This is a genomic window from Bifidobacterium bohemicum DSM 22767, from assembly GCF_000741525.1.
Classification (GTDB): domain Bacteria; phylum Actinomycetota; class Actinomycetes; order Actinomycetales; family Bifidobacteriaceae; genus Bifidobacterium; species Bifidobacterium bohemicum.
In genome coordinates this window covers 1-57,671 of sequence record NZ_JGYP01000001.1, presented here as the reverse complement: position 1 = coordinate 57,671, position 57,671 = coordinate 1, and the positions used below count along the sequence as shown (strand labels likewise).

Annotated in this window: 44 protein-coding genes, 6 tRNA genes and 1 pseudogene (1 of these 51 running past the window's edge); 13 read left to right on the top strand and 38 right to left on the bottom strand. The window is 55.9% G+C overall.

The features are described 5' to 3' along the window. Window positions 1-65: the beginning of a beta-glucosidase gene (locus BBOH_RS00260; protein WP_033520570.1), read on the bottom strand. The gene continues 2,866 nt to the left of window position 1, outside the view; only the first 65 of its 2,931 coding nucleotides appear in the window; it begins with the start codon at window positions 63-65; its stop codon lies off the left edge, out of view. 1,389 nt (window positions 66-1,454) lie between these two features. On the opposite strand from BBOH_RS00260, the gene BBOH_RS00255 reads away from it, so the two are divergent. The 5 genes and pseudogenes from BBOH_RS00255 (at window position 1,455) to BBOH_RS00235 (ending at window position 5,721) form a co-directional block, all read left to right on the top strand. After that, complete coding sequence (locus BBOH_RS00255) at window positions 1,455-2,414, top strand: LysR family transcriptional regulator (protein ID WP_052118084.1); 960 nt, start codon at window positions 1,455-1,457, stop codon at window positions 2,412-2,414. Window positions 2,415-3,094: 680 nt separating this feature from the next. Next, window positions 3,095-3,247, top strand: a pseudogene (locus tag BBOH_RS09465) (DapH/DapD/GlmU-related protein); the annotation flags it as partial. Window positions 3,248-3,288: 41 nt separating this feature from the next. Continuing rightward, a complete protein-coding gene (locus BBOH_RS08995; protein WP_033520151.1) occupies window positions 3,289-3,528 on the top strand; it encodes an NADPH-dependent FMN reductase family protein in 240 nt (79 codons plus the stop codon). A gap of 62 nt (window positions 3,529-3,590) precedes the next feature. Then, entirely contained in the window at window positions 3,591-4,256 is a 666-nt protein-coding gene (locus BBOH_RS00240) for a flavodoxin (RefSeq protein WP_052362736.1), read from the top strand. 166 nt (window positions 4,257-4,422) lie between these two features. Next, window positions 4,423-5,721, top strand: coding sequence for a ferric reductase-like transmembrane domain-containing protein (locus tag BBOH_RS00235; protein ID WP_044097985.1), 1,299 nt, complete (start codon window positions 4,423-4,425; stop codon window positions 5,719-5,721). 137 nt (window positions 5,722-5,858) lie between these two features. Here BBOH_RS00235 and BBOH_RS00230 read toward each other — a convergent pair whose 3' ends face one another. Further along, window positions 5,859-6,914, bottom strand: a complete 1,056-nt coding sequence (locus BBOH_RS00230; RefSeq protein WP_237743089.1) for a zinc-dependent alcohol dehydrogenase family protein — start codon at window positions 6,912-6,914, stop codon at window positions 5,859-5,861. A gap of 299 nt (window positions 6,915-7,213) precedes the next feature. On the opposite strand from BBOH_RS00230, the gene BBOH_RS00225 reads away from it, so the two are divergent. Then, window positions 7,214-8,110, top strand: a complete 897-nt coding sequence (locus BBOH_RS00225; RefSeq protein WP_033520149.1) for a DUF3737 family protein — start codon at window positions 7,214-7,216, stop codon at window positions 8,108-8,110. Beyond that, window positions 8,107-9,342 (top strand): MalY/PatB family protein, encoded by a 1,236-nt coding sequence (locus BBOH_RS00220; RefSeq protein ID WP_044097984.1) that lies wholly within the window; start codon window positions 8,107-8,109, stop codon window positions 9,340-9,342. Before BBOH_RS00225 ends, BBOH_RS00220 begins: the two co-directional genes overlap by 4 nt. Window positions 9,343-9,457: 115 nt before the next feature. On the opposite strand, the gene BBOH_RS00215 is transcribed toward BBOH_RS00220, so the two are convergent. The 5 genes from BBOH_RS00215 to BBOH_RS00195 form a co-directional block, all read right to left on the bottom strand. Then, window positions 9,458-10,381 (bottom strand): alpha/beta hydrolase, encoded by a 924-nt coding sequence (locus BBOH_RS00215; protein ID WP_052118083.1) that lies wholly within the window; start codon window positions 10,379-10,381, stop codon window positions 9,458-9,460. A 94-nt stretch (window positions 10,382-10,475) separates the two neighbouring features. After that, window positions 10,476-10,883, bottom strand: a complete 408-nt coding sequence (locus BBOH_RS00210) for a nuclear transport factor 2 family protein (RefSeq protein ID WP_033520148.1) — start codon at window positions 10,881-10,883, stop codon at window positions 10,476-10,478. A 662-nt stretch (window positions 10,884-11,545) separates the two neighbouring features. After that, window positions 11,546-11,619, bottom strand: a tRNA-Pro gene (locus BBOH_RS00205). A gap of 382 nt (window positions 11,620-12,001) precedes the next feature. Next, entirely contained in the window at window positions 12,002-14,137 is a 2,136-nt protein-coding gene (gene der, locus BBOH_RS00200; RefSeq protein ID WP_033520147.1) for a bifunctional cytidylate kinase/GTPase Der, read from the bottom strand. Next, window positions 14,134-14,907, bottom strand: a complete 774-nt coding sequence (locus BBOH_RS00195; protein ID WP_033520146.1) for a pseudouridine synthase — start codon at window positions 14,905-14,907, stop codon at window positions 14,134-14,136. Before BBOH_RS00195 ends, der begins: the two co-directional genes overlap by 4 nt. A 252-nt stretch (window positions 14,908-15,159) precedes the next feature. Here BBOH_RS00195 and BBOH_RS00190 point away from each other — a divergent pair, with 252 nt between their 5' ends. Continuing rightward, window positions 15,160-16,161, top strand: a complete 1,002-nt coding sequence (locus BBOH_RS00190; protein ID WP_052118082.1) for an MIP/aquaporin family protein — start codon at window positions 15,160-15,162, stop codon at window positions 16,159-16,161. Between the two features lie 163 nt (window positions 16,162-16,324). Here the strand turns inward: BBOH_RS00190 and BBOH_RS00185 are convergent, their stop codons facing one another. The 18 genes from BBOH_RS00185 to BBOH_RS00100 form a co-directional block, all read right to left on the bottom strand. Further along, window positions 16,325-16,615, bottom strand: a complete 291-nt coding sequence (locus BBOH_RS00185) for a hypothetical protein (RefSeq protein WP_033520145.1) — start codon at window positions 16,613-16,615, stop codon at window positions 16,325-16,327. 69 nt (window positions 16,616-16,684) lie between these two features. Then, window positions 16,685-18,334 carry a bifunctional phosphoribosylaminoimidazolecarboxamide formyltransferase/IMP cyclohydrolase gene (gene purH / locus BBOH_RS00180; RefSeq protein WP_033520144.1) on the bottom strand — a complete coding sequence of 550 codons (1,650 nt, stop codon included), beginning with the start codon at window positions 18,332-18,334 and terminating at the stop codon, window positions 16,685-16,687. A 9-nt stretch (window positions 18,335-18,343) separates the two neighbouring features. Then, window positions 18,344-19,813 carry a cell division protein PerM gene (locus tag BBOH_RS00175; protein ID WP_052118081.1) on the bottom strand — a complete coding sequence of 490 codons (1,470 nt, stop codon included), beginning with the start codon at window positions 19,811-19,813 and terminating at the stop codon, window positions 18,344-18,346. Continuing rightward, window positions 19,810-20,736 carry a succinate--CoA ligase subunit alpha gene (gene sucD / locus BBOH_RS00170; RefSeq protein WP_033520143.1) on the bottom strand — a complete coding sequence of 309 codons (927 nt, stop codon included), beginning with the start codon at window positions 20,734-20,736 and terminating at the stop codon, window positions 19,810-19,812. The genes BBOH_RS00175 and sucD overlap by 4 nt, the downstream gene beginning before the upstream one ends. After that, window positions 20,736-21,929, bottom strand: a complete 1,194-nt coding sequence (sucC, locus tag BBOH_RS00165) for an ADP-forming succinate--CoA ligase subunit beta (protein ID WP_033520142.1) — start codon at window positions 21,927-21,929, stop codon at window positions 20,736-20,738. The genes sucD and sucC overlap by 1 nt, the downstream gene beginning before the upstream one ends. A gap of 62 nt (window positions 21,930-21,991) precedes the next feature. Continuing rightward, window positions 21,992-22,573 (bottom strand): adenine phosphoribosyltransferase, encoded by a 582-nt coding sequence (locus BBOH_RS00160; RefSeq protein ID WP_033520141.1) that lies wholly within the window; start codon window positions 22,571-22,573, stop codon window positions 21,992-21,994. Between the two features lie 70 nt (window positions 22,574-22,643). After that, complete coding sequence (locus BBOH_RS08390) at window positions 22,644-23,105, bottom strand: preprotein translocase subunit YajC (RefSeq protein ID WP_044097982.1); 462 nt, start codon at window positions 23,103-23,105, stop codon at window positions 22,644-22,646. Window positions 23,106-23,166: 61 nt separating this feature from the next. Further along, entirely contained in the window at window positions 23,167-24,225 is a 1,059-nt protein-coding gene (gene ruvB / locus BBOH_RS00150) for a Holliday junction branch migration DNA helicase RuvB (RefSeq protein ID WP_033520553.1), read from the bottom strand. Window positions 24,226-24,230: 5 nt separating this feature from the next. After that, window positions 24,231-24,845, bottom strand: coding sequence for a Holliday junction branch migration protein RuvA (ruvA, locus tag BBOH_RS00145; protein ID WP_033520140.1), 615 nt, complete (start codon window positions 24,843-24,845; stop codon window positions 24,231-24,233). A 123-nt stretch (window positions 24,846-24,968) separates the two neighbouring features. Next, on the bottom strand, window positions 24,969-25,550 hold the full coding sequence (gene ruvC, locus BBOH_RS00140) for a crossover junction endodeoxyribonuclease RuvC (protein WP_033520139.1): 582 nt from the start codon (window positions 25,548-25,550) through the stop codon (window positions 24,969-24,971). A 7-nt stretch (window positions 25,551-25,557) separates the two neighbouring features. Beyond that, window positions 25,558-26,316, bottom strand: a complete 759-nt coding sequence (locus tag BBOH_RS00135) for a YebC/PmpR family DNA-binding transcriptional regulator (RefSeq protein ID WP_033520138.1) — start codon at window positions 26,314-26,316, stop codon at window positions 25,558-25,560. An 83-nt stretch (window positions 26,317-26,399) separates the two neighbouring features. After that, window positions 26,400-27,056: a CDP-alcohol phosphatidyltransferase family protein gene (locus tag BBOH_RS00130; protein ID WP_033520137.1), complete on the bottom strand. Its 657-nt coding sequence runs from the start codon at window positions 27,054-27,056 to the stop codon at window positions 26,400-26,402. 185 nt (window positions 27,057-27,241) lie between these two features. Then, a complete protein-coding gene (thrS, locus tag BBOH_RS00125; RefSeq protein WP_033520136.1) occupies window positions 27,242-29,302 on the bottom strand; it encodes a threonine--tRNA ligase in 2,061 nt (686 codons plus the stop codon). A gap of 183 nt (window positions 29,303-29,485) precedes the next feature. Beyond that, window positions 29,486-29,558 (bottom strand) — tRNA-Gly (locus BBOH_RS00120). 18 nt (window positions 29,559-29,576) lie between these two features. Beyond that, window positions 29,577-29,649, bottom strand: a tRNA-Val gene (locus tag BBOH_RS00115). A 50-nt stretch (window positions 29,650-29,699) separates the two neighbouring features. Beyond that, window positions 29,700-29,771 (bottom strand) — tRNA-Val (locus BBOH_RS00110). A gap of 38 nt (window positions 29,772-29,809) precedes the next feature. After that, a tRNA-Cys gene (locus tag BBOH_RS00105) sits at window positions 29,810-29,880 on the bottom strand. 29 nt (window positions 29,881-29,909) lie between these two features. After that, a tRNA-Gly gene (locus BBOH_RS00100) sits at window positions 29,910-29,982 on the bottom strand. A 263-nt stretch (window positions 29,983-30,245) separates the two neighbouring features. Here BBOH_RS00100 and BBOH_RS00095 point away from each other — a divergent pair. Further along, a complete protein-coding gene (locus BBOH_RS00095; RefSeq protein WP_143242337.1) occupies window positions 30,246-31,082 on the top strand; it encodes a PAC2 family protein in 837 nt (278 codons plus the stop codon). 150 nt (window positions 31,083-31,232) lie between these two features. Here BBOH_RS00095 and uppP read toward each other — a convergent pair whose 3' ends face one another. Further along, window positions 31,233-32,147, bottom strand: coding sequence for an undecaprenyl-diphosphatase UppP (gene uppP / locus BBOH_RS00090; protein WP_044097981.1), 915 nt, complete (start codon window positions 32,145-32,147; stop codon window positions 31,233-31,235). 211 nt (window positions 32,148-32,358) lie between these two features. Between uppP and BBOH_RS00085 the strand changes: the two genes are divergently transcribed. Further along, a complete protein-coding gene (locus BBOH_RS00085; RefSeq protein ID WP_033520135.1) occupies window positions 32,359-33,153 on the top strand; it encodes a fructosamine kinase family protein in 795 nt (264 codons plus the stop codon). A 194-nt stretch (window positions 33,154-33,347) separates the two neighbouring features. On the opposite strand, the gene dnaJ is transcribed toward BBOH_RS00085, so the two are convergent. Together dnaJ and hrcA are read right to left on the bottom strand one after the other, a co-directional pair. Next, entirely contained in the window at window positions 33,348-34,484 is a 1,137-nt protein-coding gene (gene dnaJ / locus BBOH_RS00080; RefSeq protein ID WP_033520134.1) for a molecular chaperone DnaJ, read from the bottom strand. A gap of 54 nt (window positions 34,485-34,538) precedes the next feature. Further along, a complete protein-coding gene (hrcA, locus tag BBOH_RS00075; RefSeq protein ID WP_033520133.1) occupies window positions 34,539-35,642 on the bottom strand; it encodes a heat-inducible transcriptional repressor HrcA in 1,104 nt (367 codons plus the stop codon). Window positions 35,643-35,933: 291 nt separating this feature from the next. On the opposite strand from hrcA, the gene tkt reads away from it, so the two are divergent. Together tkt and tal are read left to right on the top strand one after the other, a co-directional pair. After that, window positions 35,934-38,033, top strand: coding sequence for a transketolase (tkt, locus tag BBOH_RS00070; protein ID WP_033520132.1), 2,100 nt, complete (start codon window positions 35,934-35,936; stop codon window positions 38,031-38,033). 120 nt (window positions 38,034-38,153) lie between these two features. Next, window positions 38,154-39,257, top strand: a complete 1,104-nt coding sequence (gene tal / locus BBOH_RS00065; protein ID WP_033520131.1) for a transaldolase — start codon at window positions 38,154-38,156, stop codon at window positions 39,255-39,257. 1,044 nt (window positions 39,258-40,301) lie between these two features. On the opposite strand, the gene BBOH_RS00060 is transcribed toward tal, so the two are convergent. The 10 genes from BBOH_RS00060 to hisS all read right to left on the bottom strand — a co-directional run bounded on the left by BBOH_RS00060 (window position 40,302) and on the right by hisS (window position 56,000). After that, window positions 40,302-41,660: a GTPase gene (locus BBOH_RS00060; RefSeq protein WP_052118078.1), complete on the bottom strand. Its 1,359-nt coding sequence runs from the start codon at window positions 41,658-41,660 to the stop codon at window positions 40,302-40,304. 583 nt (window positions 41,661-42,243) lie between these two features. After that, window positions 42,244-43,233 carry a D-2-hydroxyacid dehydrogenase gene (locus BBOH_RS00055; RefSeq protein ID WP_033520543.1) on the bottom strand — a complete coding sequence of 330 codons (990 nt, stop codon included), beginning with the start codon at window positions 43,231-43,233 and terminating at the stop codon, window positions 42,244-42,246. Between the two features lie 161 nt (window positions 43,234-43,394). Further along, window positions 43,395-44,771, bottom strand: a complete 1,377-nt coding sequence (locus BBOH_RS00050) for a replication-associated recombination protein A (protein WP_033520130.1) — start codon at window positions 44,769-44,771, stop codon at window positions 43,395-43,397. Window positions 44,772-46,243: 1,472 nt separating this feature from the next. Continuing rightward, on the bottom strand, window positions 46,244-48,781 hold the full coding sequence (locus BBOH_RS00040) for a DEAD/DEAH box helicase (protein WP_033520128.1): 2,538 nt from the start codon (window positions 48,779-48,781) through the stop codon (window positions 46,244-46,246). A gap of 24 nt (window positions 48,782-48,805) precedes the next feature. Further along, window positions 48,806-49,951, bottom strand: a complete 1,146-nt coding sequence (locus BBOH_RS00035) for an amino acid ABC transporter permease (RefSeq protein WP_033520127.1) — start codon at window positions 49,949-49,951, stop codon at window positions 48,806-48,808. 3 nt (window positions 49,952-49,954) lie between these two features. After that, a complete protein-coding gene (locus BBOH_RS00030; RefSeq protein ID WP_033520126.1) occupies window positions 49,955-50,632 on the bottom strand; it encodes an amino acid ABC transporter permease in 678 nt (225 codons plus the stop codon). Continuing rightward, window positions 50,629-51,480: a glutamate ABC transporter substrate-binding protein gene (locus BBOH_RS00025; RefSeq protein WP_033520125.1), complete on the bottom strand. Its 852-nt coding sequence runs from the start codon at window positions 51,478-51,480 to the stop codon at window positions 50,629-50,631. Before BBOH_RS00025 ends, BBOH_RS00030 begins: the two co-directional genes overlap by 4 nt. A gap of 30 nt (window positions 51,481-51,510) precedes the next feature. Further along, window positions 51,511-52,302, bottom strand: coding sequence for an amino acid ABC transporter ATP-binding protein (locus BBOH_RS00020; protein WP_033520124.1), 792 nt, complete (start codon window positions 52,300-52,302; stop codon window positions 51,511-51,513). Between the two features lie 433 nt (window positions 52,303-52,735). Then, the gene (gene aspS, locus BBOH_RS00015) at window positions 52,736-54,529 is read right to left on the bottom strand and encodes an aspartate--tRNA ligase (RefSeq protein ID WP_033520123.1); all 1,794 of its coding nucleotides are present in this window, start codon (window positions 54,527-54,529) and stop codon (window positions 52,736-52,738) included. Window positions 54,530-54,596: 67 nt separating this feature from the next. After that, window positions 54,597-56,000: a histidine--tRNA ligase gene (gene hisS, locus BBOH_RS00010; protein WP_033520122.1), complete on the bottom strand. Its 1,404-nt coding sequence runs from the start codon at window positions 55,998-56,000 to the stop codon at window positions 54,597-54,599. Window positions 56,001-56,092: 92 nt separating this feature from the next. On the opposite strand from hisS, the gene BBOH_RS00005 reads away from it, so the two are divergent. Further along, entirely contained in the window at window positions 56,093-57,619 is a 1,527-nt protein-coding gene (locus BBOH_RS00005) for a DUF349 domain-containing protein (RefSeq protein WP_033520121.1), read from the top strand. Window positions 57,620-57,671 lie beyond the last annotated feature (52 nt).

The window sequence follows — 57,671 nt, the reverse complement described above, 5'->3', positions numbered from 1 at the left end:
CCCACCAAATAGGGCACCAGCGATTGCATGACTGCAATGACATCATCGATGTTGACATCTAACATAATCTGCATTTTCTCCTAATATCTCGTTGAACCGATTGTTCAACAGTGGCGCTGAACGCCGGATGCCCGGAACGGTGAACACACTTCGCGGTGATTCCGTCATTCAGATTATTGCATGGAAACTTGCCGTGACGCTCACGCTAGCTGTCAGAGTCTTTACCGCCGGCAAAGATACCCATTATTCATGTCTTGTTAACTTTTGGCCATATTTTTCCTTTCTGGTTTAAGGTTCTTGTCTCGCCATGAAAGGTCGCATCTATTGACTGAAGAGAATGCTGATGGATGCTTCGATTTCTGGTCTGAGCAGTGCATGCGGCGGTTTATCTCAAATCGGCAATCGATATCTCGCACAGAAAAAGAAGTACCCCATTGTAGATATTTGTGTTTCAGTCCCTATCAGCATCAAAAAGCGGGTTCATGATTGGACTTGTCGCGGCAATCAAATGGAAGGTCTCCAACGTGACAGCCTCATGCATGCATCAATGATGAACCAATCGACAGTGCCGAGAACCTCAGCCCCAATTCGTACACGCCCATTCTTTGTCCCATGAACCGCAGTTTTGTCCCTTTTCGTTTTCCGGATGGAGTATCGTCATTCGGGAATCCCGAACACCAACTCAACCATGAGCAAAGGCAGAGGCATGAGTCCTCGGATTAACCAAACATAACGAGCGACTTGCCTCCGGAACGCCATCTTGTTGCATTTTGGCTCTCCCCTCGTTGCGACAATAGAACAAACTGATTACACAACAGAAGCATTATATGTTCAAATACCTTTGTGGCATGGTATTCCATAGACAAAATGCATAGAATTGATTTCCTGTCCAACCGAATCTCAGGCGACATAATCGTTTCGGCCGGAAGTTCGATCGTCAAGGAACGAGCTCCGGTCGGCGTTCGGCGCACCGATCACATCCATCCTTTCACCGATCCGCCAAGTGCTGGACCCGATCTCCAAAAATCCAAATACCTTCTTTAAACATGAAAAGCCGACCAGTAATCGTCACCTCCATCTTTTCACCGGTTTACGGAACGCCAGCCCACGATCCGCCAGCTACAGTCTCGACAAAAGCACAAACCGACGGAAGATGTTCGGCCAGGTTTCAAGAGCCTCAAGTTCTCAGGGTTTTGGAATCGATACTCCAAAGACCTCAGGCACCTTGAAGTAAAATCCGAATAATCCCGATCACGGCACCCTTTGATTGAGGAGTATCATGGACTGACGTCGGCAATGCACGTGATCGCCCCTTCGTCGCTATCTGGTTTACGTGCTGATGGCGAAGCGCCCTATCCATTGACCGAGACAGACGAAGAGGATGAGGGAAAACATCGAAGCGGCTGATACGGATCCGGGCACACCATGCAAAATATTGATACAGGGAGGTAGAAATGCCGGAGAACAAACAATATGAGGACCTGAACGACTATCTGGCAGATGATGACCGGATGTCCGACCTGAGCATCCGAGCGCTCCGTTGTTTTCTGGCCGTCGCAGAGGAGGGAAGCATCACCGCAGCGGCAGAGCTGCTCCGTGTATCCCAACCTTCGATGTCACGCCGAATCAAGAATCTCGAGAAGGACCTCGGAGCCACGCTGATCAACAGAAGCAACCGCAAGGACGAGACCTCCCTGACCGATGCAGGCAGATTGTTTTATGACCGGGCACGAACCATGGTTTCACTGATGGAAAAGGCTGAGGACGAACTCAAGAACGCCGATGCCGAGCTTAGCGGTGAGATTACCATCGGATGCGGGGAGATGCGTGGCATGCGTTACCTCACTCAGGCCATAAGAGAATTCAGAGACGATTATCCAAAAGTCCGCTTTACGATTTTCAGCGCGGCGGCGGACCTTATACAAGAGCGTATGGAGCAAGGCCTTCTGGACATCGGTCTGCTCCTCGAACCCGTGGACACCCAGCGTTATGACCATATACGAACCAACGTGGTGGAACGCTGGGTGGCCTTGCTTCCCAAAAGCTGGCCGTGGCCGCCGAACAATGTGGCCACCGTGGACGACCTGTGCGGCCTGCCCATCATGCTTCCCTCCCGGAATTCCGCCCAAAACGTCCTCAAGGGCTGGTTCGCCCCAAAGGCGGATGACGTCAATGTCGTCGGTTATTGCAATCTCACCGGCAATGCCGCGACTATGGTCGCCGCCGAGCTTGGCGCGTTCCTGTGCATCGATACCGGCATCATCCATCCTCAGGTCAGATCCTTGCCACTCAGTCCAAGCCTGACCGGAGAGTCGGTGATCGCCTGGAAACGAAGCGGTGAACATTCCATGGCCGCCGCACGGTTCATCGATTTTCTGCAAAGGCGCAACAACCAGAACCCGAAAGAGGAGTGACTTTTCGTAAAATCGCCTTTTGTCAACAAAGCATCGGCCCTGATGCCGCTCAGTGCAGCTGCAATGTCTGCGTATAGGCATGTGGTCCGTCGTCCTCGCAGAAATAAACGCAACCTCATCGACATGTGCCCTTTCAGTCATAGAGGCTTGCCATGCATGGAACACATGACAAGCCATAGAGAAAACCTATTTGAACATAACTCCTTGCCGAGGTGAAATGATTCCATACGACTCGACAACAAGAAAGGGGCGCCATGCCAGAACGTGAAGGGGAGGCCGAAGAACTGCCTGATATCATGCGGCGTGAACTCGCCGGGGAATCGATATCGCCCGATGAAGAGGGCTATGAGGCCATTGCGGAGGTCATCGAACACGCCAAACGGGTGTGCGCCAAGCTGAACACAGGTTACCACACCCGCGAAGAGATACATGACCTGTTCGAAGAGCTCGTCGGCCACCCCGTGGATCCCACGTTTCGTCTGAACGCACCGTTCCGCACGGATTTCGGACACAATATCAAAGTCGGTCGCGACTCCTACGTGAACTGGGACTGCTTGTTCATGGACCGTGGTGGCATCACATTGGGCGACGGCGTCCTCATCGCACCGAAAGTCAATCTGATCACCCTCAACCACGTGAGCGACCCCCATAACCTCACTGCAACCGTGTGCAGGCCGATCGTCATCGGCGACCGTGTTTGGATAGGCACCGGGGCAACCGTGCTGCCGGGAGTCACCGTAGGCGACAACGCCGTCATCGGCGCGGCCGCCGTGGTCACCAAGGACGTAGCGGCCAACACCATCGTCGCCGGCAATCCGGCACGGGTCATCGGGCGCAAATAACCATCGGACGTGACGCAATACCCAAAGATGCGGTGGCAAAGCCCAACAAGAACAATCAAGGCGGCATCATGGACAAGAAACCACTAGTCACCTACTTCTCGGGTACCGGAACCACAGCAGAAGTCGCAAAAAAGCTCGCGCACGCGATAGGCGCGGACGGCCGTCGCCTGCACGATTCGGCACCTGCAGCAAGCTGGAAGACCGGCCGTCGCTTCGACGCCCGCGTGGACGAGAAGACGCTCGTCAGCTGGGTCGATGGACTCGACCTGTGATTTCAGGCGGACAGTCATCCAGTGACGGCATGGAATGCGCATAGACAGAAGGAACAATCGATATGAGAACGATGAAAAGAATCACGACAGCCTTGGTGCTTTTGGCTTCAATCGCATCACTGACGGCGTGCGGGGGTAGCCAGTCGTCCCCAAACCCCGGCTCGGAATCCTCTTCCGTGCAGGTTCAGAAAGGCGACAAGACGAAGAGCGGGCATGACGACGCCGAAAAGACGGAACCGAAGAAAGGCGGCGGTAAATCGCTGATAGTCTACTTCTCCCACACCAGCACGACGAAGGCCGTGGCAGACGCGATCGAAAAGCAGACCAAGTCCGACATCTTCCGCATAGAACCCACGAAACCTTACACAAGCGATTACAACGAGCTACTCGCCGTCGCGAAAAAGGAAGGCAGGGACAACATCAGGCCCGCCATCTCCGGCGAGATTAAGAATCTTGACGACTATAGTCTGATCTACCTGGGCACGCCGATATGGTGGGGCGAGGAGCCGATGATCATCAGGACCTTTCTAGACCGCTACGACCTATCAGGCAAGACGGTCGCGCCGTTCTGCACCTCGGGTGGATCGGGATGCTCGCAGTTCCGCGACGACCTTGTCTCGGCCGAACCAAAGGCCAAAGTACTGGATGCATTGCATGTCGAGCACCCTCAAAAAGATCAGGCCGACAAACTGGCCGGCAAATGGCTCAAGGACAACAAGCTGTCCTGAACGTCAAGCTGCCGATCAGACGACCCGATCGGCCTCATGCTCGTTTTTCTGCCGTTTTAGTAAGCAGGAAGACGAGCATCTTATTCTCAGCCGGCTTCGGCAAACCGGTGATTTTGAACATATTCGCCGATTACTCTAAGTTCAGTGTAGAAAGACGATTTCAATCATGACCAAGAAACACAACCTTTTCTTCCGGCTTCCGATTTTCTGGCTGTCAATATTGATTCTCGTGCCGGCGCCTTTCATGGTTGTTTTGGCGGTTTTCATCAATCCGATCTTCCGCGAGATGTCGATGCTTCCGATCGCGTTGGGCGTCATCGCCTATATCTGGATGCTGGAATCCGTGTATTTAAGCTGCCGCCCGCATTGGCTTGACCGGCTGGTCGGCCTGCCCGATTTATATCTGGCGCACGGCCTGCTGGCCGTGTTCGCCTTCGGCATCTCCATCATTCACCGTCTTGAGCTGCCGACGTTCGGTCTGGCCAAGACATTCGGCGAGATCGCGTTCTGGTCGCTTCTGACGATGGTTGCGTTCTCCGCGTTGTTCATGACGCGACGCCTCACCGACTTGATCACTCCAGTCAGAAGCTTTTTGACAGTCCACGAGCCGCTCATCAAGCACGAAATTACCGTATGGCTGCACCGACTCGTTTTGGTCACGGTGGGCGTGGCCTGCGTGCATTTCCACCTCACCAGCTACATCGTCAGCGTCCGGCCGTTCATCGTTCTTTGCGACGCCGCCACGATAGGCGTACTGGCATACTACATCCTGTTCAAAATCCGAGAGCACCATCCCAAACTCCAGGGGCAAATCATCTCCCGGGAAATGCTGGACGGCAACATCTGTGAGCTCACCATACATGTCCCCGGCCTCAGCAAGAATTGGGAAACCGGAGATTTCGCCTTCCTGAGACTTCCGGATTTCAAGGAATTACGCGAATATCACCCATTCTCGATGGCCGACGCCCCCAACAAGGACGACAACGCGACATTCATAATACGCGGCGAAGGCGATTTCACCACCCTCTTGCCGATCTTCGCTTCTCCCGGCGCGCGGGTTGACCTGCAAGGGCCGTTCGGGCGATACCACCGGTTCATCAAGGAACATGAAGACGACCGGCCCTTGGTCCTCTACGCCGGCGGCACTGGTATCGTTCCGCTGTTGGCGATATTGAACGCCTACGGGGCACAAAGAGACGGAAGACGGATCACCCTCGCATATTCGGCGAAAAACGAATCGGAACTCATTCATCAGTCGCAACTGAGGCGATGGGCGGAACGGACTGGCAACACTATCATGCTCAAGGTCGGAAGGTTCAACGATGAAGAGCTACGCGCAGCGGTGACGCCGAAGGCCGTCTATCTGCTCGCGGGCCCGACCCCGATGTACCGTTCGGTCCGCCATATTCTGCGCCATGAGGGTGTGGCGGCAAGCGACATCTACCATGAGTCGTTCTCGTTCTGAACCTTCCGGGGCACAGAGATACATCCAATCAACAGGAATGAAAAAGAATTCCTATCACAAACGGCGGGGTGCCGACGCAAGCCACAACCATCTGGCTTACGTCGGCACCCCGCCGAGTTTTCGTCTATCGGACAAGGCTAGAATCTGATCAGCGACTTGATGGCACGCCGCTTATCCATGGCGTCGTAGGCATCGTTGATGTGGTCGATGTCGAATTCCTGGGTGAACACCAGCTCGGGGTGAATCGAGCCGTCGAGTACCTTGTCAAGCAACACCGTCCTGTCATAGGTCCGCACCGGAGCGGAACCGCCGCGCAGGCCGATGTTCTTGTTGAACAGTACGTCACTGTCGAGCTCCTCGCCGTGGGGGACGCCGACACGCCCGATGAACGCGCCCGGCATGACCAGGCCCATCGCGGTGTCGAACGACAGTTTCGACCCCACGCACTCGAGCACCGCATCCGCACCGTAGCCGCCGGTCATGGACAGAACCTTGTCGACCGCATCCTGCCCGCGTTCGGCGACGATATCGGTCGCGCCGAATTTGCGGGCCAATGCCGCCCGGTCCTCATGACGGCTCATGGAGATGATGCGACTTGCACCGCGCAATCCGGCCGCGATGACGCCGCAAAGGCCCACAGCACCGTCACCGAGCACGACCACGGTGTCCCCCGGCTTCACTTCGGCGCTGGCGGCCGCGTGATAACCGGTCGCCATCACATCAGAAAGCGTGACCAGCGCAGCCAGCATGGTGTCGCTGAAACCGCCTTCCGGCTCGTCCACCTTCACGACGGTGCCGTCGGCCTCCGGCACGCGCAGGTATTCGGCCTGGCAGCCGCTCACGGCACCTATATATCCGCCGTTGGGGCAGGAGGATTCGAAACCGGCCTTGCACACCGGGCATTTCCCGCAGCTGTACGGGAACGGGACGATGACGAAATCGCCCTTCCGCACGCTCTGCACCGCGGAACCGGTCTGCTCGACCACGCCGATGGCCTCATGGCCCACCGGCGTTCCCGCCTTGAAGGCATCAAGCCCCCGATAGAACCAGAGGTCGGACCCGCACACGCATGCGCGAACGACCCGGATGACGATATCGTCATTATGCTGTACCGACGACTTTGGTACCGATTCGGTGGCAATGTCACCAGGTCCCCGGAAAATCGCGGCCTTCATCATCTGTGACTCACTCATGAGTCTCCTTTCCGGCGCCGTCCGCCCAACAATGCGACCATCGTCCGGATTCATGCACCATCTAGAATCGTAAAAACCTCCAGCACTCGAAGTCAAACCACCGCTTCCTTCGGGCTTCTCCGGCACCTGCCTCCCGTTTGTGCGCCGGCGACCTGAAGCCCTCACGCGGCATCCGTGTCGAGCGCCGGTTCCATACCCGGCACGACACAACCCGTTTTGACTTCAAGGACTTGAAATAAATACGATATAGCGAAGGCCATCCTTGAAACCAACCATGTCGAAAGGCGACAACCAAGATAATGACGACGTACAAAAACAGCTATTTCGAGGGCGAGAGGCCCCTGTTCGGGCAGCATGACGCCGATGTGGAAAACGTGACATTCGGGAAAGGCGAGTCGCCGCTCAAGGAGGGGCGAAACCTGAATGTCCGCGGTTCGATCTTCACATGGAAATATCCGCTGTGGTATTGCAAAAACGTCGAGGTGAGCGACACCGTCTTCGAGACCATGTCACGTTCCGGCATCTGGTACACCGACAAAATCCATATGAAAGACTGCGACTTGCAGGCGCCCAAGCTTTTCCGCCGCTGCAAAGGCGTGAGCCTGGAAAGGGTGCATTTCGCCGACGCCGAGGAGACGATGTGGACCTGCAAGGACATCAGCATGAACCATGTGCAGGCCGTCGGCAACTACTTCGGCAAGGACAGCTCCGGCATACGGCTTGACGACGTGCATATCGTCGGCAACTACTGCTTCGACGGCGCTTCCGACATCGAGGCGCACCACTGCGTTTTCGTCTCCAAGGACGCCTTCTGGAACTGCGAGAACGTCACCATCTACGATTCCGTTCTCGACGGCGAATACCTGGCATGGAACACCAAGAACCTCACGCTGGTCAACTGCACCATCGAAAGCGACCAGGGGCTTTGCTACACCGACCATCTGAAAATGAGCGGGTGCAGGCTGCTGCGCACCGACCTCGCCTTCGAATACTGCAGCGACGTGAACGCCAAAATCGACGGGGACATCATGAGCGTCAAGAACCCGCTGAGCGGTTCCATCCAAGCCCGCCATATCGGCGAGGTCATCGTCGATGCGACCAAGGTGGACCCCAAACGCAGCGTCATCAGCAGCGCCATCGAACCGGACAGGCTGATCTCTAGCTCAGACACCAACAATACGGGGACCGCGGCATGAGCGGCGAAACAGCCAACGGGCAGACATACGATTTCCGCCACGCCCCGGACCGCCGAGGCACGGCCTCGGTCAAATGGGACGTCGGCGAAGGCGAGCTTCCGATGTGGATCGCGGACATGGATTTCGCAACCGCTCCGGAAATCGTCGAAGCCATGCGACGGAAGCTGGATCTGGGCGCGTTCGGCTACGAGGAGCCCAGGGACGACTACCGGCAGGCCGTGGCGGATTGGTACGCCACCCAGCACGACGCCCGCCCGCAAACGGACTGGATGGTCTTCGCCACCGGCGTCGTGCCCGCGATCTCATCAATCGTGCGCCGCATCGGCCATGTCGGCGACAACGTGGTGGTTGAGGCGCCGGTCTACAACATCTTCTACAACTCCATCGAGAACAACGGACGGCATGCGCTTTCCAGCGACCTGAAACGGGACGGAGACTCCTATAACATCGATTTCGACGACCTGGAGGCCAAGCTCTCAAACCCGCTGACGACGCTCATGATTCTCTGCAACCCGCACAACCCGATCGGGAAAGTGTGGACGCGAAACGAACTCGAGCATACGGCACGGCTGTGCCTCAAGCACCATGTCATATTGCTTTCCGATGAGATCCACGGCGACCTGGTGCTCTCAGGACCGGACTACACGCCGGCCTTCTCCCTCAAAGCACCGCTGAACCGGCAGATCATCTCCCTGGTCTCCCCCAGCAAGACCTTCAACCTCGCCGCCCTGCACGCCGCGACGGCCATCGTCCCCGACCCGGACCTGCGGGCCCAAGTGGCACGCGGGCTCAACACCGACGAAGTAGCCGAACCCAATCTTCTCGCGCTTGACGGCACCATCGCCGCGTACAACGAAGGACGCGGCTGGCGCAAAGCGCTTATCGCACAGTTGCGTTCCAACCGCGAGAACGCCCGAGATTTCATCGACCGAAACATCGAAGGCCTCAGCATCGTCGGAGGACAGGCCACCTATCTGATGTGGATAGACGTTTCGGCCCTCACGGATGACGCGGACGCTTTCACGGATGAGATACGCCGCCGCACGGGCCTGGTGCTGTCGTCCGGATCCGTCTATCGCGGTGACGGGAACCGGTTCATACGGCTGAATTTCGCTTGTCCCCCAAACATGCTTGCCGACGGTCTTCACCGACTCGGAACAGGAACAAAAGCCTACCGTTCCACACATATAAAACAGTCGGATAGAAGCCCGTATAAGCCAAGAAGGTTTTAACGCCCGTATACTATCGAACGGCCATAAATGCATATCGAAGCATTCATGGCCGTTCTTCTTCATCCACTTTGCATGCCAAGTCGCATGGCAGGATATTTCCCTGCCGACATGCGTCTCATTGTTTGGCGAACAGATACGGCAGCCCGTGTTTGACCTCGGCCTTGAACGAGGCACGGCCATGCCCGCCGCCGGGATTCTCCCAGTAGACGAGGTTCCGTTTGTTCATGATGCCGCCGCTGTCGGCGCGCAAGGCGTCGATCTGGGGAATCATGCGGGTCTTGGTGTCGTCCTTCTCGCCCACCATCGCGATCACCGTCACATCGCCGGAGCCGTAGTGCCGTGCCCTGAGGCCGGCTAGGAGATTTTCGGCGGTATCATGATCAGTGGTGCCGCCCGTGCTCTGGTTGATCCAGCTGTACTCGGCCATCGGCATGAAATCATGGAAATATTGCGGCTTGGCGGCGAGCATTTCCCAAGTGGTGAGACCCCCCATCGAATAACCCCCGAAAGCCCGGTGCGTCCTGCTGTTTATGAAATCCGCCTGCGTGACGCCATCGGAATAGGTGGTGAACCGGCTTTCCACAACCCGCATGAGGGATTCGATCTCGTCAGTGGCGAAGAAACGGTTAAGCGCGTAGTCCTTGGGCCAATCGGCGACGACGAACGATGCGTCGGGATAGTAGGTAGGAAACACCACGAGCATCGGCTTATCAGAAAGGCAACCGTCCAGATACGTCTGCATCTGGACGGCCAGTTTCGGCCCGTTCGTCCACGAGCCGTGCAGCAGATACAGGATGTTCATCGGCGTGCCCTTCCGATAGGAAGAGGGGACATACACGCTCGCGGTCTTCGCATAGTGCCTGCCCTGGTACGTAATGTCATAGCTCACGGTTTCCAGCCGACTGGCCGGAGCCGACGAACCCGAGGCTCCGGGGTCATCGCCCTTACTGAACGAATTTGCCGCCCAACAGACACCTATCACTATCGCCACGATAGCCATCACGGCGCACGCCGCAACTGTCACTTTACGTCGCTTCATACGACCCCTTTCCCATATGACCGGCGATCATTACCGACGATTCGCCTCATATCCTCGGTTCCGGCGAACAAGGATCGACGGACCGTTTCCGAATCTATTTCTCGCTCCAATCGTCGTCACCCCAATAAGCCTCGACCTTTTCAATAAGCCCGTCCCTGTCGAACGTGAAGACATCTATGCCGTACAACGACTTCTCAGGCCCGACACCGGCGACCGTGTGCCGGAACTCGAAGGCGAACCTATTCCCTCTGCCATGCGGCGGCCCCGGGACGAAACTGACCCGCGCCGGCGCAGACGACAGCGCCTGTCTAAAAGCGGCAAAAATCTCCTTTCTGCCCTGGCAGACATTTCCGCCGATCGGGTCGACCCTCACCGCGTCGGGAACGAAAAGCCCCGCCGCGGTCTCGACATCGACGTCGGACATCGCCCGCGCATACCGCCGAACCGTCCGTTCAGCCAGTGAACGCGGAAAATCCAAATCGATATCATCCTTCAGGACCATATCCGTGACAACACTCCTTTACCGGCCACGCCTCCCATGGCCGCGCCGAAAACGACTTCCCCGCAAGAATCGGCCCATATGGCCGAATTCGCAGACGTCGAACCCGAACCCACAAGAGGAGGGAGGCGGAGTGATATCGCTCAAATTCATAAAGCCGGGAAACGCGACAACAAACCTCAACGGCTATATATCGGTCATCCAAACCTAAAACAACTATATAAACATCAAGCGCTCGAAGTCAAAACACGTCAATCCACCAAAGCCATCGGCCAGCACAGCACCTGCCATGAATGCGGATCCATGGCCGAATACGACCCCCCCCCCACGGATCACCGGCCCTCAATAACATAGCCCTGAAACCCGTAGAATTGGGGAGCAAACCAATTACTCCAAACTCGACATCGCCGGTCTGCCCCTCAGAACGATTGCCTGAATCCAGCCGGCATCCAATCATCCCAGCGGGCAGCACCTAGCTGTTAACCGTCCGTTGTTCTGCCCCCCCCCAGCACTAAGGCGCACAAGGTCTGACCTACATCCCCGAAACGACGGAGCTCTGCGGTCATCGAATCTGATTGCGCTGGAATCCTGTCTAATCGTGTTTAAAATCGCAAAAGCCCGGAATTCCAATGTTCTCAAAACGTTGGAATTCCGGGCTTTTCTCGTCGGGTCGGCGGGATTTGAACCCGCGACCCCTTGACCCCCAGTCAAGTGCGCTACCAAACTGCGCTACGACCCGAACAGTGCAATAGCACCAAGGAGTAAGTCTAGCACATGTTTCCTTGCATCACCTCCTCGGCGTGGCGAAGCAGTTCGCGGGGGCAGGCAAGCGACCGAAGCACGAATCTCGGTTGGCGTCAGAACTAGCCAGCGTTCGTCATACAATCGACATTCTTGATTCGATACACCCTCACCGAAAGCTGAATATACGGCCATCAATGGGTTCTGTAATACATACACCAATGCCAGTAATCACTCACCAAACGATTGTTGGGTACCACCATGCGATTGCGATCTGCGGGCACCTAACCGCAGAAATGAGACGACGGATGCGTTTCGTAGAACAGCTAGATTCAAGCCATCACGAAACTTCATCCGCCGACTCGGTCGGCAAACTTCGGCTACTTCCTCTTGTCGGACTTGCGTTCCCTCACGTGAACCGAAATCTGAATCGGGGTGCCTTCGAAACCGAACTCCTCGCGCAAATTGCGTTCGATGTATCGACGGTATCCGGGCTCGAGGAATCCGGTGGCGAAGATGACGAAGCGCGGCGGACGCGAAGACGCCTGTGTGGCGAACAGGATGCGCGGCTGTTTGCCGCCACGCAGCGGGTGCGGATGCGCCGCCTGAATGCGGCCGAGGAACGAATTGAGCTTGCCGGTCGGAATACGTTGATCCCACGATTCAAGCGCCTCGTCCATCGCAGCGTGCAGGCGGTTGGTGTGCCAGCCGGTTTTAGCCGAGAGGTTGACGCGCCTTGCCCATGTGACCTGATCGAACTCGGTGGCCCACAAACGCTCGATGCGTTGCCGGTCGAATTCGTCCACGAGATCCCACTTGTTGAATATGAGCACGATCGCGCGACCCGCATCAACGGCCTGGCTCATCACCTTGAGGTCCTGATCCGAGATGGGTTCGGTCGCGTCGAAAAGCACCAAGGCGAGCTCGGAGCGCTCGATGGCGGCCTGCGTGCGCAGCGAGGAATAATACTCGGCTCCGGAAAGCTTATGCTGCCGCCGCTTGATGCCCGCCGTATCGATGAACAGCCAATCCTCGCCATCGATGTCGATCACTTCGTCGACCGAATCGCGTGTGGTGCCGGCAAGATCGTTGACAACGGTGCGCTCTTCGCGGGCCAGCTGATTGAGCAGCGAAGACTTGCCGACATTCGGCCTGCCGATAAGCGCAACCCGACGTAAATCGCCCGGAGTGAGGAAGCCCGAGGTCTTCTCGGCCTTGGCGAGCTGATCAATCGCGACGTCCAGCAAATCGCCCACTCCCCTGCCGTGCATGGCCGAAATGGCGTATGGTTCGCCCATCCCCAGCTTCCAGAAGTCCGCCGTCAGATATTCGCTATTGGAACCGTCGATCTTGTTGACCGCGAGAATAACCGGTTTACCGGCCTTGCGCAGCATCTTGACCATTCGTTCGTCGGTGGCGGTCACACCCACCTGACCGTCCACGACGAACAGCACGGCGTCGGCAAGCGAGACGGCCACCTGAGCCTGCGAAGCGATGGCCGAGTCGATTCCCTCGACTCCCGTCTCCCAACCGCCTGTGTCCACGATCTTGAAATCGGTCCCGGCCCATTCGGCGTCATAGCTCACACGGTCTCGCGTCACTCCCGGGGTGTCTTCCACGACCGCGACACGTCTGCCGAGGATACGGTTGACAAGCGTTGATTTACCGACGTTAGGCCTGCCCACCACCGCGAGCACACCCACGGGCTTGGCGGCGAAGGCGTCGGATCCATCAGCATCGTCATCGTCCAGCAACGCCTCATCGGCCTCATCAAGCTCATAGTCTTCAAGGTTGGCGGCATAACGGTCGTATTCCTGTGTTTCGATGGCCTGATCGACCAGCTCTATCAGTTGCCGCAACGTCTGGTCGAACGTGAGGTCGGAATTGTCGACCGTGGTCACGTCATCGGAAGCGGTCAAAAAGCTCGTCGCCTTTGAATCCGCTTGGTCTCGCGCGATGACGTTTTCAGCACCGGCCTGTCCCCCGGCGGCCTGCCCGCTACGTCGTGCCTGCCGCACTTCAGGCCGCGCGGTCAGCAATACGCGTACTTCGGCTTCAGGGGCGACCACCGTGGTGATGTCACGCCCTTCGGCCACCACGCCGGCACCCTTGGAAAACGAATCAGGCGCACCCTCCGCCTCGATATAAGCTTGCTGCGCCGCAATCAGAAGGTGGCGCACCGGAGTAATGTTCGACACTTTCGAGACGTGAGTCGAAACATTCGAATCGCGAATCTGCTCGCTGATGTCCTCGCCGTCCACATGGATCGAAGGATGGTCCGGATCAACGCTGAGTTCGAAGTGGTCACCAGTGAACAGTTCGCTCACCATCTCGGTGACGGACTGTTCATCTACGGTTTCGACATCAAGATCGGCGCCGCGTCTCAGACACCACCAAGCCGCCGCACGGTACATCGCACCTGTGTCGAGGTATGCGAATCCGAAATGTTCGGCCAACGCCTTGGAGGTGGAAGATTTGCCGACTCCTGCCGGTCCGTCTATGGCTACTCGTATCACAGTCCGACCTCCTTCGACAGAGCCCGTACCTCAGCCTGCGAAAGCACGCGATAGGCACCCGGCTTGATCTCACCGAGCTTGATGGGCCCGATTTGCGTACGCACCAGTCGACGCACCGGGTATCCGACCGCGTCGAAAATACGACGCACGATGCGATTCTTACCGGAGTGAAGAACGACTTTGACGATGGTCTGGTCTCGACTTGAGTCAATGATGGCGCAACGGTCGAGGCGTATGAGCCCGTCGTCAAGATTGACGCCCTGCGTCACCAAACGCCGACAGATATTGCCGCCGATACGCCCCTCGACGGTAGCGATGTATGTCTTTTGAACCTCGTAGCGCGGATGCATCACGTGTTCGCTCAGCTCCCCGTCATTGGTCATGAGAATAAGCCCCTCGGAATCGTAGTCGAGTCGGCCCATATGGAAGATGCGGTCGTATTTGTCCCCCACAATGTCGCTCAATGTATAACGCCCCTTCGGGTCGTCCATTGCGGAAAGAACCTTCCTGGGCTTATTGAGCGCCAGCGTCACATGGTTGGGGTTCAAACGAACCCTAGAACCGTCGACACGAACCTCCTGACGACCCAGATCGACCCGTGTGCCAAGTTCGGTGGTCAATTCGCCATCCACCTCGACTCGACCTTCGGTAATCATTTCCTCGCATTTGCGACGCGAACCGAAACCGGCCTGCGCAAGGATTTTCTGTAGACGAACGCCCTCGTCTTGGTTGCTGTGCGCGCGTTCGGCGCGGGTGTATGCGTGTGGCATCGTTCTCCCAACGTGGCCAAGGACGGCGTCATTCCGGCATCCGTCCGTCATATATCAAACAGTTCGGTTTCGTCCGCGAATGCCGAGAAGTCCCACGGATCGAGGGTTTCTGAGCGCATTTAGGAGCCAAACATTTTTCAGTTTCACATCCGCTTCCGGTACCAACACCTCAGTATACCCTACTTACAGCCCTGCTGATAGCATTGCGTTTGATACGGCGCGTGAACGCGCAAAATCAGATAAGGAATCGTGATGACGCTAGAAGAATCTCAATACGAAACCGTCACAGCCGATGAGACGGTGCCGGCAGACATCATGTCAGAGGCCAGTGAGGAAAAGAGCGGCTCTAAGTCCAATCTGGCAACATTGTTGCTGGGAACCGCAGCCGAGTTTTTGGGAAGCCTGCTGATATTCGTGTCGATTTATTTGATTTCGGCCATCAGCATGACGCTCTACGGACCGAACGTCATTCTTTCGAGCCTGACAACGGGGCTTGCCTACGCATTGATGATCGTCATTTTCGGCAGGTTCTCCGGGGGGCAATTCAATCCTGCGGTGACATTGGCCGCCATCCTCACCGGAAAAACCAATATATGGAACGGCATCGCCTACATCGTGGCTCAGGTGCTTGGCGGAATCGTCGCAGGCGGCATCACGATTCTCGTTCTGCCGGTTTCTCAGACGGTTCCTGCTCAAACGTGGTTCGCCAAGGCCATCAACGGATTCGGAAGCAATTCGATTTCTGCGGCCTCACTGCAAAACACGAGGCTGAATTTCGGTCTTCTGCTGGCAATCATTGTTGAGATCATCGCCGGTCTTATCATTACTTCCGCCGCGTTGCATTCAATGGATGACGATGGGAAGCCCACCGACACCGCGGCTGTCGTCATGGGCGCGGCGTATGCTTTAGGCGCTGCAATCACCCACCCGGTTACGGGCGCGTCTCTCAACCCTGCCCGCGCCACCGGAATCGCCATTTTCGCCCACGGCTCCGGTCTGCCGGTCGATCCCCTGGCCCAGTTGCTCTACTTCTGGATTTGTCCCATCTTCGCCGCGACGATTGTGGTTGCGATTTCGATGATCGGCCAAACCATCGAAGACAGACAATCCAACGAACACCAGATCGATGACGACATCTTCATTGAAGAAACCGCCAAAGCGCCACAAACGGAAGCAACGGATACCGACGATGCCGATGTTCAGAACGCTCCTGGCGCGTCCCTTGGCGCTTCCGCTGGGGATGCTTTGGAGTAGTAGTCCCGCGCCAAGAGCGTTATGCGGCATTATTATCCGTAATATCTGTCGCGGGTATGAATTGGGGTCCTGACAAACGTTAGGACCCCAATTCATACCCGTATCAAGATCTCCCGCTAACCACTTATAACGGAAGATCGGACAAACCCACGATCAAACGACATTACATCATCATCTGTATGCTGAAATAGACAAGCAGCAATCCCAATCCGAACGAGATGGAGATGAATGCGTCGAAACCTACCGAACGTGCTTTCCAAGGACTGCGTTGACCGAGTACCAGACGGAACACTCCGATAATGATTGCCGTCAATGCGATAATGACCGTAGCGGCCCTGATGTGACCCATTACTGCGAATGACGTCGCAATCGCCACCAGTGCCGCGACGATCCATTCGAAAACGGGCTTGCCCTCCTGCTCCTCCGACACATACGGATGGCGCTTCTTGTTCATGTCCGCACCCCCTGGCGACGTTTCTTGATAACTCCGATAATGCACATACCTTCTGTATGTAACCAAAGCTCAGTGACAGAAATGACGCTCGCCCGTCAAATACATGGTGACCCCATATCGCTGTGCCGCTTCGATAACCTCCGTGTCGCGAATAGACCCGCCAGGCTGCACAATAGCTTTGACTCCAGCTTCGATCAACGCCTCAGCGCCGTCGGCAAATGGGAAGAAGGCGTCCGATGCCGCCACGGAACCTGTGGCACGATCCATGCCATCGACAAGCGTGTTCGCCCGCTCAATGGCTAGATGGCAGGAATCCACACGGTTGACCTGCCCCATGCCTATTCCAACGGTCGCTCCATCGTTGGCCAGCAACACCGCATTTGATTTGACACAGCGCACAGCCCGCCAAGCAAAGGCCAGATCCTGCATGGTCCTCTCGTCCGCGGGACTTCCAGCGACAAGACGCCAGTTGGCAACATCGTCGCCCGCCGCATCCACACGATCCAACGACTGCATGAGCACACCACCGTCAATCTGCCGGAGCTGCAACCGGCCGGTTGGAGGTTCAGACACACGCAGTATACGCAGATTCTTCTTATGTGCTTTCAGCAGTTCCAATGCGTCAGGCTCGTAGTCCGGAGCGACAATCACCTCGGTGAAAATGGGACGAATGTTCTGAGCCATTTCGAGCGATACCGTCGCGTTCGTGGCTATCACTCCACCATAGGCACTCTTGGAATCACATGCATGGGCCTTCAGATGGGCCTGGGCGACGGTCTGCCCGATGGCCAGCCCGCAAGGATTGTTGTGCTTGCACACGGACACTGCAATCTGAGGCGCGAAATCCCAAACTGCACGCCAGGCCGCATCGGCATCCACGTAGTTGTTGTAGCTCATTTGTTTGCCGCCGAGCTGTTCGGCATGTGCAAAGGCGTCTGGCTCGAAGGTATCCGCGTACAAGGCAGCCTTCTGGTGAGGATTTTCACCGTATCGAAGCACGCTCAATCTCTCCCAGGTGTGCGTCAAATGCCGCGGGAATGTGACTTCGTCCTCATTGGACTGTTCAGAAGCACGATCATCGCCATTTAACGGGTTGACGGTCTGGATGGATTCCGGCCTTACCCAGCGAGTCTTGGTCCACTGCGCGATGGCTGCGTCATAGGCAGCGGTTGTCGCAAAGGCTTTCGATGCCAGCCAACGCCTTTCCTCAAGTGAGAATCCCGTACCGTCTTTGATGCGCTCGGCTGTTAACGCGTAATCTGCGGAATCGCAAACGACCGCCACGCTCGCACTGTTTTTCGCCGCACCGCGAATCATGGATGGACCACCTATATCGATTTTTTCAACGATTGAAGGTTCGTTCGCGCCAGATCGTACGGTATCGGCAAACGGATAGAGATTGACCACCACCAAGTCGAACGGCTCAATAGCAAGGTCGGTAAGCTCACGAGCCTGATTCGGATCGGTCATGTCAGCGAGAATTCCGGCATGAATATGCGGATCGAGCGTTTTGACACGTCCCGAAAGACTTTCAGGAAAACCTGTCACCTCTTCAACCGGCGTGACATGAACGCCGCAAGCCTTCAATACCTTAGCCGTGGCGCCTGTGGAAACCACTTGGGTGCCAGCCTCAACAAACGCTTGGGCAAGAATCTCTATGCCCGCTTTGTCATATACTGAAACCAGTGCACGACGTATCACACGATTGGTATCTGCCATCACCGTCTCCTAGCTTGTTGGTGTATCCGATAAATTGGTGATCTCATCCACGTTTTTATGAACGGATGTATTGTCGTCAACTGCGGAGATATTCGAGCTTGGTTCCGCGGAATTCGTCAAGGACGTGTTCGATTGGGTTGGACCGGTCTGTTGAGGATTGATTGACGGTTCGTCGCCAGGATTAGCAGTGCTTGTATCGGGTTTCGCGTCAGTATTTTGGAACACCTGAGCGTTGCCGCGTATATACCTGGCCACGATGCGAATGGTAATTACCGCTCCTACGACCATAACCGCCACAAGCCAAGCGCAAAAGAATCCGATTCCTATTGTTTTGACGATGATTGAGGTGGCTGTCCTTGCCTCAGGCCCGATGTACGCCAAACGGTGTTCACCCAACGCTCCGGACGACAGACGGAAAAACAGGAATTGGCAAGCCGCCAACAGCGCCGTGGTGACGGCGAAGGAAGCCAGCGGACTGATAAACTGGCCGACCAGATGTCTAAGCCGGTTGGAGCCATGCCAGTCCTGATCAGGTTTGCCGGCCGAAATGGCGAATTCTGTAGGCAGAAACATCTCGATAACGCCTATGACGAAACTGACCAGCATCGGTATCGACACGAATAAGATGCGCAGTTGACCGTTGTTGACTTGCTCAGGGAATATCGCAAAGGCCGGAATAGCGGGTAAACCGGTCGCCCCGCCGGACCACAGGGTGAAAGTGGCCAGATCACCTATCGAGAATCCGGAACCAAAAAGCCAGGATACGGCCCATGCCATCAGATTGGGTAACCACGCAACCGCGCAGATGGAGGTCAGTATCCGCGAGCCAGTTTGCATTGCAGTCATATTGAACACTCTCACGACCGCATGACTGCCGTGCACCGTCCACGCTCCTACGGTGAACAGCCCGCAAACCGTAAAGATCCCAAGTACGATCAAAGCATTGACCAAGCAGAACATCACAGCTTTAAGCGTCATCAATGACAGATGTTCTGCCATCAATTTTTTGGCCTGTTTAGCCAAAGAACGCCATGGCACGGCACCCCACGAAAACCCCAATGAAAAAATGGCGGCGCTCTTAATCGCCTGCATCCATAAAGGGTCGCACAGAGTCACAAGCACGTTCTGCGAAAACACGAACATGGTCAAAACCCACGTCACCAGACCGGTGCAAAACGATTGCCAGTTTGTCGAAATGCGTCTGGTGAGCGTGCAGATCAGCCAGATAAGCAAAAAAGTCAGCAGCAACGGAACGATGGTCAGTCGAACCGTTCCTGAGACAAAACCGATACCTTGACTCAAAAGTACGATGGCCAACGTCAAGGATACAGAAAAATCCGAAAGCGGGCCGCCGCCCTCCTCAATGGAAATCACGAGTAGCATCAAGGACATAAAAACGCCTAGCGTAACGGTAAAAATCGCCATCGAAACAAATGCGATGACGATACCGCGAAGCCAAGGTCTTTTATGATTGTTCATCGGCGCCTGTCATTCAAAGCTTCTCGCATCAGATCGGCGGCCCGCGCTGGCGTGTTGCCTACAGGTATGCCCACCGCTTCGAGGGCTTCCCTCTTATCCTGTGCGGTGCCTTTCCCGCCGGACACGATTGCACCGGCATGACCCATCTGTTTGCCTTCAGGAGCTGTGAAGCCTGCGATATAGGCCACCACGGGCTTTGTCATGTGATCCTTGGCCCACTGGGCTGCATCCTGTTCCGCATTCCCGCCAATTTCACCAATCATCATCACGCCTTCAGTGGCACGGTCCTGTTCGAACTGCTGCAGGGCTTCAAGAAGGGTCGTGCCGACGATAGGATCACCGCCCACACCCAGACAGGCCGTGAAACCGATATCCTTCAGTTCGTCCATCATCTGATAGGTCAATGTGCCGGATTTGGAAACCAGACCAAGCGGACCACGGCCGACGATACCATCCGGGATGATGCCAAGGTTGACTCCGAACTCGTTCGAATGTTCCGGCAGCGTCATCAGTCCGGGACAATTCGGCCCTACGATACGGATGCCATGCTCGAGTGCCAGTTCCACGCAGTACGCGGTATCCGCAACCGGAATGCCTTCCGTAACCACCACAATCAAGCCGATGCTGGCCTCAATGGCCTCAACGATAGCTTCCTTGGCGAATTTCGGAGGCACAAATACCACACTCGCCTTGGCACCGGTAGCCTCTCTCGCCTCGCCACAGGTCGCATAAATGGGGATGTCTGCCGTATGGAGTTGGTTACGAGCAAACGTAAATGATGCGACACTGCCCGCCTTGCGTGGGTTAACCCCTCCGACAATATTGGTGCCCGCTGCGAGCATGCGCGCGGTATGTGTCATGCCTTGGTGACCGGTCATTCCTTGCACGATAACCGGTGAACCCTCTTCGAGGAACAACGCCATCACTTGCCTTCCTTGCCGGCATATGCCAAACGCGCCGCTTCTTCAGCCGCCTCTTCCATAGTGGAACGTACCACGAGATTCGGGTTGTCTAACGCTTTAAGAATCTCGAGTCCTTCCACGGCGGCATTACCATCAAACCGTACCACGATGGGTTTGGAAGCATTCAGTTTGTCCATTGCGGAACAGATGCCTTCGGCGACCTGATCGCAGGCCGTAATGCCGCCATATATATTGATGAACACGGATTTCACCTGCGGATCGGACAGTACGATGGACAGACTTTCGCTCATCACCTCGGCCGACGCTCCACCGCCAATATCGAGGAAATTTGCTGGTGCCGCACCCGTACCTTGTGCTACTCCAGCCCCATGCACGGCATCCAACGAACTCATCACGAGTCCTGCACCGTTGCCTATCACTCCGACCTGCCCGTCGAGGTGAACATAATGCAATCCATGTTCTTTCGCGCGCCGTTCAAGAGGATTGGCAGTGGCGGCGCTGGCAAAGCGTTTCCAACCGTCATGCCTGAACGCGGCGTTGTCGTCAAGGGAAATCTTCGCATCAAGTGCCGAAAGACTCTTGGAAGCTTCGTCATCGGGCTCACCAACCTTGGCCAAAGGATTGATCTCCACCAACGTAGCATCATTGGTCTTGAAGCACCGCCACATGCGTAAAAGCACTTCGGCCGCCTGATCGATGTCGGCATGATAGAAGCCGATGGACTGTGCCATACGGCGAGCCGCCTCAAGATTGAAATCTTCCAAGGCACTGATATGCAACCGCTTGACTGACTCCGGATGCTCTCGTGCAATCTCCTCGACTTCGGTGCCACCATTGGCGGTAGCCAACACATCGAAATCCCTGGAGGAACGATCCAGAGAAATCGAAACGTAGTATTCATGCAGAACGTTCTTCGCCTCAGCTATCAGTACCCCATTGACTTCATGACCTGAAATGGTCATGGGCAGGATTTGCTGAGCACAGGCGCGCACTTCATCTCGATTTCCGGCTAGCTTGACACCACCGGCCTGACCGCGATGACCGATACGCACCTGAGCCTTGACGACGCAAGGATACCCTATGCGTTCCGCAGCCTCAACCGCCTCATCGGTGGTACGGGCGTACACCCCTTCCGGAGCATTGATGCCTTGTTCCGAGAGAAGTTCACGCGCCTGATATTCGTAAAGATCCATAACGGCCTTCCTGCATTCGATTTCACGTTGTTATCGGTCTCTTCACGATGGCTGAAGTGGCTTCAGGCATGCATCGTAATCAGCGAGCTGCAAGGCACTTGCCCCAGGCTTCCCCTGCCGTTCAGACCTATCAGCTCCATGACAAAGCTAAAACCGACAACCTTGCCACCGGCCTGCTCGATAAGATCGGCCGCAGCCTGAGCGGTACCACTGGTCGCAATCAAATCGTCGACAATCAGTACACGGTCTCCTGGCTTTACCGTCCCCTGTTCGATTTCGACACGAGCCTGCCCGTATTCAAGATCGTAACTTTTCCCGATGGTTTCCGGCGGTAGCTTTCCGGCTTTTCGAACCGCGACGAACCCTTTGCCAAGGTTGTAGGCAAGCGTCGGTCCAATCAGGAAGCCTCTGGCTTCGAGACCAGCGACATAGTCGAACTCGCTGATCGGCACCGGCAACGCGAGTTCCAGAGCCTTCATCATAATTTGGAAGCCACGAGCATCGGCAAGCACTGGCATAAAATCGCGGAAAAGCACATTTTCGTTCGGAAATCCCGGCACCGACCGGACCAATGAGACCAAGTATTCGGCGTCCGCCTCTCCCACTTTTTTCAATCCGTTGATGGTGATATCGGAACCTGACATGTATATCCTTTTGACTGCTGAGTTATTCGAATACGATTACTGTCGAAATGGTGTTGTGATAAAGGCGAAATCAGTCGTGGGCCTTTTCGGATGCATCCGAACCTTCGCTCATGCCGCCTTCGGAGCCTTCCTCAAGCGAAACGTCGGAGTCGAAAGCCTTCTGATCGATCTTGGAATCATCCTTGGATGCAACCGGCGAAGACTTGCCCTTTACCTCATCATTGATCGGGTTGCCCCGCTCGTCGACCTCGTCATCATCAATGAATGCAGGACGCACATATTCCTTGTTGACGGCACCCGTGGTGAACCGCATCAGTGTACCTTCCGAATCAATGACAATCTCTTCGTATTTCTTATCAACGGAAACAATCGTACCGATGACACCGCCAACGGTGACGACCAAGGTCCCAGGCCGGAGGGAGCTCCGGAAATCCCTGACCTGCTTCTTGGATTTACGACTTGACAACCATGTCAGGGCAATCAGACCGGCTAAAAAAATAATAAGAAAAAGCGTGCTGCTAGCGCTAGTCACAATAAGCTCCTGACGTACATTGTTTGGATCACGAAGATATGAAGCCCCACAACCATTAATTTTAGAATAGCTTGTTGACATCATCAGGTGGTTCGACACCTAGATGATGCCATGCTTTTTCAGTGGCAACGCGCCCTCTGGGAGTACGCGCCAGGAAGCCCTCACGTACGAGATACGGCTCGCAGACCGTCTCGACCGTTTCGGCCTCCTCTCCCACCATCGCAGACAGATTGTTCAGTCCTACCGGACCTCCGTCGAAACGTTTGACCATGGCCTGCAGCACGGCAAGGTCAAGACGGTCCAAACCGGCCGAATCAACCTGATACAGTTCAAGCGCGTCTTCGACATTACCTGGTGTGACCTCACTGAGATCATGCACCACGGCCCAATCACGCACCCGTCGTAACAATCGGTTGGCAATTCGAGGCGTCCCACGGCTTCTCATTGACAACTTTTCAGCGCTTCCCGAACCCAGACTGACACCTAGTACCTTGGCGCTACGTTCGATAAGCCGCTCCAACTCCTCATGCGGGTAAAAGTCGAGATGCGCCGTGAAGCCGAATCGTGCACGCAACGGCGAAGGAAGCATACCTTCGCGGGTAGTGGCTCCGATTGCGGTAAAACGCGGTAATGTCAGAGGAATTGACGAGGCTCCAGGTCCCTTGCCTACCATGACATCGACACGGAAATCCTCCATTGCGATATACAGCAGTTCCTCAGCAGGCCTTGGCAAACGATGAATCTCGTCGATGAACAACACTTCACCGGTATCCAAAGAACTGAGAATCGAAGCCAAATCGCCGGCATGTTGTATCGCAGGACCTGAAGTGACACGGATCGGCACGCCAAGCTCCTGGGCGACGATCATAGCCAGCGTCGTCTTACCCAGTCCCGGAGGACCGGCCAACAAAATATGATCGGGCGGCACATCCCGTTTACGAGCCGCATCAAGGAACAGCTGCAACTGCGCCTTAAGCGTCGGCTGGCCAATGAACCCCTCTAAGGAGTGCGGACGCAACTGTTCGTCGCTGACCTGTTCGTTACCCTGCGGTTCCGAAGAGACCATGCGCAACGACTCCTCACGTGCACCGTCATTGTATTGGGCGTTACCGGTACCCATCATATTCACCTACCCCGGTCGAGCGATGTCAAAGCGAATTTCAGCACTTGCGGCACATCGACGTTGCCAAGAGGTGTGCTGAAATGATGTTCCTGACAAACCTTGGCCACGGCGTGTTCAGCATCGCGTTCACGCCAGCCCAACGAAACCAGACCGTCGATGACCTGCGCAGTACCTGCATCATAAGAGGACGACCCGTTCGAAGTACCTGCCAACTCATCAAGATTGATGGAGCCCCTCAACTCTAGGATGATCTTCTGTGCTCCCTTCTTACCCAATCCCGGAGCTTTGGCCAAGGCAGTGGCATCTCCGTCCATCACCGTACGAGCCAAACGTTCGGGCGGCAGGGTCGAAAGCAGCGACAAGGCGACGCGCGGACCAATGCCGCTCACCTTCTGCAATTGAAGGAACATCTTTTTAGAGGCAGTCGCAAGAAAACCATAGAGTGTAACCGCGTCCTGCGAAACGTTGAGCGAAGTGTAGATCTTGAGATCTTGCCCTGAATGCATGGATGACAGGTCTGAAACGGGCATGCGTACTTCAAAACCGATGCCATTGACATTGATCAGAGCCGTGGCCGAGTCCACCGACTCGACTGTTCCTTCGATCATCCCTATCATCTCGCGTCTCCCCTTGTATTCAGAACGAGTCGTGAATATGCGGAACCCCGTTTCAGCATGCTGAAAGCGATTCCCAAATCGGCGTTCGACCGCTTATCACATTTCGAACATCTGTTCGACAGCCTACATGCCCCTATCGACCCCATGCGACGACTTGGCGCGTTGCGCCGCTGAAGCCCACTGCCGCTGCGCAAGCGTGAGATGCTGTTCTCGTTCGCCCCCCTGCAAGGCACCAGCCGGACGTAAAGCATGACAGATAGCCTGCGCCAGTGCGTCGGCAGCATCGGCGGGCTGCGGCAATTCATTCAAATTCAAAATTCGCGCGACCATGCGCTCCACCTGAATTTTTTCAGCCCTTCCATTACCGCACACTGCCATCTTGGCTTCAGTCGGCGTGTGCAACGCCACCGGTATGCCATGCTGTGCCGCGGCCAGCATCGCCAGCCCCGCGGCTTGCGCGGTACCGAGAACCGTATTGCGGTTCTCCTGCGCGAATACACGCTCAACGGAGACGGTGTCGGGCTTGAAAAATTCAATCTTCTCAGTCAGCCCATTGTAAATGTTCAGCAATCGCAAGTCCTGCGACTCATGTGGATCGGAACGCACCACATCCACATGAACAAACGAAAGCCGACGCGATGCGTCGGCTTCGATCACGCCGACCCCGCAACGGGTTAGTCCAGGGTCGACGCCAAGGATGATCACGAAGAAATCACTCCTCTTCGTCCAACTGAGCCATCACCTCGTCGGAGGCCGTCCAGTTGCTGTAGATGTTTTGCACATCGTCAAGGTCATCGAGATTGTCGATTAAGCGCGAAACCTTGCGTGCATCGTCAAGCGAAAGCTCGATTTCGTTCTTCGGACTCATGACCAGATCCGCCGAATCGTAGTCGATGCCGGCTTTTTGCAATGCCTCACGAACCGCAACCATGTCGGAAGGATCGGTAGATACCACATAGACCTCACCTTCATCGCTGACATCATCAGCACCAGCTTCGGCGGCGATCTCAAAGACCTTGTCGTAGTCCAACCCTTCAGAGGGAACTACAATCTGGCCCTTACGTTCAAAGTTGAAGCTCACCGAGCCCGAGGTTGCCAAGGATCCATTGCCCTTGCCCAAAGTCGAACGCACCTCAGCCGCCGCACGATTCCGGTTGTCGGTAAGGCACTCAATAATCAGACCGACGCCAGCAGGGGCATAGCCTTCGTAGGTGATGCTTTCATAGTTCGCAGCTCCTGCTTCGGCGCCGGAACCACGCTTGACCGCACGCTTGATGTTGTCCGCGGGCATTGAGGCTTTCTTGGCCTTGACAATGGCATCATAGAGCGTCGGATTCCCGTCAGGGTCGCCGCCACCCAGCCTTGCGGCGATCTCGATGTTCTTGATGAGTTTGGCGAACAGCTTGCCGCGCTTCGCGTCGATGGCGGCCTTTTTATTCTTGGTGGTCGCCCACTTGGAATGCCCTGACATATTGCTCCTAGTAGGTATATGAAAACGTAAACGTCTCAATTCTAAGCCGGTTTGACGACAAAAAGACGACATGGCCGACGGATTCAATTCTGATTATCGTCCTTCATCTGACGGCGCACCTCGAAGATACGCTGAAAAACAGTGACGGTTCCAAGCACGGCCAAAACGACGATGAATCCAGCCAGTACAATCGGCATTCCAGTCAGCCCAGTGACCAACATGCCGACAATGATGATGACCAGCCGGTCACTGCGCGTGGCGATGCCGTTTTTCGCTTCATACCCCACCGATTCGGCACGTGCCCGGGTATAAGAAGTGACGAAGGACGTCATCATGGCATAGAGCGTGGCACCGATGCCGACCCAGCCAATCAGGTTAGCGGAGTTCATGCCGCCTGAGGCAATCGACATGCCGCCGTGAAGCGGGAAATACAATGCCACGGCCAGCAGCACCGCCCAATCCACCACACGGTCGAGCGTCGAATCCAGGAAGGCACCAAATTTCGTGCCACCGGTGGTCAACGCGGCGACCGACCCGTCAAGAGCGTCGAAAGCCGCAAGCACTGCGATAAGCAGCGACCCGGGAACCAGCCATCCCGTCACTGCCGTGACGATGACCACGATGATGGTGTCGAACGCCCCGATAACCGTCACAGCGTTAGCGCTCAGCCCTAGAGCGACCAAGGCTTTCGCCACTGGTGCGATCAGGCGTTTGAATGGAGTCCGTAGCTTTTCAAGCATAGTAATCTTCGATATCTTTCGGGTGAATCGTGAACTCGACAGTACGCTCGACAAAACCGTCAAAAGCTTCGAATAACTTGCCGTAGAAAGTGTGATATATCACATTGTTCTTCACAGCACGGCATGTGAGCAGTCGTGTTCCACAGCTGGACCGTGGAGCACGACTGATGTTCGGTTTGAAACAGTTAATTCAGCGCAGGTGCCGAAATTTCGGCACCGATCGCATCCGCGAAATCCTGTGCGCTGTTGACCTGAGCACGCTCGTTGATGACCTTGAGAATCCAGTCCTTGGCCTGCTTTACCGGTACACCGTTGAGCTGACTTCCGTCTCGGAAACGGAAGCTGACGGAGTCCCTATCCACATCATCTTGACCGACAATAATGGTGAAAGGCACTTTCGACTTCGAGGCATTGCGAATCTTCTTGCCGAAGCGATCGTCGGACCTATCCATTTCGCAACGAACCAGCTCGTTTTGCATCGAATCAATGAACCGCTCAAGATGTGGTGCAAACTCGTCAGCCACAGGAATGCCCGTAATCTGCACCGGAGCCAGCCAAGCCGGGAACGCGCCGGCATAATGCTCGAGCAGAATCGCGAAGAACCGTTCGATGGAGCCGAACAGAGCACGATGAATCATCACAGGACGCTGATGCGTGCCATCCTTGGCGATGTATTCGAGTCCGAAACGTTCGGGCAGGTTGAAGTCGAGCTGAATCGTGGATACCTGCCAAGTGCGTCCGATCGCGTCACGTGCCTGCACCGAGATCTTCGGGCCGTAGAACGCGGCCCCGCCCGGGTCGTCCACCAGTTCAAGACCGGAATCCTTGGCAACCTCGGCCAACGTCGATGTGGCCTCTTCCCAAATGTCGTCGGATCCGACGAACTTCTTCTCATCCTTGGTGGAAAGCTCAAGGTAGAAGTCGTTGAGCCCGAAGTCCTTCAGCAATTGCAACACGAAGTTGAGAATGGACTTGAGCTCGTCCTTCATCTGCTCGCGCGTGCAATAAATATGCGAATCGTCCTGCGTCAAACCACGCACACGGGTCAGTCCGTGCACCTCACCGCTCTTCTCGTAGCGGTAGACCGTACCGAACTCGAACAGACGCAACGGCAACTCCTTGTAAGAGCGCTGACGCGACTTGAAGATGAGGTTGTGCATCGGGCAGTTCATCGGCTTGAGATAGTAGTCAAAGCCCTGCTTGGTGACATTACCTTCCTCATCCTTCTCCTCGTCAAGGTGCATCGGCGGGAACATGCCGTCCTTGTACCATTGCAAGTGGCCGCTGGTCTCATACAAACCACCCTTGGTGATGTGCGGGGTCTGCACGAAGCTGTATCCGGCCTTGCGATGCATCTTGCGGGAGTAGTCCTCCATCGCATTGATTACCGCGCCACCCTTGGGATGAAATACGGGCAGCCCCGGCCCGATCTCCTCGGGGAAGGAGAAGAGGTCCATTTCCGCTCCCAGCTTCCGGTGATCGCGCTTGGCGGCCTCCTCCATACGGGTCTGATACGCCTTGAGGTCTTCTTTGCAAGCCCATGCCGTACCATAGATCCGCTGCATGGACGGGTTGTGCTCATCGCCCAGCCAGTACGCGGCCGCAGCGCGTTCGAGCTTGAACGCCTTGACGTAGCGGGTGTTGGGCAGATGCGGCCCCTGGCACAGGTCAGTCCATACGACGTTGCCTTCGCGGTCCACGTTGTCGTAGAAGGTGATCTCACCCTCATTCGGCACCTCGGTACCGACCGTCTCGTCGATATCGGCCTTCTTCTTGCCGATCAGTTCAAGCTTATATGGTTGATCGGCCTCTGCCGTGCGTGCCTCCTCCTCAGTGACTACACGACGTTTGAAAGCCTGCGACGAAGCAATGATGCGCTTCATGCGCTTCTCGATCTCCTTGAGATCGTCGGGAGTGAAGGGCTTGTCGACGTCAAAGTCGTAATAGAAGCCGTTCTCGATAGCCGGTCCGATACCAAGTTTGGCGTCGGGACGTATCTCCTGGACCGCTTGAGCCATCACGTGCGTAGCCGAGTGCCGCATGATTCGCAGCCCGTCCTCGCTGTCTATGGCGATGGATTCTACGGTGTCACCGTCATTAAGCGGAGTGTACAGGTCACGGGGCTCGCCATTCAAACGTACAGCGATGATGTCTTTGTTGTCGGCGAAGAGATCGGTGCCGGTCTGACTGGCCCCCACCTCCTTGTATTCGCCGTCGAGTGTTATGGAGATGGTCTTGTCAGCCATGGTTGTCCTTTGCTTTCAGGGCCCGCGTTACTAGGGGCAGGCCGGGACGAAAATCAACAATGACAACGATATGAGGTCATGTAGACATCGAATTGAACTTACATGAGTACAATTTCAGAGACGAACAATCCGTCAATAAAATGATTAGAAATCCACTAAAGGAAAACACTGACACAATATAAGAGCGGACAACGGGACTCGAACCCGCGGTCTCGACCTTGGCAAGGTCGCGCTTTACCAACTAAGCTATGTCCGCGAAAACCTCTCGGCTCCGTGGGTGATACTGGAATCGAACCAGTGACCCCTTCCGTGTGAAGGAAGTGCGCTAACCGCTGCGCCAATCACCCAAACGCATATTGAATTGTGAAACAAAAACCGGAGTCTCCTCCGGTTTTTGTGGGCGATACAAGATTCGAACTTGTGACCCCTTCCGTGTCAGGGAAGTGCGCTACCTCTGCGCCAACCGCCCGGGTCTTTGGAAACGGAAAACCGAAATCTTCCATTCCGAGGTGGGTACGAGAGTCGAACTCGTCTATACGGCTTTGCAGGCCGCTGCCTAACCGATTGGCTAACCCACCGTAAGGTCGTTACAACTCCTCGGACCTAGAGCGGACAACGGGACTCGAACCCGCGGTCTCGACCTTGGCAAGGTCGCGCTTTACCAACTAAGCTATGTCCGCATGTCCTCAGGACATCACCTGAGCACAAGGAATAACTATATAGCCTCTTGGCGATTTTGCCAAACCCTGCGTGTCGGCCTGTTCGACGCGATTTGGAAGTGGGCATATATAAAACCAAGAAAACCGTCTATTTCACTGGTCTTCCCCCGTTATATATAACAGTTTATGCATACTGCTCATTCACCTATGGCGAATAGTTGCATAGACGAACAACAAAGACACTAGTCTGTATAACCATGATGGATCAATCAAGCAAAAGAGTCATGATTTGTGCATTCGAAGGATGGAATGACGCATGCCATGCGGCCACAAATGTGATTCATCACCTCATTTCCCATTACGATGCCACAGAGGTACGTAATATACGGTCTGATGCATATTACGATTATAAATCGGTTCGTCCCGTTATTTGCCATATGGACGGAACAGCGCGCATCATCTGGCCGGAAACTTCGTTTTATGACATCACCATCAATCCTTCAACCCACATTTTTGCGCAGATCGCACCTGAACCCAATTACAAGTGGGTGGAGTACGTACGTCGAAGCTTGCGGATAGCCGATGAGCTCGAAATCGACGAAATCATCACACTTGGCTCCATGTTCGCGGATTGCCCGCACACCCGTCCCCTGCCGATGGACGAACTTGGATTTGATCCGATTCATAAGGTCATGGACTACGACTCTTCGATGCGCGACTATGGTCCTTCAGGCGGTTGCGCCTGTGACGGACCCGTGGGCATCACAACCGTCTATGACGCCATAGGCAAAGAGGAAGGATTCGACACGACCTCACTGTGGATTTCGATACCGCAATACCTCTCCGGCGACGATTGCGCCCAAGCCACATTGCAGATGCTACGTCGGTTGTCAGATCGAATCAAAGTGCCGCTTGAAGAGTATGATCTTCCTGAGAAAGCCGCTCATTGGAGTGCACAGGCCTCCGTACTGCTCTCCTGCAACGACGAATTGAGAGAATACGTCAATCTGCTTGAAAAGCAATATGACATGGGCTCGCAGTTGCAGATCCTTAACGAGGAATCGAGAGGCGACAGGCTCGCCAAAGAGGTCGAAGAATATCTTGAGCAGCTCGATAAGTGATTGATATGGACGCCCGGCACGATAGAGCAATCTTCTGGGAATAACACCTTAACGATATATGCGAAATGGCTGTGCCGCATGAACGAGGATTCTTGTCCATGCGGCACAGCCATTCATCATGCATGTGTTAAACCGCACACGCTCACGGCGTTATCGAATCATAATGACGTGTTCGGCGAACTCGGCAACCACATTCGCCGCGGCAGGGTTCGCGTGCAGCACTCCGGCGACCAGCAGAACAGCGACGAGAATGGCAACCACGATACGATAGACGGCAAATGCCTTGTATGAGAAAGTCGAGACGAACTTCAAAAAACCGATGATGACAATGTACCCAACAAAGAAACTGATCACAGTGGCGGCAATGGTTGCCCCCCACCCTGGAAAATTCGGCTGTGTCTTGTAATCGACCACGGCTTTGCAGGCCTCGAGTAAACCGGAACCGAAAACGGCCGGAATGGCCATAATGAAACTGACACGCACGGCGGATTCACGCGTGTATCCCAAAGCACGACCGAATGTGATGGTGCCTCCGGAGCGGGAAACGCCTGGAATCAGCGCAAGCATCTGCCCCACGCCAAAGAGCAGGGCATCCTTCCAGTTCATCTCCCGAACCGTTTTGCGCTGAGGACTTCTGGCGTCCACAACCCACAGGATGACACCAAAAACCAGAAGCACAGTAACGGTGATCCATAAATTACGCAGCGTCGTTTCGATGGCATGCTGAAAAAGAAGCCCGGCGATGAGAATCGGCATCGTTCCGATGATGACGAACCAACCTTCCAGCGCCGACTGGTCGCCGAAACCGAGACGGTGCCGCCAATCCGTTCCATTGCGGCCGAACAGACAGCGGAACCAGTGCGTAAGAATCCTCACGATGTCATGACGGAAGTAGAGGATGACCGCAAGCTCCGTACCGAGCTGGATAATAGCAGTGAAGGCGGCTCCGGGGTCGGAACCAAGCATCAGGTCCCCGACGATGCGAATATGCGCACTCGACGAGACCGGCAGGTACTCGGTCAAGGCCTGCACGATTCCCAGGATGATCGCTTGGAAGAAATTCATAGCACCTCTTTACAACGCACGTTGGCATTCGGCCGAGCTCAGTGAACCAGAAAAACACTCGGCACGATGTGGCAGATAACCACTGCCGTCAAGACTACAAGCCTGCGTGCCCATTGAGCGACAGGCCTAGAAACGTTGCGATGTCGCACATCTCACACACAATGGGAATGGATCGGAAACAGCTCGTCAAATAACATCTAGGGAGCACATCATGGAAAACACTTATCGCAAGCAGCGGGCATTCGCTCCAAAAGGATTTTTCGAGTGTGAAGGACGTGGTCTTCAGTGGCTGGGTCAGGCCGAAGAGCAAGGCGGACCGCGCGTAGTCAAGGTATTTGACTGGGGCGACGGTTGGCTTGACATTGAACGCGTCAGTTCAAGCAGTCCGACCGCAAAGGCGGCTCACGATTTCGGGGCGGCTCTCGCTCGCATGCATGACACGGGAGCGCAATATTTCGGAACCGCTCCCGAAGGATACACCGGAACATGCTATTTCGGTCCGCTCCAAGATCCTGTACCAATGGACAGCGGCACATGGACCGATCCCATTTCCTATCTGGCAGAGGGCCGTCTGCGCCCAATGGTGCAGATGGGCATCAACAGGGGCGAACTGACGCAAAGCGACATGGCCCTGACCAACGAGGTTATTGATGCTTTGCCGGAACTCCTGGGTGAGGCGGCACATGATAAACCGGCACGGGTTCACGGCGACCTTTGGAGTGGCAATGTGATGTGGACCGCGGATCAAGGCCAGACTCAGGCAGTCCTGATCGACCCGGCGGCGCATGGCGGACACCGCGAGGAGGACCTTGCCATGCTGCACCTGTTTGGCATGCAGTATCTTGACGAGATCATGGACGGGTATCAGTCCGTGCACCCGCTCAAGCGGGGCTTCGACGGCCGCATCACTCTTTGGCAGCTCTACCCCATTGCAGGTCACTGCGTGTTCTTCGGTGGCGGATATGTCAGCGAATATCGCGCCATGTGTCGCTCGTTGCTGGGCTGAACCTCAAGTTGAAGCGCTGACTACACGCATATCGACAGTAGCATTCAGCAATGGTTGGCGGTTCCGCTAGCATCGAAACGGAACCGCCAACCATTGCTGTAATTCAGATGGATGCCTTATCAGACCACGAACACTAATCGATTACGCCCTATCAGCGGAAACGCAGGAGACAAGGCAACCATCAACCAGTAATCTCAGCTCAGGGCATCCTTGAGTTTGCTGAAGAAACTCTTGCGTACAACGGATGGTTTCGCGCTCTGATTAATCGCATGTTCCTTCGAATCGTGGCGCTTAGCGAACTGACTGATCAGTTCACGCTCCTTATCATCAAGCTTGGTCGGGATTACCACGCTCACGTGCACGATGAGGCTGCCTCGTTCCTCCTGTTTGAGTTTCGTGACACCAAGGCCTTTGAGGGTGACGGTCTGATCCGGCTGACAACCTGCGGGCACGACAAGCTTCTGCTTGCCGTCAAAAGTGTCAATATCCAGTTCATGACCCAGCACAGCCCAACTCATGGGAATCTGGATCCAGCAGTGCAGGTCGTCGCCGTCACGGGTGAACTGGCTGTTGGCCTCGATGCGCACATCGACGTACAGATCCCCGGCAGAACCGCCACCCTCGCCAACATCACCCTGATGCACCAATCGCAGTCGAGTGTTGTCTTTGATGCCGGCGGGAATGGTGACCCCGACGTCACGTTTGGTACGTACACGCCCATGCCCGTCGCACACAGCACAGGGATGCTCGATGATCGTGCCGTGTCCATCGCAACGTTCGCACGTATCGGTCGTCATCATCTGGCCAAGCATGGTGCGTACGACCTTCTGTCGCACTCCCTTACCGTTGCAGTCCGGACAAGTGACCGGCTGCTCTCCATTTTCGGAGCCCACGCCGCCGCACTTCTGGCATAGCCCGAAGGTGTCGATTGACACATGGGCTATTCCTCCGAAGACCGCCGTCTTCAAATCTATCGAAGCCACAGAAAGCGAGTCTCGGCCTGGCTGCGTCCGTGACTCCGGCTCTTGGAAACCGCCGCCGAAGGCATTGCCGAAGAACTGGCTGAAGATATCCCCCATATCCGAGCTGAAACCGCCCGCGCCCGAATACCCTGAATTCGGGTCGTTGGGATCTATTCCAGAATCATACATACGACGCTTGTTAGGGTCGGAAAGCACCTCATACGCGCTGTTGACCTCTTTGAACTTGTCTTCGAATTCTGGGCCGGCGATATCTGGGTGGTATTTGCGGCTCATCCTGCGATAGGCTTTTTTGATCTCGTCGTCGCTGGCCTGTCGTCCAACTCCCAGCACTTCGTAATAGTCTGCCACTGAAATGTCCTTGATTCGTTTTGGTTCTGCGGATTATTCTGTCATGGACCCCGGTCAGCTCCAACCTGTGTCATCCTGCGCAATCAACTCGGTCAGGTAACGTGCCACGGCACGTACCGCCGACATCGTGGCCGCATAGTCCATATGGGTGGGGCCTATGGAACCGACGAATGCGACAGGAGCGTCCTGCCGGTAATTGTCATTGTCCGGCCGATCGGCGTCAGCCGAACGATCTGCAGAAATCTGATCGACCATGCTATGACCATAACCGCTTGAAACGACAGCGGAACTCATCAGACCAGGCGTTTTGGTCTCAGAACCAATGGCAACCCCGACTTCACCGTTCTGCTGGCTTAAATTGTTCATAAGTCGCATGATGACGGCCTGCTCCTCCAACGCATCAAATAGAGGAGCAAGGTCTTCAGTGGGCTGTTGATGCGCCAGTTGTGAAGTCCCGGCTATATACAGCTGCCCCGAACGTTCATCGTTGGCCATCGCCTCCACTGTGCGGGCAAGTTTAATCGCAAAATTGCTCATCTCACGTAAATCCTGAACGGCAGCCAACCGACGGATACATCCAGCGGCTGCGGAAAGCGAACTATTGATGCATACCCGGTTGATTTCATCCGATAAATCCATAATCCGGTCCGATGGCAAAGTCACGTCCAACGACAATGTGTGTTGGGCCACGGAACCCGCATCCGTGATGATCACCGCGAGCATGGTCGTTGTTGAAAGCGGGACGATTTCAATACGACGTACGCGAGATTTGGCCAGTGAAGGCCCTGATACAATGGCGACTTGACCGGTAATATGCGACAAGAGCCGAACAGAACGCTCCAACGCGTCCTGAAGACTGACCGAGTCAGAAAGAAAGTTGGCTATTGCTCGGCGTTGAGCCGCAGACAGCCGCACCACGGAAGCCAATTCGTCGACAAAATAACGGTATCCACGTTCCGTAGGAATGCGCCCGGCGGACGTATGAGGCTGGATGAGGTATCCTTCATCCTCCAAGGCGGCCATGTCGTTTCTGATGGTTGCGGAACTGACCCCGAGACCGTATTCCCTTGCCAAAGTCGAGGAACCGACAGGTTCCTGGGTGCGAATGTAGTCCTCAATGACGGCACGGAGCACCAGCATGCGTCTTGACTGTTTCATACCGTCCCCTTCCGTACTTGTGTCTGGTCCGGAACACATCCAGACCGACTTCGTTCACGCTATCAGTATTAGCACTCTTGAAGCAAGAGTGCTAATCAATTCCTCTTTAGAAGAAAGTCGTATGAAGAATGACATATTGTGAACGCTAACACGACAAGAGTTCACAAAACGTGTCAAAAAGTTCCCTTTTCGTCGGCTGCAAAAGATAGCATGAAGACGCAATATGCGGGTGCCGGCGCTAAGGCATAAGGCCCGGGCACGGCTCCCGAATAATGGGAAGGATATAGACCTATGACCGATTTCACATGGTCGGACCTGGACGAGCGCGCAGTCAAGATGGCCAAAGTGCTTTCCGCGGATGCAGTGGAGAAGGCTGGCAGCGGCCATCCCGGCTCCCCCATCTCGCTGGCGCCCATCGCCTACACTCTCTATCAGCATTACATCAAGCACGACCCGAACGACCCCAATTGGGATGGCAGGGACCGGTTCATTCTCTCCGGCGGTCATGCCTCGCTGACCCAATATGTTCAACTCTACTTCTCAGGCTATGGCCTGACCCTCGACGATCTGAAGTACTTCCGTGGTGGCGCCGACACCCGTACGCCTGGGCACCCTGAGTACCGCTTGACCCCAGGCATCGAAATGACCACCGGCCCGCTCGGACAGGGCTTGGCCTCCGCCGTCGGTTTCGCCTATGGCCAGCGCTTCGAGCGCGGCCTACTCGATCCCGAAGCTCCCGCCGGCACCTCTCCCTTCGATCACAAGGTGTGGGTCATCTGCGGGGAAGGCGATGTCGAAGAGGGCGTTTCGTCCGAGGCGAGCTCGCTCGCAGGCAACCAAGGACTGGGCAACCTGACCGTCATTTTCGATGCCAACCACATCCAAATCGAAGGCGACACCAAGCTGACCTTCTCAGAGGATATCCTTAAGCGTTACGAAGCCTACGGCTGGTACACCGATGAAGTCAGCTTCATTCAGCCCGACGGATCCTACAAGGAGGACACTGCGGCCCTGGCAGCGGCTCTCGATAGGGCCGAAGCGGTCACCGACCGTCCGAAGTTCATCAAGGTGGACACCCTGATGGCCTGGCCGACCCCGAACAAGACCAACGATGAATCCGCGCACGGCTCCAAGCTTGGCACGGAGGCCGTCGCCGGCCTCAAGAAGGTCCTCGGCTACGATCCCGACGTCGATTTCCCTGTTGACGAAGAGGCCCTGGCACATGCCCGTAAGGTTGCCGACCGTGGCCTCGAGGCTCACAAGCAGTGGGATGAGAAGCTCGCCGCGTGGCGTCAGGCCAACCCCGACAAGTCCAGGCTTTACGATCGCATCAAGGCCGGCGAGCTGCCTGAGGGCTTCGACAAGGCCATCGACGATCTTGAAGCCGGCTGGGCAGCCGGCGACAAGGCCGCGACACGTAAGGCCTCCGGTCAGGTACTCAACGCCATGGCCAAGGTCATGCCGGAACTGTGGGGCGGCTCCGCCGACCTTGGTGGCTCCAACAAGACCGACCTCGACGGCGCAAAGTCCTTCGGCCCTCGGGCGGATGCCACCCGCACCTGGCCTGAAACCAGCGAATACGGCCGCCAGTTGCACTTCGGCGTGCGCGAATTCGCCATGGGCGCCATCACCAACGGCATCCTGCTGGGCAGCCACACGCGTCCGTTCGGCGGCACCTTCTTCCAGTTCTCCGACTATGAGCGCCCCGCAGTGCGCCTTGCGGCACTGATGCAGATTCCGAACCTGTACGTGTGGAGCCACGATTCCGTGGCTCTGGGCGAAGACGGCCCGACCCACCAGCCGATCGAACATCTTGCAGTGTTCCGTGCCATGCCGGACGTGGAAGTCGTACGTCCTGCCGACGAGTTCGAGACCGCCGAGGCTTACCGTGCCTTCTTCGAAAAGAAGAACACGCTGCCCACCGCCATGATCCTCACCCGTCAGGGCGTCCCGGCACTGGCCGAGACCGCCGAGAAGGCACGGGAGGGGGTTCGCAAGGGCGCCTATGTGCTGATCGACACCGAGGGCGAGCCCGACGTCATCATCATGGCCTCCGGTTCCGAAGTGCAGTGGGCCGTCGAGGGCGCCAAGACCCTCGCCGCCAAAGGCATCAAGGCTCGTGTCGTTTCCATGGTGTCCATGGAATGGTTCGAGGAGCAGGACGACGAATACAAGGAAGCCGTGCTTCCCGCCTCCGTCCGTGCCCGCGTCTCGATCGAGGCCGGTATCGCGATGCCCTGGTACAAGTACCTTGGCGAGGCGGGCAAGCCGATTTCCATCGAGCAGTTCGGTCTGCAGGGTGACGGCGCCCAGAACATGATCGATCTCGGCATCACCGCCGAGCATGTGGTCGAAGCCGCTGAAGCTTCCATAGAGGAAGCACGTCGCTGAGGCCTGCCCCTTTTACATAACTGAATAATGCCGGTGCTGCGTACCTTCTCACTCGGTATGCAGCACCGGCAGGCAATGATTTTTCAGCCTCAATTCGCTGAAGAAATAAGGAGAAAAAACATGACAGAAGCAACGCAGCGCACCAGTGATTCCGGTGTTTCGATTTGGCTTGACGATTTGAGCCGTACCCGCATTGAGTCAGGTTCCTTGCAGGATTTGATCGCCAACAAGAACGTCGTCGGCGTCACCACCAACCCCTCCATCTTCCAGAAGGCCCTTTCGCAGGTCGGCCCTTACGACGCACAGCTCAAAGAGCTAGGTCGCATCAACGTCGAGGACGCCGTACGCGAGCTGACGACCACCGACGTGCGCAACGCCACCGATATCTTCCGTGAGGTCGCCGAGAAGAGCGACTATGTCGACGGTCGCGTCTCCATCGAGGTCGATCCCCGTCTGGCTCACGACACCGCCAACACCGAGAAGCAGGCCGAGGAGCTGTGGGCCAAGGTCAATCGTCCCAACGCCATGATCAAGATTCCGGCAACCCTCGAAGGCCTGCCGGCCATCACCGCAACCCTCGCCAAAGGCATCAGCGTGAACGTCACCCTGATCTTCTCGCTGGAACGTTATGAGCAGGTCATCGACGCCTTCATCGAAGGCATGGTTCAGGCCGACAAGAACGGTCACGACCTCAAGCACATGGGTTCCGTGGCCTCCTTCTTCGTCTCCCGTGTGGATACCGCCGTTGACAAGCTGCTCGAAGAGAACGGCTCCGAAGAGGCCAAGGCTCTTGAGGGTAAGGCCGCCGTCGCCAACGCGCGTCTGGCCTACCAGCTGTTCGAGAAGAAGTTCGCTTCCGATCCTCGCTGGGCCGATCTTGAGGCCAAGGGCGCCAAGAAGCAGCGTCCGCTGTGGGCCTCCACTGGCACCAAGAACCCGGCCTACTCCGACTGCAAGTATGTCGACGAGCTCGTGGCTCCGAGCATCGTGAACACCATGCCTGAAAAGACCCTCGACGCCCTTGCCGATCACGGTGACGGCCGTCCGAGCATCGAAGGCACCTACGAGGAAAGCCAGGCGGTGATGGACAAGCTTGCTCAACTGGGCATCAACATCAAGGATGTAACCGACAAGCTCGAGGCGGATGGTGTGGCCTCGTTCATCAAGTCCTGGGATTCGGTGCTGTCCGACACCCAAGCTGGAATCGACCGCGTGAACGGCTGATTTTGACTGTTCCCCTTCAGGGCTTATCGCGTAGGGGTGCGATATGTGTTGCTATGGATATAAAGCTTTTATGCTTCGCTTTACGTCAGAACAATACATATCGTGCCTCTAAGCTTATTTTTATTGAGTTGCAGTGAAGCAATCCAAAACGGGGCACGTAGTCAGTTTACGAACACATGTAATGCTTTTGCGCCAAACACTTTCCTTGGTATGCCAAATGATTGCAATCATGCAACCATAAGTTCCTTCATATTCTTCATGAGCCGTGCAACCAAGTTTGTTATCATGATGAAATTGCTCCACCGCGCAGTCGTAATTGGTGCTACCATAATGAAATAATCATACATTACTCTACTGTTCACAATACCGCTAAGTGAATCCAGGTTTTGAAAACAGCGTATGAATCCGTTATCTCCATGATGGCCACCACGCTTGTGATGAGGCTGTATTTACCAGTCATTGTGGTAACCGAAAATAGGCCAACCACCACGTCACATTTCACCTAACCCGTCACCACCATCGACAGGATGTCCTTTAACCGAACACGCAGCGCCCACCCCCACCACTTCATGGCCAACGAAATGCTCACGCCACGACGGATGGGATGACAGGAGGGCAGTGGCGCAACTATCACACGCAACTCCGACAAGACCCAGTCGGACGTACTTTACAGCACCCCCCCCCCATGCCCGCCACCCTTAACAGGCAAGGAGATGTGCACACGGTCCCACATCCCCGCCAAGCCACAATGAAACACCACCACACAGGCAGAACGCAGTCGTGGACCGGGACAAGAAAACCGAGCCAACTCGGATTCCAAACCACGAATGAATGGCTTTGATATCTGTCCACGACCAATCAAACATCATCGAACCTCACAAGCACACGCCGCTTAAGAGGACATGAATTCATCTGATTCGGAACCCTGCCTAGGCGATTGTCTAACAGATGACATTATCACACTCATCTTATTCTTGAAAATGAACCCGGAGGATCCATCAATTTCATCAGAGTTTCTCATTCGTCAGAGCCTTTCAGCAGATCTCACTTGGTTCGGCTGCTGGTGTTCTTGCCCGATGTGGCAGATTTTTCTGTGTTTCTTTGTTTTTGGATTTGACGATCAACCGGTTCTGAACTCTCGCCTGTCATACATGTAGCATCCGTTGAGTCAGCCTTGCCGAAGAACCTCATGATTGACTTGGCCACTTCATCTACGGGTAGACCATTAAGCGCCTGAAGACCGATTTCCGAAACCATGTCGATAAAATCAGGAGAGAACAGCATACCGTCAACACTCTGTTTGATTCCATCCTCATCGTTCGGCGACTCATGACCTTGATAAATCCGGTCGAATTCGTAAATCGAGCGCTCTCCAATCAGCATGACGATTGCGGCTGCGACAACACCGTCCACTACATACTGTGCATTCTTAAATTTCTTGATTGCAATATGCGTAGCAACGGTATCCAGGAAACTCGTAATCGTAGTCTTTGTCATGGAGGCAAGGATGTTGCCTTTCATCCATTCGATACAATCCTGGTTCATTTCATAAATTTTCCCGATTTGCTTTATTTCAGCTATTTCAGCGGATATCAGAATCTCATGAGCTGATACCTGAGCCCTTTTTGCGGCTCCGGCACCAATCCCGAAAGCCGCTGCCGCTGCGCTTAGGGCAACAGCTTGCGCTTCCCATTGTTTTCTATGATGCCGCAAACGATGAATCGTCGTCTCAGCCGCTTGAATTCCTTCTGGCATAAGTCTGTTAGTCACATCGAGCAGTTTGTCAATTCCCTCTGGAGGCGCAAACGCATCGTCGTTGAGAGTGAATGTTTGAGCGACCACCGGAATGATCTCCCGTAGTCGAACAACGCCTTTTTTCCTGAAGGCTTCACGAATGATTCTGATGTTCTGTTCTCTGTCAGGCACCGAATATGATTTGGTGACCACCGCGATAACGGGGACTTGATTCCAATGACCGATCGCATGGACCATGGCTTTGACTGTCTGATCAAAAATCTTCGAGTTGGTCCCGTCAAAGCAAAGCCATATGGCGTTAATCTGACGATCCTGGTCGTTACCGGCAAAGCTCGCCTTGGTCCATCGATCCACGGCTCTGATGGCTGTCCGCCTTTTAAACCAAGTGGGCTCGAATCCTATGGTATCTATCAGACGAAAAGGAATATTGTCGTTCTCATATGGTTCTATTCTGGCAGTGGTCCCCTTGTTTCCAAAACCAGTTTCAGCGATATTCTCACCGAAGACGGCATTGATGAGAGTCGACTTACCCACACCGGAATTACCGAGAATAAGTACGTTTCCCTTTTGATTCTTTATTGATTCGGCCTCCGAATTGCGCATGCTTCTCTGCTTCGAATTGTGGTTTTCAAATTCATCATAACCCATGATTTCGCCTTTCCTTTATGTTTGACTTCTAAGGGATTTGTTCCCCCACCACGACCTTTGTTTTTTGCGCGAGAGCAAACATAAGACCAAAGCCGCTCCAACGGGGCCGTTCAGACCGAAATGGTATCGTCCCAATGCCTCATGACCATGATGTCTAAGACTGAAGGCTGCAATGCTTGCGAATGGCCCGGTTACCCGTTCAATTTTGACCTACTCGACTGACCAGACGATGTATATCAAACGCATGTTGAGGCAGTCGGTTGCACCATATACCCATCTCTCCCGTCCTCCCCTCCATAACCAATCGTCAGCAACAAACGTCTTGACTAAGACCACGCATATTTAGAGCGGCTCAACACAGCCCATCGAGAGCGAACGCCCCCGGCATGGCCACCGAAAACCATCTAACAGCAACCCGCCAAAGCCTCTTCATCATCCATGCCGGACCAATTCAACCGAGCAATGATAGGCAAGTAGGAAACAGCACCTACGCATCAAAACGTCCAGCAACACATGCGAGCCATGTCAATCTGCCTCACAAAAAACAGGAACCTGACCTGCCTCGCGTCCTTTGCGACATCCGTCACCGATGAGCGTTATCGACCACCGGTTCTCCGGCCGCATAACGACGCACATTAGCCAATGCGATGTCAATGACCCGCGAATCGGTTACGGACAAGTGGCTGCCTCCGGCCACATGCGGAGTGATCAGGCAACGTGGCTCATCCCAAAGTGGACTGTCTTCAGGAAGCGGTTCAGGTTCGGTCACATCCAAGCCCGCTGCGCGAACGGCACCGGAGTCCAAGGACTCGGCCAGCGCATCAAGATCAATGGCATCACCTCGACCGCCATTGATGATGATGGTTTCGGGTTTGAGCGATTCCAAACGTGGTGAGTCCAAAATGTGGCGGGTCTGCGGCGTGGAAGGCAGGGAAAGGGCCACCACGTCGGCGTCGGGCAGTAGTTCGTCAAGATCGTCAAAACCGTACATTCGATCGATGCCTTCGGCTGGTTTGCCGGCATCACGGCGCACGCCGATGGTCTTCATGCCCACCGCTTTCACCAGAGTCGCATAATGCGACCCGATGTCTCCGGTTCCAAGAATCAACGCCGTGGCCCCTTCGGGGCTAGTTACTTCACCGGCGTCCCTCCATTGGTGCGCAGCATCGGCTCGGGCGTATTGCGCAAGGTTCTTCATCAATGCCAGGGTCATCGCGAACATATGTTCGCCGACGGATTGACCATACGCGCCGGTGGCACTGGTGACCTTCACCGTTTCCGGCAGTACACCGGGCTTCAGGTATTTATCAACACCTGCACTCCATGTCTGCAACCATTCAAGACGGGGCAGTTCCGAAGCGATCTCCGGATCGAAATTGCCGATCACCGCCGTTGCCCTGCTACGCAGGGCAACCGGAATCTGAGCCTGAACCTTCATGTCGCCGTAATGATCGAAATCTCCCGCAAAGGCTATTGCAACGTCGCCCGCCGCATCAAGGAACCGCTGACGATCCTCCTGCCCCACCGGTATACAGTTGACGATAAGCCTGTCGTCATTCCCACTTGCGTTCATAATCTGTCCTTCCCGCTCAACAAGCATGACTCATCGTCTGCTGTCCTTTTCACAAAGACGGTACACGACCAAGTCGCTCATCCTACTGATTTCAATCTGTCGATTCGCAATGCAGCCACCGATCAGCGTACACCTTACCAATTGCATCTGAATCGGCCGATTTAGGGCTCCGACTTTGAATTTCCACGCAGAATCTCCCGTATCCTTTCAAGTCTTGGACCCACCTCACGCTCGTAACCGCGGTCATTGGGATGGTAGTATTCACGGCCTTGAAGTTCGTCCGGCATGTATTGCTGCGCGGCGACGGCGCCGGGCGCGTCGTGGGGGTAAACGTAGCCATCGTGGTTGCCCCACTGTTTCATAAGTTTGGTCGGAGCGTTGCGCAAGTGAAGCGGCACTTCACCCACATGCCCCGCGTCTACGTCCGCCAAGGCCTCGTTGATTGCCAGGTAGCTGGCGTTCGACTTGGGCGCGGTGGCCACGGCTATCACCGCTTCGGACAGGATGATTCGCGCCTCTGGCATCCCGACCATCGCCACGGCCTGCGCAGCCGCAACCGTGACCTGAAGAATCTGAGGAGCGGCCATGCCCACCTCTTCGGCAGAGGCGATCATGATACGCCGGGCGATGAAGCGCGGATCTTCGCCGGCCCTGAGCATCACGGCCAGATAGTGCAATGCCGCATCAGGATCCGATCCACGCATGGACTTGATGAACGCCGAGGCCACGTCGTAATGGTCGTCTCCACCGTCATCGTAGCGCACCGTGGCCGAGTCCATCACCTTCCCGACGATTTCAGCGGTGATGACGGGCTTGCGCGCACCTTTTTTGCGTTCCTTGTCTCCCGTTACGGCGCCTGCCGCCGCTTCAAGAATCGTCAGGGACTTACGCGCGTCACCTCCGGCCATACGAACGATCTGGTCGATGGCGCCCTCATCCGCCTTCACCTCGCCCTTAAGCCCCTCATCGCTGGCGAGCGCCCGTTCGATAAGCGTCTTGAGGTTCTCAGGTTCCAACGATTCGAGTTTGACGACCACGGACCGGCTGAGCAACGGCTTGATGACCGAAAAGCTGGGATTCTCCGTGGTCGCGCCGATGAAGGTCACGTCACGATTCTCCACGCTGGGCAGCAACGCGTCCTGCTGCGACTTCGAGAAACGGTGCACCTCGTCAATGAACAGCACCGTCTCACGCCCGCTGGTCACCAAACGCTCGTGCGCCCGCTCAAGCACGGCCCGCACGTCTTTGACTCCGGAGGTGACCGCCGAAAGTTCCTCGAACACGCGCCCGGACTGCTGCGCCACGATATAGGCCAGCGTCGTCTTACCCACTCCTGGAGGGCCGAACAGAATGATCGAACTCGGAGCCGTCAACGAACCTTTGGAGGCCGGATTCGCCAGCCTTCGCAACGGCGACCCCTGACCCATCACCTGCGCCTGCCCCAGCACATCCTCAAGCCTGGTAGGGCGCATCCGCACGGCCAACGGACGGGTGACATCCTCGGGCGCGTCCGCCGCGCTGAACAAATCCTCAGTCATAACTTCATTCTACTCGACACCGATGAAGTGTCGAACATCTGTTCGCCTATCGAGTTTCGGCAGATCAAAGAACGAAGAAAGCCACAAAGCAAACACACTGCCGAAACCACGGACGCATAGCAACGGAACATTACTCCCGGCGCAAAGAACAATTCTTTGTATCACTATGTGGTACGCATAATTGACAGTAAGCCAGAACCTCACTTAGCATATCCAACATGTGTTACAATGTAGAGCACATGACATCTATCGATTTTTTATGAGGGGCATTAGCATGGAAAAATCAGCAAAAACATTGACCGCTGTGGGGGGGGGGCGACAATACTAACTTCCACCCTTGCATCGTGCTTTGGAGCGTTACCAGCCCAAGCTGCATCTCTTGACAATACACGGGTCAGCGGATCCGCCTCCTACTCATGGACATATTCCACAGCAAGCGTATACGCACGACGCCCACGGTACGTGGGTTCGGCCTGCGTAAAGCAGGACGGGCGCTATTTACATGCCAACACCAACAAAAACAATCAGTCGATCAGCGTCGAAGCGTGGGGCTCAGCCCGAAATCACAACGACGACGCGAAAGTCTGGGGCTGAGACAACGGCGGCCAGCAAATCGTCACTTAGAAGGCCGTTCCGGCTGCTCGCTGTTTTTGTGTGTAGCGTTTCTGGCCCTTGCGGGCTGCGCGTCGCCGACCAAAACCGAAGGTTGGCCAAATCAGATACCAGCCGTCACAGTACACGTCACAAACCGACGAGAAATTTGCCGCCTCACCACCCGACTTCATCAACGACATACTGAAGAACGACAATGTCTCCGACTCACAACGCGCGATACTCCAACGAGCACTACAACACGGCGGCAAGGTGTCCATCTCGTACTGCGAATCCGCATGGTCCGACTACAAAACCTGCATGACCAGCAGAGGCTACAAGGAAATCAAACTCATCAAATTCCCCAACGGACTCTAAATGGAAGCGGCAGCAAAAGCAGGATCAACCGAACAAAAATCCCAGTATAACGACGAAAGACATTTGCGTTCCACTTCAGGACTGGTGCCGGTGACCTGGCTGTTGCTCGCCGTGCTGCTGGCCTCATGCCTTTTCGTTGCCGCGTGTGCACTGTGGCTGCCGGACCGTGCGCCGGCGCCGACTCGAGTACGCGGGCGCGCTTCACTCCGGTCAGAGTAGAGGCGCGCTGCTGCTCGGTGTAGCCGTCGAAACGTTCATTCCGTGCCGGCCACCGCCATCCGCCCACCGATAGCCCTTGCGGCCGCTACTCTTCTCGCCGCATTATTCACGGCGACGTTCATCAAGGAGTCACATCTCTTCCGCTATTTCGAGACACGATGACGTCACATCCCCCCCCCATACCGGTTCCCGACACTCACATCATTTGAGCGTCAAAGAACCAGTAAGCAGACACAGCAGAGTCAGCGGAATCGACTGGACGGACGCAATCAGCGCAAAAATACTCAGTCGCCAACCCGATAGTCAACGAAAACGACTTCCCCACCTTCCTGCGTGGCATCGAGGTCAACGGTTCCGGTGATGGCCCAATCGTGGTCGCCATCGGAGTCGTCGATGATCTGACGCACCTTCCAGGTGTGTTCCTTGGCCTCGTTGCGGTCGTCAAGGATGAACAAATCCCCGCTTCGGGCCTGCTGGTCGATGCCGACGTATTCATGTACGTCATAGTAGTCGTCAAGCGCATCCTCCCACTGATGAACGCCGTAACCCCAATCCTTGTCGAGCGCACCCAACGACACTGCGTCATCACGATCCATCAGCTGGATGCGGCGGAACATGGCGTTGCGAATGAGCACGATCAGACCACGACGATCCTCGACGGCCTTCGGAGCCCCGCTCGGGGCGGCCAGATTCTCGGCGCCCGAGTCCGGCGATTCCGATTGCTCCCACTCGTCCACCAGGCTTGAATCGACCGAACGCACCACCACGCGCAGCCATGAGATGATGTCCTCCAGCTGGTCATCGCGCTTCTCGACCGGCACGGTTCGCGCAAGCGTACGGTAGGCGTCGGAAAGGTAACGCAGCAAGGTGCCTTCGGAGCGGGCGATGTTGTATCGGGCTATATACCCGTTGAAATCGCTGGCGGTCTCGACCATGTCGCGCACCACCGATTTCGGGCTGAGCTCATAATCGGCGGCCCAGGGCACATCGTGACGATACTGTTCAAACGCCGCATCGAGCATCCGTTCAAGAGGCTTCGACCAAGTGACCTCCTGCAGCTTCTCCATGCGCTCGTCGTAATCCAGTCCGTCCGCCTTCATCTGGGCCATGGCCTCGTCGCGCACCTGACGCTGTTGCGCCTTAAGCACCTGCTTGGGGTCGTCGAGCGTGGCTTCGGCCATGGAGATGACATCGAGCGCATAGGTGTCGGATTCAGGGTCAAGCAGTTCAAGTGCGGCCAGCAGGAAGGGCGAAAGCGGTTGGTCTAGTGCAAAATTATCCGGCACATCGACCGCCAAGTGATAGTCCTTCCCGCCACGTCCGTCCTCGTCGGAATCGATGAAGCCGGAGTCGAACATGGTGTCGAAAATCTCCTCGGCCCGTTGATGCAGGTATTCCTTCTGGTCGGGACTCTGCGAGGAATCATCGATCAACCGATCCAAACGTGCACGTGCATCTCCTCCTTGAGCCACCTCATTGAGAACCATCGCATGCGTGACCTTCATATGCGGGGTCAGCGTCTCGGGAGCCGCCTCGATGAGCTTGTCGAACGTGCCCTCGTTCCATGAGACAAAACCTTCCTGCGGCTTCTTACGCTTGATTTTCTTGAGCTTCTTCGGGTCGTCACCGGCCTTGGCAAGGGCCTTGGCGTTCTCTATCTCAAACTCCGGGGCCTCGGCCACCACCAGTCCTTCGGTGTCGAAGCCCATACGTCCGGCGCGACCTGCGATCTGATGGAACTCCCTGGACCGCAAACGACGCATCTTATTGCCGTCGAATTTGGTCAACTGCGTCAGCACCACCGAGTGAATCGGCACATTGATGCCGACGCCGAGCGTGTCCGTTCCGCAGATAACCGGCAACAGACCCTGCTGTGCCAACTGCTCGACAAGTCTGCGATACCTGGGCAGCATACCGGCGTGATGAATGCCGACGCCCGTGCGCAGCAGGCGTTGGAGTATCTTGCCGAAGCCTGTGGTGAAACTCGTGCCCTTCATGGCATCGGCAATCGCCTGACGCTGCTGTTTGCTGGATACCCCGGTATTGGCCAGTGCCTGCGCCGTCTCAAGCGCCGCATCCTGCGAAAAATGGACAACATAAATCGGAGTGTCACTGTTATTGAACAGATTCTCGACAGTTGCCGCGAGTGGCCTGTCGGTATACCGATATGACAGCGGCACCGGACGTGGGGCGTCGTCGATGACATCAACGTCGATACCGGTCATGTCTTCAAGCTTGTCAGCAATGGCATTGACATCACCCAACGTGGCGCTCATCAACAAAAACTGCGTCTGCGGTAGGGTCAGAAGCGGCACCTGCCAAGCCCATCCGCGATCCGGGTCACCATAGTAATGGAACTCGTCCATCGCCACGCAGCCGATGTCGGCGGTTTCGCCTTCTCTCAACGCCTGGTTTGCGAGAATTTCGGCGGTGCAGCAGATAATCGGCGCGTCGGAGTTGATGGACGTATCGCCGGTTATCATCCCGACGTTGTCGTGACCGAAAGCCTCGACCAAATCGAAGAACTTCTCGGAGACGAGAGCTTTGATCGGTGCCGTATAGTACGAACGCCTACCAGTGCACAAAGCCGCGAAGTGCATGCCAAGTGCCACCAACGACTTGCCTGAACCGGTGGGCGTACTCAGAATCACATGGTCGCCCACCAGCAGATCCATGACCGCTTCCTCCTGATGCGGCCATGGATCTACGCCTTTGACGTCGCGCACCCAGTCGAAGAACCGTTGGTAAATTTGGTCGGCATCTATGTTGCGCGCACTCTCGCCATCCCGGCTTGGCGCCAATTCTCCCAGAGTCTGTGTCATGGCCTCTAGCCTACCGGCGGGTGGTTACTGTTTATCCTTGTCTCCTTTGTCGTCCTTCTTCGTCTTCGAGGACTTCGGATGAGGCAATTCCGGAAACTCCGGTAGTTCGATATGGTGCTGATCGGGAAGGATATCAGGATGATTCGGATCGTAACCCTGCATGTACCTGTCCTTACGCCAACCTCGTGCCGTCGCATTGGAACCACGATGGCGCACATGGTAACGGCGCGGTGCACCACCATAGTGGTCCTCCCCCAGTTCCTTGGCCACCGCGATCTGATTGACATTGGACGCATCCATAATGGCGATGGGAGCCATGGGTTCGGCCTCGGCCGGCGCGGCAGTACGAGTCTGCATGCGGCTCGGGAGCCACTCGGCAAGCTCGGAAAGCATCCAGCAGACAATGAAGTAGATCACTCCTGCAACCACAAGCGTCTGCAGAATATTGAAGTACATCGAACCAAGCCGGCGGGACTCCTGCAGCAGGTCGGTATACATGATGATCGACCCCAAAGCCGTGTCCTTCAGCACCACCACCAATTGGGTAACGGCAGCGGGCAGCATCGCGTAAAGCGCCTGGGGAACCTCAATCTTCATCAAGGACTGCGTACGGGTCAATCCCAACGCAAGCGAAGCCTCACGCTGCCCGCCGGGCAGATTGCCCACGCCTGAACGCACAAGTTCGGCTACAACGGAACCGTTATACAGGATCAACGCCAGAACCACCGCCCAGTACGAGGCGCCTTTGACCCCCGCGAAGGCGAAGAAACGCCAGAAGAAGATCATGAACATCAGCACGGGGACCGCTCGGCAGAACTCGACAATGACGCTGGACACGCCCTTGAGAATATTACTGGGCAGCAGACGTCCGATGCCGAAGAGCAGACCGAAGATCATCGATCCGACGACAGCCACGGCGGCGGCTTTGATCGTCATCCACAGACCAGGCAGATAGAAATCGGTCCAGGCTTCAAAGTCCAAGGCGGGCAGCCACAACTGCCAGTCCAATTGGTTCTCCCCATCCGGCGGATTGTGCAGACGCATCAATATAAGCACCGCGAGGGCGACGACGACGATTCCACCGATCCAATTGGCGATTCTGATGTTGCGTTTGCCTCTTGGACCGGGCTCATCGAAGAGTACAGAGGTTTCAGTTTGATTGTTGTCCATGCGTCACCTCCGCACCGCAAGTTTGTTGGACAAAGCCGTAGTCAGCAGTCCAATCGGAATGATGAGAATGATATAGCCCAAAGCGAAGATCAGGAAGATGCCCACAATCGAATTCGCATGGAATTCGATCATCGTGCTCATCAGGCTTGATGTCTCCGTGGCGACTGAAGCGGCGGCCGCGACGGTCGAATTCTTGAGCAACGCGATAAGCGTGTTGCCCAAAGGTGCCACCGAACCACGGAACGCCTGCGGAAGGATGACCTCCGTTGCCGACTGGAAGAACCCCAGTCCAAGCGCACGGGCGGCCTCGGCCTGCCCCAACGGCACCGTGTTCATGCCAGATCGCAACGATTCACAGACGAACGCCGCGGTGTAAAGCGACAGGCCGGTGACGGCCAGCCAAAAGAAATTGACGACGAACTTGTCGGAGAATGTGAGTTTGAGCTGAGCATATGCACCAAGCACCATGAACACCATAATGATCGTCAACGGCATGTTCTTGAAGAATTCGACATATGCACCTGCCAAACCTCGCAGCGAGGAAATCGGCGAAATGCGCATCATCAGCAGGAGAACACCGAGAATGAGGGAGAAAAGCGCCGACCACAAGGTCAGTTGGATGTTCACCCAAAACGCTCCGATAATGTTATACTGCGTAAACAGTTGCAGAAATTCGCTCATGCCTTCTCTCCCGTCTTGCCCAAATCGGCCTTGGGCGGGTTGTATTTCATATTGGGTTTATAAGTGACTCCACGGGTATTGTCATTGATGGCACGCTGCCAAGAGCCATCCTTCTCCATATCTATGATAGCTGCGTCAACTCGCCGGGCCAGGGCCGTATTGCCCTTTTTGATGCCGACGCCATAGTATTCCTGAGTGAACGGTTTGCCGATGAGTCTGAGTCTGCCTCGCGCATTGGCCGCAAGACCCGCGAGAATGATGTCATCAGTGGTCACCGCATCAACGATTCCTGAAAACAGTGCCGTCGCGCATTCGGCGTAACCGGGCTGTTCCATGAGCTGCACTTCGGAGGCAAAACGTTCTTTGACCACTTGCGCGGAGGTTGAGCCGGTCACCGAGCACAGCCGTTTGCCATTCAGATCGTTGACGCTGTTGATGTCGTGGTCATCTTTGCGTACCATAAGATCCTGACCCGCGACAAAATACGGGCCGGCGAACGAAACGGCTTTCTGACGTTCTTCGGTAATCGAATACGAAGCGAAAATCATATCAACATCGCCATTTTGCAACATGGCCTCTCGTTGCTTGCTAGGAGCCTCCTTGAACACGATCTGATCGTCCGAGTAACCCAGCTTTCGAGCCACATACCGTGCCACATCGACGTCGAAACCGACGTAGGTGCCGGCCTTCTTGAACCCCAGGCCCGGCTGATCGAATTTGATGCCAATACGCACTTTGCCGGCTTCGTCATCCGTGCCGCAGGCCGCAAGTGTGACGACACACGCCGCCGCGCAAACGGCGGCCGCAAGGCGTTTGAGTGCTTTCATGCATTGATTGAATCTAGTCATATATCAAGTCCTTTGCCATCAAACCCAACATCAGTGGGTGAGAATCTTCGAAAGAAAGTCCTTGGCGCGATCGGTCTGCGGATGATCGAAGAACTGCTCGGGCGTGCCCTTTTCGAGAATGCGACCATCGGCCATGAACACCACATGATCGGCCGCCTTGCGGGCGAAGCCCATCTCGTGGGTCACGCAAATCATGGTCATGCCTTCGGAAGCAAGCTTCATCATCACATCAAGCACCTCGTTGACCATTTCGGGGTCGAGCGCGCTGGTGGGCTCATCGAACAGCATGATCTTCGGCTGCATCGCCAAAGCCCTCGCGATGGCCACGCGCTGCTGCTGGCCTCCGGAAAGCTGCGACGGCATCTTGGCCGCCTGGGATTCCACGCCGACACGGGCCAGAAGATCCATACCCAAGTCGTCGGCATCCTTCTTGGACATATGCCGCACCTTGACCGGAGCGAGCGTCACGTTTTCAAGGATCGTCTTGTTTGCGAACAGGTTGAACTGCTGGAAGACCATGCCGACCTCGGCCCGCAAGTTGGCAAGTTCCTTGCCCTCTTGCGGCAGTGGCTGGCCGTCGATACGAATGGTGCCCGAGTCTATGGTCTCCAGACGGTTGATGGTCCGACACATCGTCGACTTGCCGGATCCGGAAGGCCCGACCACGACCAGCACCTCACCCTTGTTGACCTTCAGATTGATGTCCTTCAGAACATGCAACTTGCCGAAGTGCTTTTCGACGTGGGACAGTTCGACGAGCGGCCGGTCGTTTTCCGTTGGGACCGCCGATGTCTTTCCGGCGCTTGCTTGGCCTGTATCCATGTGTTCGAGTAGTGACATGACCGTATACTCCTTTTCACCGCTTATATATGGGAAATATCGCCCGTGAACGCGCCTGCCTTCGCGGATTCCCATTCAACGTCCTCACGAGACCGCAGTAAAGCAAGCATCGCCACTTTTCTGGCCTGGGGAAAAGTATACCGACCTTATGTTACGGTCAAGCTTCTCGCGAAATTGGCATCATTATCAAGTTCCGGCCCTTATATGGGTTTTCGCCATGCTAATCATCGCCGCAGTTAATATATCGGTAATCGCATCGTAACGCACCAACCTGGTTTTGCTCACAACGGGTCGCAAAAACACGCAAAAGGCGGCCGGTGCCTATGAAGAGCACCATGCCGCCTTCCAACCCTCACGCATCCATCTCGAAATCACTTGAAAACAGGTGAGCGAAGAAAGATGCGTTTAAGGTACATCATTCCTCATCAGGGTCGTAGTCCACACCGGTCTCCGCCCGCTGTTCGTCGGAAATCGGGGCCGGGGCTCCGGTAAGCGGGTCACGACCGCCACCGGCCTTCGGGAAGGCGATGACGTCGCGGATGGAATCCTCGCCGGCCAGAATCGAAACAGTACGATCCCAACCAAGCGCGATGCCCGCGTGAGGCGGCGCACCATACTTGAATGCCTCAAGCAGGAAGCCGAACTTCTCATTGGCCTCATCGGGGCCGATGCCGAGCACGTCAAGCACCCGCTCCTGAATGTCGTTGCGATGGATACGAACCGAACCGCCGCCCATCTCCTCACCGTTGCACACGATGTCATATGAGTCGCTCATCGCGTGCTCCGGATCCTTGTCGAACTTGTCGATCCAATCGGCGCTCGGCATCGTGAACGGATGGTGCATGCTGGTCCACTTGGAGTGACCCACGGCCACATCGTCGTCGTCCGGATCGTCGGTGCGCTTGAACAACGGGAAATCGACCACCCAGGTAAAGGCGAACTTCTTAGGGTCGAGAAGTCCCGCACGGCGCGCGATCTCGACACGTGCGGCACCCAGCAGCAACTGGGAGGGCTCACGGGCTCCCGCGGCGAAGAACACCGCGTCGCCGTCTTTCGCACCGACGGCCTGTTTGAGTCCGGCACGCTCTTCGTCCGAAAGGTTCTTGGCAACGGGTCCCTTGAGCTCACCATCGCCGGAGAATTGCACATACGCCAAGCCCTTGGCTCCCCGCTGGCGCGCCCATTCCTGCCAACCGTCGAACTGACGGCGAGGGGTGTCCGCCCCATCGGGGAAGACCACGGCACCGACGTACGGCGCCTGGAACACGCGGAACGGAGTGTTCTTGAAGTAATCGGTCAGTTCTACGATCGGATTGCCGAAACGCAGATCAGGCTTATCGGAGCCATACTTATCCATGGCGTCCTGCCAAGTGATGCGATCAATCGGTAGCTTGATGTCGTAACCCTGGGTCTTCCAAATGGCGGCGATGACCTTTTCGGCCATGGCCATCACGTCTTCCTGACCGACATAGCTCATCTCGATGTCGAGCTGGGTGAACTCGGGCTGACGATCGGCGCGGAAGTCCTCGTCTCGATAGCAACGAGCCAACTGATAGTATCGCTCAACGCCACCGACCATAAGCAGCTGCTTCAACAGCTGCGGCGACTGCGGCAACGCGTACCAGGAACCGGGCACCAGACGCGCCGGCACCACGAAATCACGCGCGCCTTCCGGTGTGGACTTGATGAAGGTCGGAGTCTCGACCTCGGTAAAGTCCATTTCCTCCAAGGCGTGGCGAGCGGCACGCGTCATGTCGCTGCGGAGCTTGAGATTGCGCTGCATGGCGGGGCGGCGCAGATCGAGATAACGGTACTTCAACCGTACGTCCTCGCCCGGCAGCTTGTTCTCCGCCTCATTCTCAAGGGCGGTTGACACTTGGAACGGCAGCGCGTCGGACTTGGCCAATACCGTCAGGCTTTCGACCACAACTTCGACCTTACCAGTGACAAGATGCTCGTTTTCGTTGCCTTCGGGGCGTTCACGCACCTCACCGACCACCTGCACGACGAACTCGCTTCGAAGCGGACGTGCCACTTCCTCGTCATAGATGACGATTTGCACAAGACCGGTCGCATCACGCAAATCAATGAAAGCGACACCGCCGTGGTCGCGTCGGCGGTCAACCCAACCCGCAAGGGTGACCCTCTGACCGACCAGCTTTTCGGTGACCTCGGTGGCATGGTGTGTTCTGTAAGCCGTCTGGCTCATACTTCCTCTATTCCTTAATACTCGTTGATGCTCGCGTTTGCGCAATATCGAGTCGTCAAGACCTATATCAATGTTTCAAACTGACGGTCTGCCGGGCATACACACTATCCGGCAGCCATGACGTGACATCAGCTGCGCACTGCTGCCCGGTGACTATGTTCTTGACCTGATCGGTGCCCGAACCCCCATCTTCGCCGGCAGCGTCCGCCGGGAACCAAACGTAGGGGATGCCGAGTCTGTCGGCGTATTTGATCTGCTTTCCTAGTTTTGCAGCATAAGGCGCCACATCGGCGGCCACACCACGCTCGCGTAGTTGCGCCGCGATCCGGTTGGATGCCAAGCGGTCATCCTCATTCCATACCGCAACCATGACACAGGCCGGAGAGACGCGGGAGGCGGCGGCACCAGCGGAGTGCAACATATAGGAAACCAGACGCGACAAACCGATCGACAGGCCGACCCCCGGGTATTTACGGTTACCTTGTGAGGCAAGGTTGTCGTACCGTCCTCCCGAACATATCGAACCGAGCGAGGCCGCACCGTCAAGGAACGTTTCATACACGGAGCCGGTGTAATAGTCCAGTCCCCTGGCGATCTTCAGATCCGCGATAACCGAACCAGGACGAATGGCGGCCGCCTCGTCGATAATCATCGCCAGCGTATCCAAGCCCTTTTGGGCCATAGAGTGATACTGTTCTCGGTCTGCCGCCGTACAGTATTTGCTCCACAACTGATCAAAGCGCGCTTGAAGTTCGGCACCATTGCTCGCCGTCAGTTGCGCCAGCTCAAGACACGCCTGAGCCTGCCTCTGATCGGCATGGCAGTTCTCGACCAAGAGTCTGGCAACCTCATCGGCACCGATCTTGTCAAGTTTGTCAATCTCGCGCAACACCCCCTCGATGTCTCCCAAACCGACACCTCGGTAGAATCCCTCTGAAAGCTTGCGGTTGTTGGCGTGAACCGTAGCCTTGGGCAGACCGAACGCACGCAGCTCCTCCAACGCGCTGACCATCACCAACGGCAGCTCGACCTCGTAGTGCTCGGGCAGATCCCCATTGCCCACCACGTCTATATCCGCCTGGACAAACTCACGAAAACGGCCTTCTTGAGGACGCTCCCCCCGCCAGACCTTCTGAATCTGCCAGCGCTTGAAGGGAAAGGCCAGCTGACCTGAATTCTCGACCACATAACGACTCAGCGGAACAGTCAGATCGAAATGCAGCCCCAGTCGCTGTTCTATCGGCGTGTCGGACTCATGACCAACCTCCTGAAGGCGTGACAGCAAATAAATCTCCTTGCTTGTCTCACCTTTTTTCAGAAGGCTCGAACCTTCTTCGACAGCCCTTGTTTCAATGCCAATGAAACCGTTGAGCTCAAAAACCTTACGCAGGGTGTCAATAACCCGCTGTTCCACTACCCTTTCGCTTGGTAGCCACTCCGGAAATCCTGATATAGATGCGCCTTTAGCCATAATTCCCTATAATAGGGAGTGTTGTGGAAAACGGTACGTCATTAACCGCTTTCCTACACACCTGCTGTCACACAAGACCCAAGGAGCTGGCCATGGCCGACGAACAAGTCACTCAATCCGAACACATCACCGAACCCGACGATCAGGAGACCGTTGCACCCACGCAACCACAGACCGCCAGCTCCGAGTCGGATCAGATCAGGAATGCAACACAACACGCTGATGCACAGGCGGCACCAGCTCAGGAAACCGCACAAAAAACATCGATGACGGCGACGCGAACCGAAGACTCGAAGACAAATGTTCCCTCACCCCTGGCCTTTGCCAAGAAGCCGACGCGACATCCCGTCGCCGCCCCGGCACCGGCGATATACTCCGATGAGGACGTCAAAACCGCCGAAGCGTTCGGTCGCGTGGACGACAAGGGCAACGTGTTCGTCAAGGAAGGCGAAAGCGAACGTGAGATCGGCCAATTCCCCGGCGTCACCAACGATGAGGCATTGACACTCTACGCAAAGCGCTACCTGGACCTTAAGGCCAGACTCGACTTGTTCGCTACACGTCTGAAAGCCTCGAACATCAAAGCTCGCGAAATCGACGAATCGATCAAATCACTCGGACAGGAGACGGACAGTCCCGCGGTCGTGGGCGATATCCCGGCGCTCAAGGCACAGTACGAGGAGCTCAAGCAGGCTGGCGAGGCCAAGAAGATCGAACTGGCCGAGGCTCGTAAGAGAGCCGTCGCAAAAGCCATCGAGGAACGCACAGCCATCGTCGAGAAGGCCGAAGCGCTCACCGCCTCGCTTGGCGAGTCAACCAACTGGCGTTCGACCGCGGACAAGTTCCGTTCCCTGTTCGATGAATGGCAGGAGCATCAGCGCACCTCCGTACGTATCGACAAGGCCGACGCAGACGCCCTGTGGAAGCGGTTCTCCTCGGCACGAACCGAATTCAACCAGCGCCGACGCAAGTGGGCGCAGCAGCGTGATGCGGCTCGCACCGAGGTTATCAACGCCAAAGAGGCGATCATCAAGGAAGCCGAGTCCATTAAGGATTCCACTGACTGGGGTGCCACCTCGCACCAGTTCAATGAGCTGATGGACCGTTGGAAGTCCGTCGGTCGCGCCGGACGGAAAGAGGACGACGAATTATGGGCTCGCTTCCGCGCGGCTTGCGATGTCTTCTTCCAGGCGCGTCAAGCCGACCGTGAGCAGATGAGCTCCAGCGAAAAGGAGAACCTTGCCAAGAAGGAGGAACTGCTTAAGAAGGCGGAGGCCTTGGTACCTGTAGCCGACGAGGCAGCCGCCAAAAAGGCTCGCCAGACCTTGGCCAGCATTCAGGAGCAATGGGATCAGATCGGCTACGTTCCCCGCGAGGACATGCGCCGCATCGAGGGCCGTCTCGATGCCGTCGACCGCCAGATCAAGGCCGTTGAAGACGCCGCATGGAAGAAAAGAGACCCCGAAGCCGACGCCCGTGTTTCCAGCTTCGCGACTCAACTCAAAGCTCAGCTCGATGAGCTCGACGCCAAAATCGCCGCCGAGTCCGACCCGGCCAAGAAGTCCAAGCTCGAGGCCGAAAAAGCCACCAAGGAGCAGTGGCTGAACGCGGTGAAGTAAGCGTTCTGAAGCTTCCTTCTCCTCAATAAAGGCCGGTCCGCACCGAATTAAC

What these genes read in the sequence shown, in the direction of transcription:
- BBOH_RS00255 (WP_052118084.1), top strand. Translation starts at nt 1,455, where the DNA reads ATGCCGGAGAACAAACAATATGAGGACCTGAACGACTATCTGGCAGAT.
- BBOH_RS00240 (WP_052362736.1), top strand. Translation starts at nt 3,591, where the DNA reads ATGAGAACGATGAAAAGAATCACGACAGCCTTGGTGCTTTTGGCTTCA.
- BBOH_RS00235 (WP_044097985.1), top strand. Translation starts at nt 4,423, where the DNA reads ATGACCAAGAAACACAACCTTTTCTTCCGGCTTCCGATTTTCTGGCTG.
- BBOH_RS00230 (WP_237743089.1), bottom strand. Translation starts at nt 6,914, where the DNA reads ATGAGTGAGTCACAGATGATGAAGGCCGCGATTTTCCGGGGACCTGGT.
- BBOH_RS00225 (WP_033520149.1), top strand. Translation starts at nt 7,214, where the DNA reads ATGACGACGTACAAAAACAGCTATTTCGAGGGCGAGAGGCCCCTGTTC.
- BBOH_RS00220 (WP_044097984.1), top strand. Translation starts at nt 8,107, where the DNA reads ATGAGCGGCGAAACAGCCAACGGGCAGACATACGATTTCCGCCACGCC.
- BBOH_RS00215 (WP_052118083.1), bottom strand. Translation starts at nt 10,381, where the DNA reads ATGAAGCGACGTAAAGTGACAGTTGCGGCGTGCGCCGTGATGGCTATC.
- BBOH_RS00210 (WP_033520148.1), bottom strand. Translation starts at nt 10,883, where the DNA reads ATGGTCCTGAAGGATGATATCGATTTGGATTTTCCGCGTTCACTGGCT.
- BBOH_RS00195 (WP_033520146.1), bottom strand. Translation starts at nt 14,907, where the DNA reads ATGCCACACGCATACACCCGCGCCGAACGCGCGCACAGCAACCAAGAC.
- BBOH_RS00190 (WP_052118082.1), top strand. Translation starts at nt 15,160, where the DNA reads ATGACGCTAGAAGAATCTCAATACGAAACCGTCACAGCCGATGAGACG.
- BBOH_RS00185 (WP_033520145.1), bottom strand. Translation starts at nt 16,615, where the DNA reads ATGAACAAGAAGCGCCATCCGTATGTGTCGGAGGAGCAGGAGGGCAAG.
- purH (WP_033520144.1), bottom strand. Translation starts at nt 18,334, where the DNA reads ATGGCAGATACCAATCGTGTGATACGTCGTGCACTGGTTTCAGTATAT.
- BBOH_RS00175 (WP_052118081.1), bottom strand. Translation starts at nt 19,813, where the DNA reads ATGAACAATCATAAAAGACCTTGGCTTCGCGGTATCGTCATCGCATTT.
- sucD (WP_033520143.1), bottom strand. Translation starts at nt 20,736, where the DNA reads ATGGCGTTGTTCCTCGAAGAGGGTTCACCGGTTATCGTGCAAGGAATG.
- sucC (WP_033520142.1), bottom strand. Translation starts at nt 21,929, where the DNA reads ATGGATCTTTACGAATATCAGGCGCGTGAACTTCTCTCGGAACAAGGC.
- BBOH_RS00160 (WP_033520141.1), bottom strand. Translation starts at nt 22,573, where the DNA reads ATGTCAGGTTCCGATATCACCATCAACGGATTGAAAAAAGTGGGAGAG.
- ruvB (WP_033520553.1), bottom strand. Translation starts at nt 24,225, where the DNA reads ATGGGTACCGGTAACGCCCAATACAATGACGGTGCACGTGAGGAGTCG.
- ruvA (WP_033520140.1), bottom strand. Translation starts at nt 24,845, where the DNA reads ATGATAGGGATGATCGAAGGAACAGTCGAGTCGGTGGACTCGGCCACG.
- BBOH_RS00135 (WP_033520138.1), bottom strand. Translation starts at nt 26,316, where the DNA reads ATGTCAGGGCATTCCAAGTGGGCGACCACCAAGAATAAAAAGGCCGCC.
- BBOH_RS00130 (WP_033520137.1), bottom strand. Translation starts at nt 27,056, where the DNA reads ATGCTTGAAAAGCTACGGACTCCATTCAAACGCCTGATCGCACCAGTG.
- thrS (WP_033520136.1), bottom strand. Translation starts at nt 29,302, where the DNA reads ATGGCTGACAAGACCATCTCCATAACACTCGACGGCGAATACAAGGAG.
- BBOH_RS00095 (WP_143242337.1), top strand. Translation starts at nt 30,246, where the DNA reads ATGATTTGTGCATTCGAAGGATGGAATGACGCATGCCATGCGGCCACA.
- uppP (WP_044097981.1), bottom strand. Translation starts at nt 32,147, where the DNA reads ATGAATTTCTTCCAAGCGATCATCCTGGGAATCGTGCAGGCCTTGACC.
- BBOH_RS00085 (WP_033520135.1), top strand. Translation starts at nt 32,359, where the DNA reads ATGGAAAACACTTATCGCAAGCAGCGGGCATTCGCTCCAAAAGGATTT.
- hrcA (WP_033520133.1), bottom strand. Translation starts at nt 35,642, where the DNA reads ATGAAACAGTCAAGACGCATGCTGGTGCTCCGTGCCGTCATTGAGGAC.
- tkt (WP_033520132.1), top strand. Translation starts at nt 35,934, where the DNA reads ATGACCGATTTCACATGGTCGGACCTGGACGAGCGCGCAGTCAAGATG.
- tal (WP_033520131.1), top strand. Translation starts at nt 38,154, where the DNA reads ATGACAGAAGCAACGCAGCGCACCAGTGATTCCGGTGTTTCGATTTGG.
- BBOH_RS00060 (WP_052118078.1), bottom strand. Translation starts at nt 41,660, where the DNA reads ATGGGTTATGATGAATTTGAAAACCACAATTCGAAGCAGAGAAGCATG.
- BBOH_RS00055 (WP_033520543.1), bottom strand. Translation starts at nt 43,233, where the DNA reads ATGAACGCAAGTGGGAATGACGACAGGCTTATCGTCAACTGTATACCG.
- BBOH_RS00050 (WP_033520130.1), bottom strand. Translation starts at nt 44,771, where the DNA reads ATGACTGAGGATTTGTTCAGCGCGGCGGACGCGCCCGAGGATGTCACC.
- BBOH_RS00040 (WP_033520128.1), bottom strand. Translation starts at nt 48,781, where the DNA reads ATGACACAGACTCTGGGAGAATTGGCGCCAAGCCGGGATGGCGAGAGT.
- BBOH_RS00035 (WP_033520127.1), bottom strand. Translation starts at nt 49,951, where the DNA reads ATGGACAACAATCAAACTGAAACCTCTGTACTCTTCGATGAGCCCGGT.
- BBOH_RS00030 (WP_033520126.1), bottom strand. Translation starts at nt 50,632, where the DNA reads ATGAGCGAATTTCTGCAACTGTTTACGCAGTATAACATTATCGGAGCG.
- BBOH_RS00025 (WP_033520125.1), bottom strand. Translation starts at nt 51,480, where the DNA reads ATGACTAGATTCAATCAATGCATGAAAGCACTCAAACGCCTTGCGGCC.
- BBOH_RS00020 (WP_033520124.1), bottom strand. Translation starts at nt 52,302, where the DNA reads ATGGATACAGGCCAAGCAAGCGCCGGAAAGACATCGGCGGTCCCAACG.
- aspS (WP_033520123.1), bottom strand. Translation starts at nt 54,529, where the DNA reads ATGAGCCAGACGGCTTACAGAACACACCATGCCACCGAGGTCACCGAA.
- hisS (WP_033520122.1), bottom strand. Translation starts at nt 56,000, where the DNA reads ATGGCTAAAGGCGCATCTATATCAGGATTTCCGGAGTGGCTACCAAGC.
- BBOH_RS00005 (WP_033520121.1), top strand. Translation starts at nt 56,093, where the DNA reads ATGGCCGACGAACAAGTCACTCAATCCGAACACATCACCGAACCCGAC.